Below are 57,671 nucleotides of genomic sequence, written 5' to 3'. Positions count from 1 at the left end.
CCGGGCCGCCAGCCGGTGCCGGCCGGGCTCGGCGTCCGCCGGTGGTGTCACCGTGACCTCCGCGAGGGTGAAACCGCCGGGGCCCAGTGCGTACGGCAGCTCGGCGGGCTCGACGGACCAGCCGGCCGGCACCTCGAAGGCGACCGTGCCCGACGCCGCGGAGTCGGTCAGCTCCGAGGACACCCGGACGGTCGCGGTGACGGGGCCGGAGACGGTGAGCGCGGTCGGCGAGACGTAGACGGCCACCGGAAGGTTGCCGCGCGGGGCCGGCCCGGAGTTGTGGAGCCAGTACCGGGTGTGGACCGGCTGGGCGGGCTCGTGCGCGGCGACACCGGGGCCGGGCTCCGCAGCGGCGCCCGCCGTCGGCGTGGCCAGCACGGTGGCCACCTCGAAGCCGGTCAGTCCGACGTCGAGGATCCCGTCCCGGTCCGGCGCCAGCCGTTCCCCGGGCCGCTCCAGTACGTCCGCACGCGTGCCCTGAGCCCACGGCGAGGGCCCGTGCACCCGGGCCCGCACCGGCCGCCCGTTCACCTCGTGCATCCGCACGACGACCCCGCGCCCCGGATCGGCCGCCGCCACGCTGCCCCGGGCCAGCGCGGAGCCGGCGGGCTTGAGGGCGTCGAGCAGTACCTCGCGGGCCGGCTCCAGGGTGAGCAGCGACGCGCTCCGGGGCAGCAGTCCGGTCCCGTCCCCGGTCCGCGGGCGTGCGCTGAGCGGATGGTTGAACTCGTGCCCGCGCGCGGGCAGTTCCAGCTCCCGCCAGTCGCCCTCGCCCGCCACCACGGCGTAGTCGAAGGTGTGCGACCAGCGCTGCAACTGGAACGCGGAACCGTCGGGGGCCGTGCGGCGCGGCGGATCCACCCAGATACCGGAGGGCCAGCCGGTGCAGGAGCGCATCAGGGACATGTACAGGTCGCCGGAGGTGGTGACCACGCAGCCGGGGGTGCCCCGGTTGAGGACGGCGAAGCCGCGCCCGTCCCAGTGGTCGCCCGGCGGCAGCGCCTCGCCGCCGCCCGCCGCGGTGGCCGTGACGGTGAAGTCGTCCAGGTCGGCGATGAGCGCCTCGACCGCCTTGGCGTCGTCCTCGGGCCCGGCACCCGCCACCACGAGCAGCGGCAGCCGCTCCAGGTCGCGCAGGTCGGCGCCGGGCACCCACTCCTCGCGCAGCCCGGCGCGCGGCGCGACCCACACGGCGGCCACGCCCCGCTCGGCCAGCTGCCGTCCGAGTTCCCGCCCGGCGGCCGGGTCCCAGCCGAGCGCCTCGGCGACCACCTGGTTGCGGTCGGGGCCGCCGACGGCGATCCGGATGTCGGGGAGGTTGGAGTCGACCTCCAGGTCGCCGTAGCGGGGGCCGCCCGCGAGGGTCGAGGTGGCGGTGACACCCGCGCGGACGAGGGCCGCGGCGAGGGGCGTGCCCAGCTCACCGGCGACCTCCCAGTCGGTGTACACCAGCTCGGCGACCCCGATCGAACGGTGGCCGAGGAGGTCGCCGGAGTCGTCCAGGACCGCGACCCGCGCGGTGGACCCCAGGCCGAACCAGGTGTTGGCCGGGTTGTCGAGCGTCCACGGGAACCGCTCGCTGTCCACCTCCACGAACCCGAAGCCGCGCCCGATGACGGCGTCCGCCACCTCGTGCACGGGCAGTCCGCCCCGCACGTCGGACGGCCAGCGCACCCGGATCAGCCGGTCGGCGCCGTCGTAGCCGTCGATCGTGGTGGAGACGTCGAGCCGGTCGACGCCGGTCCACAGGGTCAGCCGCTGGGTGTAGCGGAAGAGCCCGAGGTCGGCGCGGACGGTGATCCGGGATCCGGCGGGGGAGTGCTCGACATCGATGTCGGCCGGCACGTCCCGGCTGCGGGCGGCGGTCGTACCGGTCGGTGTGAGATGCCAGGGGCCCTCGCCGAAGCGCGGGTGCCTCGGGTACTCCTCCTGGACGACGAGTTCGTTGCCGATGTCGCCGGGTCGCAGCAGTTCCCGGCCGCCTTCGGCCAGGGTGCGCAGGCTGCTGACGCCGCCGCCGCGGACGGGGTCGACCGTCACCTCGTAGAACGCGTTGCGGATCGTCGTTCCCTCGCCCGGGGTCCAGCCGGGCACCGAACCGGGCGCGAGCGGGAGCGACTTGAGGCCCATGCCGGGGACCTCCGGTACGACGATCCGGAGCTGTCCGTCGTCCTCGCGCACGGCGGGCAGCGGTACGGAGGCGTCGTCCAGGGGGACGAGTCCGGGGTCGGCGACCGTGAGCACGTCCCGCCGCTGCCAGGTGGCCGGGTTGAAGACGACGAGATCGGTGCCGGAGCCGGGTCCCGGGGCCACCGCGTCGGCCAGGGCCCGGGTCGCGTCGGTGTGCACGGTCTCGGCGAGGTCGTACAGCTCCCGCCAGCCGGTGAGCAGGTCGATGTAGACCTGGTCGGACTCGGAGCCGGTGATGGCGTCGTGGTGGGCGCCGTAGACCAGCTGCCGCCAGGCCTTGTCGAGAGCGGCGTCGGGATAGGGGTGTCCGGTGACGAGGGTGGCGAGCGTCGCCCAGGCCTCGGCGTCGGCGAGGAGCGCCTCGCCGTACCGCTGGGCCTGCTTGGTGTCGATGTAGGAGACGTCCTTGCCGGTGTAGACCGGGTTCATGTCCCGGGTCTGCGGGGAGGCCTTGCGGCCCTCGGCCTCCAGCTCCGCGCGGACGGCGGCGAAGAAGTCCCGGGGGATCGCGCTGACGAACCGCGGCCAGACGTACCGCTCGTTCCAGTCGCGGTGGATGCCCATCACCCAGCGGCACGGCGGCGCGTAGTCACCGCCGACCGGGAGCAGCACGTTGCGGGTGAGCGCGACCTGCTTGAGCCCCTTGAACAGCTTGAGCGCGGCGGCCTCCGCCTCGGGCAGGGTCGGCGCGTTGTCGATGGCCCAGCCGGCGCCGTAGTGGTTGACCATGTAGGCGGTCAGCAGTCCGCGCCCGGAGGGGGCGATCCAGCTGAACTCGGCCGGGAACTGCATCCGCTTCGGGTCCCGCGGCTCCTCGCCGAAGACGGAGAGGGTCGGCCCCCACTGGTGGAAGGGGCCCCGCGCCCACGAACTCGACGTGACCCCGGCGTCCGCCATCAGCCCCGGGAACTGCGGATCGTGCCCGAACGCGTCCAGTTGCCAGGCGGTCTCCGGGGACGCCCCGATGATCCCGCGCTGGAACCCGTCGCCGTACAGCGCGTTGCGTACGGTCGCCTCGGCGCCGGTGAGATTGGTGTTCGGCTCGTTGTAGGTGCCGCCCATGATCTCGACACGGCCGGTGCGGATCAGCTCGCGCAGGAACGCGCGCTCCTCGGGGAAGGCGTCCCAGTACGGCTTGAGGTAGTCGACCTCCGCGAGCACGAAGGTGTACGCCGGGTCGCGCCGGGCCAGATCGCAGTGCGCCCGCACCAGGCTCATCCCGGACTGGCCGCGCGAGTCGAAGGTGCGGGCCGGCAGACCGGTGAGGGCGGGGTCGTCGGCGACGTCCCAGGTCTCGGTGTAGGCGGCCTGGGTGTTCCACCAGACGGGGTCGTAGTGGAAGTGGCTCACCATGAACATCGTCCAGCCCGGCTCGGCGACCGTGAACTCGCCTGTGTGCTCGTCGCGTTGGTCCCCGTCGGTGGCCGTGACGGTGATCGCGCGGCGCTCGCCGGGGGCGAGGCCCTCGGCCACCACGGGTATCTCGGCGCGCAGGGTGCCGTCGTCGGCCACCGTGGCGTCGGCCCGGCCGGTGACCCCGGGGCCCTCGACGGTGAGCCGGACGGTCCGGCCGGGAGTGTGGCTCAGCTCGACGGCCACCACCTGGCGGGGCCGCTCGGTGGTTCCGACGAAGAGCTCGGTCGACTCGACACAGGACACGCGCATGGGGCTCCTACCAGAATGCTCGGCGGAGCCCCATCGTGGCACCGAGGAGGTGGTTCAAACAACCATCTTTGTGTTTCCTCGGTGGTTCATCCATGCATCTTCGGCCGTGATCGAGGAGTGCCGCCCCGGCCGGTCCCGGTGTCAGCGCGTGCGGCGGCCCTTCACCGTGTGGCCCGGGGTGATGTGGTCGGTCAGTGCCAGGGAGGCGCTCGCGCGCTGGTAGGAGAGCTGGGCGACCCGGACGTAGAGGCAGTCGATGAGGACGAGCACCGAGTGCCGGCCGCCGATGCTGCCGGTGTGCAGGAAGCTGGTCTCCGAGGTGGCGGAGATCAGACGGAGGTCGGCGGCCTTGGCGAGCGGTGAGCGCGGGTCGGAGGTGATCGCCACGGTGGTGGCGCCGCGCTCCTTGGCCAGCTCGAACGGCTCGATGGTCTCCCGGGTGGCGCCCGAGTGCGAGATGCCGATGGCGACGTCCGCCGGGGTGAGCAGGGCGGCGGAGGTGGTCGCCCCGTGCACCTCGGTCCAGCCGCGTACCGAACAGCCGATGCGGAACAGCCGGGTCTCGGTCTCCTGCGCGACCGCGCCGCTGCCGCCGACGCCGTACACGTCGATCCGCCGGGCGCGGGCCATGGCCTGGGCCGCGCGCTCGATCGCGTCGAGGTCGATCCGGTCGATGGTCTGCTGGACCGCGCGCAGGTCGGCGGTGCCGACGACCTGCACGACCCGCTCCAGGTCGTCGTCCGGGGAGATGTCCGGACCGATCTCCGCGGTGCCCCAGTCGGACACCTCGCCCCGGCCGCGCTCCTGCGCCAGCTCGATCAGCAGGTGCTGGTAGGAGTCCAGGCCGATCGCCCGGCAGAAACGCGTCACCGTCGCCTGCGAGGTGCCGGTGCGGCGGCCCAGCTCGGCGGCCGAGCAGTGGGTGACGGCGGCCGGATCCTCCAGGATCAGCTCGCCGACCTTCCGCAGGGAGCCCGCCAGCCGGGGCAGCTCGGTGCGGATCAGTGTGGTGACGTCCGTCGAGGGCATGGGAAAGAATGTATCAGCCACCGTTCATGGTGCGGATTGAATACCAGGACCGCTCATGATTTATTGATTCACCGCTGGGGACGTATAGGGTGGTTCAATCCATCAGTAGTGGGGAGTGTCGCGTGTCCGTCGAGTCCGTCAGCGCCCAGGGGTTCGCGCGCGAGAGCCTGGGCGTCCTCCAGCACATCACCGAGTCCGCCCGCGAGGACGTGGCCCGAGCCGCCGAACTGATCGCCGAGTGCGTCCGCACCGACGGCGTCATCCACGCCTTCGGCACCGGCCACTCCCAGGCACTCGTCCTCGAACTCGCCGGCCGCGCGGGCGGGTTGGTGCCCACCAACCGGCTCAGCATCGCCGACCTCGTCCTCTACGGAGGCGACGACCCGGCCGTCCTCGACGACCCGCTCCTGGAACGCCGACCCGGGGTGGCCACGCGCCTCTACGATCTGGCCGCCCCGCGCACCCAGGACCTCTTCGTCATCGTCTCCAACTCCGGTGTCAACAACGTCATCGTCGAGATGGCCCTGCACGCCAAGGAGCAGGGACACCGCATCCTGGCCCTCACCTCCCTCAGCCACACCCACGCCGTCCCGGCCGGCCACGCCAGTGGCAAGAAGCTCGTCGACCTCGCCGATGTCGTCCTCGACAACGCGGCCCCGCGCGGCGACGCGCTGCTGGAACTGCCGGGCGGGGGCGCGGTGTGTGCCCTGTCCACGCTGACCGGGGTGATGCTGGTGCAGATGGCGGTCGCGGAGGCGTCCGCGGTACTGCTCGCCGCGGGGCAACGACCGCCGGTGTACGTCTCGGCCAACGTGCCCGGCGGCTTCGAGGGCAACCTCGAACTGGAGAAGCGGTACGCCGGGCGGATCCGGCGCACCGCGAGCTGAGGTTCCCGGCACCCGTGGAGCTCTCCGCCGTCGCCTGATCGGGTGAGCCCACGGGATCCGGGCGGGCCCGCCGGCGGGCCCGTGCTGGGATGACGGGGTGAGTGAGAGCAACAGCCCGCCGAGCGACCCGCCCGATCCGCCGCCGTCACCCACGCCCCCCTCTCCCCGGTCGCGTCGCCGTGTCGGGCGGGCGGCGGAGGCCTTCCTTCAGGCCCGGTACGGGGAGCTGCCCCCGGCGGGCGGGAACCGCTCCGTCTGGGTCTCCCTCAAGGTCGTCACAGGCGTGGTTCTGCTGCTGGCCGGCACCGTCTTCGCCTTCGAGGCGGACCTCTTCGGCACCGAGGGACGCACCCGCGAGCAGGAGAAGGTCGACGAAGAGCTCGACCGCGAACGGGCGCCCATCGACGCCTCGATGGTGGAGCACTGGTCGGAGGGCAGTGCCCTCTACTACGTGCTGGACCGGCGCCTGACGAGCGGCGAACGGAACCGGCTGCGGGGCGGCGGTCACGTGGGCTACCTGACCAAGACGCTCAAGGCCCGCCCCCTGGAGGCCGGACACTGCGGCCGGCGGTGCGGGCGGGTGCAGTACTTCCTGAAACTGAGCAGTCAGAAGACCCAGGATCAGATCAACGTCACCGACTTCTCCGTCCGGGACCTGAAGTGCACCCCGGTTCGCTCGGACGACACCACGCTCTTCCTCCTGCCGTCAGGAGAGAGCAGTGTGCCCACGCCGCTGTCGGTCGACCTGTCCGTCACCCGTCCGACCTTCATGGTGGAGGACGTCGACAACGGAGGCAGTGTTCCGTACAGCCGGAACGGGGGTGAGGTGCTGGGGAGCGGGGCGAAACCCTCCACCTTCGCGATCGACGTCGACGCGCGTTCCCGGTGCACCTGGACCCTGGAGCTCTCCTACCTCCCGAACGGTCCCGACCAGGAGCTGAGGCCCTTCGTCGTCAAGAAGGGGCTTCGTGGCGAACCGATCCCCGAGAACCCGGCTGAGACCTGGGTCTTCGACGTCGGGTCCTGGCGTGAGGCCGACGAGAGGGACGCGTCGTGAGCGTTCGCGCGGGGTGGCGGCGCGGCCTCCTGGCGGCCGTCGCGGTGACGGCGGTCCTGTCCGGCTGCACCTCGGGCACCGGAGAGGAGCCGGCCGTCCACGACGACGCGGCGCGCTCACCGGCGCGGTACAGCACCCCGCACACACCGCGGGTGCCCGACCTCCCCGAGAAGCCCTGCCCGTCGGACGACGTCATCCACACCCAGGCGTGGGGACTGGCGTCGCACGACCCCGAGTCGATGGCGTCGGTGACGGCCAAGGTCTGCGCCGGGAACTACGTCGCCATCGAGTCGCTCTTCCCCGGCGACCCCCAGCACGACTACGGACTCGGGGTCGTGCGCGACGGAAGGATCAGTCTGAGTGTGCCGGGCGATCCGGGCAACCCGTGGCAGCGAGAGATGGTCACCTGCCTCAACAAGGATCTCGGCAGGGCCCCGAAGGTGATCCAGGAGTTCTTCGGCTGCTACCGATGGGGCGTCGGCGAACCGTCGGCGCGACAGACCGCGGTGGCCCGCACGGTCAAGGACTGGTTCACCGCCGTCGGGTCGCTGGATTCCGGCCGCCGCCACGCGAGTTCGACCCGGGCACTGTGCGACCTCTACGCCCCCGGCATCCAGCGGGAGTTCACCGATGCGCTCGCCGAGTCCGACGTCGTCCGGTCCGCGTACGACTGCCCCGCCTACATGGTCGGCTTCATCATGGCCAACCTGCGGGCCCAGGCGCGGCAGAGGGAGCTTCTGCGAGTGAACGTCGACGCCCGCAAGGTCCAGGTCTCCGGCGACCGGGCGGCGGTCATCCGGGAGGCCTACGACGTGAACCCCCTGGACCCCGCCAGCGGGCTGCCCGGCGATGAACAGGCGCCGTGCCGGGACGCGTACAAGGAGGACGCCGTCATCTTCCTCGTACGCGTCGGTGACGCGTGGAGGATCCGTGACCTCAGGAGTGGGAGCCGGGGGGTCGCGTACGTGGGCTGCGTCGACGGGAGACCGGCATAGCGCCGGTCTCCCGTCAAGGGGCCCTGCGGCCACCGCTGTTACTCCACGGGCACCGGCGTGAGAGCGACGGCCAGCGGATAGGCGCCGGTCTTCAGGGCGGCCTTCGCGGTGCCGGTCGCGGTGTCGACCGGCACCAGCGTGTTCCCGTCGGCTGTCGTGACGTACGCCGTGGCGCCGCTCCAGTCCAGGCCGACGTCGAACGCCGACCTGCCGACGGTGATCCGCTTGCCCGGCGCGCCCGTGACCGTGTCGACGGGGGTGACGCTGTCGCCGTCGCTGGGGCTGACCCACAGGGTCCGCCCGTCCGGTGAGAGGGCGAGACCGTAGGCCTGGCCGGTGACCAGGAGGGTCGGTTCGGTGTCGTTGGTGGCGGTGTCGATCGGAGTGACCGTCGAGCCGCCGGAGTTGGACACGTACACCGTCCTCCCGTCCGGCGCGGCCACGACGTTGAAGGGGCGTGGGCCCACGGGGACGGCGGTCCCGGCCTTCCCGGTGGCGAGGTCGACGGGCGTGACCGTGTTGTCGTGGATGTCGGCCACATAGAGGGTCTTGCCGTCGGGGGTGATCGCCATGTTCTCCGGCCCGGAACCGACCGTGACGGGCGGGCCCGCGGTGAGGGTGCCGGTGTCCACGGGCTGGACCGTGCCGTCCGTGTAGTTGGCGACCCAGAGCGTGCCGCCGTCCGGTGTGAGGGCCAGGCCGGCGGGGACCTTGCCGACGGCCACCGTGGCGGTCACCCTGCCGCTCGCCACGTCGATCACGCTGACCGTGTTCGCACCCTGGTTGGCGGCGTACGCGGTCCGTCCGTCGGCGCTCACGACCACCTCGCCCGGGTTGGCGCCGACACCGATGTCGGTGTGCTTCCCGGTGGAGAGGTCGACGGAACTGACGGAGGAGCCGCTGAAGTTGGCGGTCAGCGCCTTGAACGTGCCTGCCGTGTCCGTGACCTGGACCGGAATCGCACGGGAGAGGATCCCGTCGCCCGAGACCACCACGGAGTGCACGCCCGCGGTCTCCCCGGTCAGCGTGACGGTCGCCGAGGCGCTGCCCCCGGCGGGGACGGTCGCGGTGCCCTCGGCCGGCGAGGCGGTGACGCCCTCGGGAACGTCCAGCTTCCAGGAGACCGTCCTGGCCGCTGTGGACCGCTCGTCGGACAGGGTGAGCGTCACGGTCCGTGCGGCGCCCGGCTGCAGGGACGCGGAGGCGGGGGAGAAGGCGGCGTCGACGCCGGGGTCCGGGGCGTTCTCCAGCATCGTCGTGTAGAGGAACTGGTCCATGACACCGGGCGAGACCTGCTCGGGTACGGCGTCCAGCGCCTTGCGCTCACCCCGGAGCCGGTTCCAGTACGTGGCGACCGCGTCGGTGTCGCCCCGCTCGTCGGCGAGGAGCAGGTCGACGGCCGTCCGGCCCGCGGTGCCGTAGGCGCCGAGCTTGTCCAGCCAGGCGGCGGTCTCGGTGAGGAACCCCGGGTTGTCCAGGCGGGCCCGCAACCGGGCGGGTGTGGCGGCCATGTCGGCGAAGTAGGACGACAGCCGGGCGGCGGCGCGGTCGAGGCCGCCGTCCTGCTCGTGGGCCGTGCGGAAGTCGGCGATCAGGCGGGTGAGGGTGGGGGACTCGGTGGGGTCGAGCGAGGAGGAGTGGTTGTTCTCGGCGAAGATGCGGAGCCACTTGGCGGCGCCGGTTCCCGACGCGGCGAGGTCGCGGACGGAGGCGAGGAAGGCCGCCCGTGGGTCGTAGGCCTCCGGGTTCCACAGATAGGCGGCCGACGTGAACAGTGCGAGCCGGCTCGCCTCGCCCTGGACCATCGGGTTGGCGGTCACTCCGGTCGCGGCGCTCGCCACGCCCGCCTCGCGGCCCGTGTAGGGGCCGAGCAGCAGACGGCTGGTGACGTAGTCGTTGACCGGGTAGTTGTCCCAGACCAGGATCGGATGGCCGTACAGCTCACGGGCCTGCGCGACCTGCTCGGCGGTGATGGTCGGCGCGATCACGCCGACGCCGGTCCACTCCACGACGACGGACGGGTCCAGCCGCTCCCGCAGCGCCTTCTTGTAGGGGGAGTCGGCGAGGTCGGAGTACTCGGTGGGGACCATCTCCAGGGGCTTCAGGTCGGTGTGTTCGGCGGAGAAGTCCTGCCAGACCCGGTTGAGCAGATGGGCCTGCGCGGCGCCGGCCGCACCGCCCCCGGTGCCGAACTCCCTCTCGTCCTCGGCGCAGTTCCACTTCGTGTAGCTGATGTCGTCCAGTGGGACCGCGAAGGAGCGGACACCGATCGCGTACAGCGAGTCGAACTTGGTGGTGAGGGCCTTGATGTCGGCCTCGGAGGAGTAGCAGACCGACAGGCCGGGGGAGAGGGCGTAGGTGAAGCGGACGTGGTCGGCGGCGGCCCGGTCGACGAGCTCCTTCAACCGGGCGAGTTCGGCCGCCGGGTAGGCGTCGCGCCAGCGGGCGCGCAGATACTCGTCGTCCTTGGGGGAGTAGACGTAGACGTTCTGCTTCGTGCGTCCGTAGAAGTCGAGTTGGCGCAGTCGCTCGGCGTGGGTCCAGGGGGTGCCGTAGAAGCCCTCGACGACTCCGCGCAGGGCGGCGGTGGGCCAGTCACGAATGCTGACCTCGGGCAACACGCCGTTGGCGTCGACCAGTTGGCGCAGGGTCTGGGCCGCGTAGAAGGTGCCGGTGGGGTCGACGCCGGACAGGGCGAGGAGGGACCGTCCGTGGTGGCGGCCCGATGCCAGGACGTAGCCGCCGGAGGCGAGGCCCGCCGGGGAGGCGGCGCCCAGTCGCCGCAGTGCCCTGCCGGTGGCGCCGTTCTCGCCGGGGCCGCCGAGATAGACGGTGAGCCCGGCCGGGGGAGGCTTCTCACCGGCGTCGACGGTGGTGATCCGGTCGGCTCCGGCGGCGCGCAGCACGGCCTCGACGACCCGCCGGGCCGACGGGTCGGTGCCGGGGCCGACGACCTCGACGACCCGGTCGGGCACGGTGAGCCGGTGGGGTCCCGTGTGCATGCTCTGAGGGGTCGGCCAGACCTGCGGTGCGGTCGGGCGGGGCGCCGCCGACGCCTGGCCCGTCGGGGTCGCGAGTCCGACCGCCATCAGCAGGGCGAGGGCGGTGCGTCGGACACGAGTGGGTGGAGGCACGGGTTCTCCTCGGGAGGCCGTGGGTGAATGTATCCACCGACTGATGTTAGAGATGTTGAATCAATCATTCAATGGTGTGAGGGGGACGGAAGGGCCTCAGTCCCGCCGCGCCACCAGCCGGTACGCGTTGGACAGTCCCAGCCGCCCGGACAGGGGCTTCACCACGAAGCGGTCCAGGGCCGTGCCCAGCAGGAAGGCCGGGACACCGGCGATCAACAGGGCCGCGCGCAGGGTGCGTCGGAGGGCGGTCGGTGGGGTGGGGAGCCAGGGGGGGTCGCGGGGGGCCGCGGCGTCCAGGGCAAGCCAGGCCGCGGCCAGGAGGTCGACGGGGTCATGGGGTTCGGCGTGCTGTTCGGCGACGACCGTGAAGCCGAGGTCCGTGAGGCGGCGGCGCAGGTTCTCGACCGGGACGAAATGCAGGTGCTGCGGCTGGAGCCAGGGCAGCCACCAGCGGCCCAGGAGACGGGCGTAGCGGCTGTCGGGGTCGGGGACCTCGATGAGGAGGTGGCCGCCGGGGCGGATCGCCCGGTACGCGGCCCGCAGTTCGAGGCCGGCAAACGGGCTGGTAAATGAAAATGATTATCGATAGCTTGTCCATGTGTAAAGCCCGGCCCCCTCCCGACGGAGGGGCCGCCGGGCTGCCCTGCCGTCTGAACTCATGGCATGAAAAGGGGAGTTGTGGCTCATCTGCTGGTGGTCGAGAGCTGGGTCGGATCGATGAGCAGACTGCTGCCGCGGGCGATCCGGGAAGGCGGGCACGATTTCACGTTCCTCACCCGCGACCTGCACCACTACCTGCGCTCGGCCCCCGAGGGCGTGGCCCACCCGCTGCTCGGCGCCCGCAACGTGATCACCGCCGACACCAACGACGCCGCGACCCTGCTGCCCGAGGTGGAACGGCTGCACGCCGTGCTGCGCTTCGACGGCGTACTCACGTCCTGCGACTACTACCTGCCGACGGCGGCCCGCATCGCCGGCCGGCTCGGCCTGCCCGGACCGGGCCCCGAGGCCGTGGAGGACGCCTGCCGCAAGGACGCCACCCGCCGGGTCCTCGCCGACGCCGGGGTGCCCGGCCCGCGCTTCGCCGTGCACGAGGAGTGGGCCGACCTCGCGCGGGCCGCCCGGGAGATCGGCTACCCGCTGGTCGTCAAGCCCGTCGACCTGTGCGCGGGCATGTACGTCCGCCGCGTCGACGACGAGGGTGAACTCGCCGACGCCGTACGCGCGCTGGCCGCGTTCCCGGTCAACGCCCGCGGCCAGCGCCGCACCCCCGCCGTACTCGTCGAGGAACTGCTCGACGGACCCGAGGTGAGTGTCGAGACCGTGTCGCACGCGGGCGCCGTCCATGTCGTCGGCGTCACCGACAAGAGCATCGGCGGCGCCCCCGCCTTCATCGAGACCGGCCACATGTTCCCCGCCGCCCTCACCGCCGCCGACACCGAGGCCGCCGAGCACACCGCCCTCGCCGCGCTCAAGGCCCTCGGCCTGGTCGACGGCGTGGTGGCGCACACGGAGATCAAGCTGACCTCGACCGGCCCGCGCCTCGTCGAGGTCAACCCCCGCCCCGCCGGGAACCGCATCACCGAACTCGTCCGCCACGTCACCGGCATCGACCTCGCCGCCGCCTGCGTGGACGCGGCCCTCGGCCGTGCACCCGACCTGCGCCGCACCGAGACCGGTCTGCGCAGCGCCGCCGTCGGCTTCCTCGTACCGGACCACGCGGGCACCCTCGAAACCCTCGATGCCGGTGAACTCCAGGATGCGCCAGGGGTGTTGGAGGTCCAACTCGCCGAGCCGGGCACGGCGGTGAAGGTGGCCGGCAGCAACAACGAGTACCTCGGCCATGTGATGGCCGGCGACCCCGAGGGCCCCGGCGCCCGCGACCGCGTCGCCTCCCTGCTCGCCGGGATACGCGCGGGACTGGTGATCCGATGACCACCCTCACGCCCCGACCCCCGACCTACGACTCCTGCTCGTACGACGATCTCGTCGCCCGGGTCCGCGCCGGCGCCCTGGGCCCCGACCCGGCCACCCTGCGGATCGCCGTCGCCTTCGCCACCCGGCAGGCCGTACGGCACGACGGACGCGGAACCGGATACCGCAACGAGGTCCTCAGCCTGCGGCTCGCGGAGGCCGTCGGATCCTGCGCGGTGGAGCCGGGCAGCCTGCCCGACGGGGCGCTCGACGACTGCGTGGGCGCGACCGTGGCCCGCCTCCTGGAGCACCCGCTGCCACCGGTGCGGGTGGCCGCCCTCGACGCCTACCTGATGCACGTCACCCCGCACACCCCGGAGCACGGGGCGCTCGCCGTCCCGCTGCCCGCCGGGTCGTCGTTGGAGAAGTCCCGGACCCGGGCGCGGGCCGTCGTCGAGCTGCTCGCGCCGCCCGGCCTGCCGGCCGGCTCCACCGTCCTCGTCGTCGGAGTCGTCAACTCCCTTCTGGAACAGCTGCGTTCACACGGACTGCGGTACATCCCCTGCGACCTCAAGGGCGGGGAGACCGAGTGGGGCGAGGCGGTCGTCACCGACGCGCTCGCCGCGGCCGACTCCTGCGACGCGCTGCTCGTCTCCGGCATGACCCTCGGCAACGGCACCTTCGAACCCCTGCGGCGGCACGCGCTCGCCCACGACAAGCCGCTGGTGATGTTCGCCCAGACCGGCAGCGCCGTCCTGCCCCGCCTTCTCGGGCACGGGGTGAGCGCGGTGTGCGCGGAGCCGTACCCCTTCTTCTGGCTCGACGGCGGGCCCGGCACCGTCCACCGCTATGCGGGAGCCGCTCGATGACCGCCACCGCCCTGCGCCCCGCCGCCCGGCAGGAGTTGCTCGCACTGCTCGGCCGGACGCCGGTCGTGCGGGTCACCACCGACCTGCCCGGCGCCCACCCCGGGTTCTGGGCCAAGCTCGAAGGGCTCGCGGCCGGCGGGATGAAGGCACGGGCCGCCGTGTCGATGCTGCTGGGCGCCCGTGAGCGCGGCGAACTGCGGCCCGGCGCCCCGGTCGTGGAGTCCACCTCCGGCACCCTCGGCATCGGCCTCGCGTTCGCCGGGCAGGCCCTCGGGCATCCGATCGTGCTGGTCGGCGACCGCGAACTGGAGCCGTCGATGCGGCAGTTGCTGCGCTCCTACGGCACCCGACTGGAACTCGTCGACTCCCCGGCCGTCCCCGGCGGCTGGCAGGGCGCCCGGCTCGCCCGGCTGCGCGAACTGCTCGCCGAACTCCCCGGCGCCTACTGGCCCGACCAGTACAACAACCCCGACAACACCGCCGGATACGCCTCCCTCGCCGCCGAACTCACCCACCAGCTCGACCACGTGGACATCCTGGTGTGCAGTGTCGGCACCGGCGGCCACAGCGCGGGCGTCATCGGCCCGCTGCGCCGGCACTGGCCCGCCCTGCGGCTCATCGGCGTCGACGCCACCGGCTCCACCATCTTCGGCCAGCCCGCCCGCCCCCGTCTGATGCGCGGCCTCGGCAGCAGCATCCACCCGCGCAACGTCGCCTACGACGCCTTCGACGAGGTCCACTGGATCGGCCCCGCCGAAGCCGTGGACAGCTGCCGCCGACTGGCCCGCGGCAGCTTCGTCAGCGGTGGCTGGAGCACCGGGGCCGCCGCCCGCGTCGCCGCCTGGGCGGCCCGGGTCCACTCCGGCGCGGTCGTCGCCACCGTCTTCCCGGACGGCCCGCACCGCTACCTCGGCACCGTCTTCGACGACGACTTCACCACCGCCCACGGCCTCGACCCCGCCACCGCCGCCACCCGGCCGGTGGAGATACCGCACCCGTACGCGGCCGAGGCGGCCGGCTGGGTGCGGTGCACGAGGGTCAGCGATCCGCTCGCCGGTCTCCAGCCCGTGGACCGGCCACGGAACCACCCCTCGCACCTGCCCCTGGAAGGGACCCCGTGAAGGCCCGCCTGCGCACCGAACGCCTCGTCCTCGCCGAGCCGTTGCGTATCTCCCGCTCCACCATGTCCGCACGCGAGGCGGTGTGGCTGAGCGTCGAGCACGACGGGCTGCACGGCCACGGGGAGGCCGTCACCAGCGTGTACTACGGCCTCGACGCCGAGACGCTCCTACGGCATCTCGCGGCCGTGGAGTGGCATCGGTTCGGGGATCCCGAAGGGGCCCTGGAAGCCCTGCGGGAAGGGGAGTTGACGGAGTCCGGCACTCCGCCCGCCGTCACCGCGGCCGTCGAGTCCGCCCTCCTCGACCTGGTCGGACAGCGGGCGGAGACGCCGGTGTACGCCCTGCTGGGCGCCGCCGCGCCACCCGTGGCCGCCACCGCCCGCACCATCGGCATCACCACACCCGGGCGGGCGGCAGCCGAGGCCCGTCGCCTGGCCGCCCGCGGCTTCCGGGTGATCAAGGTCAAGGCGGGCACGCCCGACCCCGAGGACGACATGGAGCGCGTCCGGGTCGTCCGGGACGCGGCACCCCACGTCCGGCTGCTCCTCGACCCCAACGGCGCCTGGACCCCCGCGCAGGCCAGGGCCCTGCTGCCCCGGTACGCCGACCTCGGCGTCGAGGCCGTCGAGCAGCCCCTCGCCCCCGGCGACCCCGAGGCGCTGGCCGCCCTCGCCGCCCGCTCGCCCCTGCCCGTCATCGCCGACGAGGACGCCGTGGACCTCGACGACGTGCGCCGCCTCGCCGGACGGGTGCACGGCGTCAACGTCAAGCTCGCCAAGTGCGGCGGGGTCCACGCGGCCCTGCGCATCGCGGGGGCCATCGAGGGCAGCGGCACGGAGCTGATGCTCGGCTGCCTCACCGCCAGCACCCTCGGCCTCGCCCCGGCCGTCCACCTCGCCGACCGCGCCCGCTGGACCGACCTCGACGGACACCTGCTGCTGGCCCACGACCCGTGGTCCGGAATCGGCGGCGCCGACGGCGTCGTCCGCGCGAACGGCCGTCCCGGCCTGGGTGTCGAGGAGACGGAGGCGACACGTGCACACGTGGCGTGAGATACGCGGCTTCCCGACGGCCGTCCGGCTCCTCCTGGTCAACCAGCTCGGCGTCAACACCGGCTTCTACCTCCTCATCCCCTACCTCGCCACCCACCTCACCGACAACCTGGGCATGTCCGCGGCCGTCGTCGGGGTCGTCCTCGGCGTGCGCAACCTCAGCCAGCAGGGCCTGTTCATCATCGGCGGCTCCGCGGCCGACCGGCTCGGCGCGCGGGGCGTCATCATCGCCGGCTGCGCGCTGCGCACGGTCGGGTTCGCGCTGTTCGCGCTCGGCGACGGACTGCCGGTGCTGCTCGCCGCGTCCGTGCTCAGCGGGCTCGCCGGGGCGCTGTTCAACCCGGCCGTGCGGGCCTATCTCGCGCAGGAGGCCGGGGAGCGCAAGGCGGAGGCGTTCGCCCTGTTCAACGTGTTCGCCACCACCGGCGCCCTGATCGGCCCCCTGCTGGGCAGCGCGCTGCTCCTCGTCGACTTCCGCACCTCCGCGCTGACCGCCGCCGGGATCTTCGCCGTCCTCACCGTGGCGCAGGCCCTGGTGCTGCCCGCGCGGAAGGTCGAGCCCAGCGGGAGCGGGGTCCTCGCGGACTGGCGTGAGGTCCTCGGCAACCGGGCCTTCCTGGCCTTCGCCCTCGCCATGGTCGGCATGTTCACCCTGGAGAACCAGCTCTATCTGCTGCTGCCCGAGGGGGCCCGGCAGGCCACCGGCTGGGACGGGGCGGCCGGCCTGGTCTTCCTCGTCGGCACCCTCGCCAACCTCGCACTCCAGATGCGGATCACCCGCTCCCTCAAGTCCCGGGGCAACCAGGCGGGTTGGATCGCGGCCGGACTCGCGGTGATGGGCCTGGCGTTCCTGCCACCGGCTCTCGCCCCCGACTCCGGCGGGCCCCTCGCCCTCGCCGCCGTCCTGCTCGGCACCCTGCTCCTCTACCTCGGCGTCATGATCGCCTCGCCCTTCGTGATGGAGCTGATCCCCGGCTTCGGCCGCCCCGAGCTGACCGGCACGTACTTCGGGATCTTCTACGTCGTCTCCGGCATCGCCGCCGCCGTGGGCAACGCCGTCGTCGGCTGGGCCATGGACGCCGGCGACCACGGCGGCGCCGACTGGCTGCCGTGGCTGTGCTGCGCCCTCCTCGGGCTGGCCTCGGCGGGCGGAATGGCGTGGCTGCGACGCGCCGGCGCACTGCCCGCGAGCCCGGAACCGGCATCGGCGACACCGGCGGAGAGGAGCAGGACGTGAGCGGGGAGGCGGACGAGCGGGTGGCCGGAGGGTCGGAGCGGCGCGTGTCTGGCGGGGCCGGGCAGCGGGTGAACCGCTCGGAGGAGCGGCGGGTGACGGGTGGGGCGGGGCAGGGTGTGGTCGGCGGAGGCGAGCGGCGGGTGGCCGGAGGGTCGGAGCGGCGTGTGGCCGGACGCAACCTCCTCACCGACAACCCCGCCCTGTACGAGGCCCGTTTCCCCGACGTCGACCGGCTCGCCGGACGCTGGGCGGAGGACTGCCTGCGCCGGTACGGCACCGGGCCACGGGTCCTCGACATGGGCTGCGGCACCGGCCGGGACGCGGCCCACCTGCACCGGGCCGGCCGTACGGTGACCGGCGCCGACCTCTCCGAGGCGATGCTCGCGCACGCCCGCGCCCACCACCCCGGCCCCTGCCATGTCCGGGCCGACCTGCACGACTTCGACTTCGGCCCGGCCGTGTTCGACGCCGTCGTCTGCCTGGACAGCTCCCTGCTGTACTGCCACACCAACGCCCAGCTCGACGGCTTCCTCGCCTCCTGCCGCCGCGCCCTCGCCCCGGGCGGACTGCTGGTCGCGGAGATGCGCAACGGCGCCTACTTCCTGGGCCGCACCGACCTGCTCGACACCCCGACCGTTCACGCCGTCGGCTGGCAGGGCGTCAACTACCGCTCCACCACCACCCTGTTCGTGGACCGCAGCGCCCAACTGCTGCGCCGAACCCGCGTCTGGACGTCCGACGACGGCGCGCCGCCCGTCGAACAGCACTCCGCCTGGCGGCTGTTGTTCCCGCAGGAGCTGCGGCACTTCCTCGCCGCCCACGGCTTCGAGGTCCTCGACCTCCACGACGGCCCCGGCCCGCGTACCGAACCCCCCTGGCGGGAGGGCGATCCGCCCGGCCCGGCCACCGACGGGGACCGCCTGCACCTCGTCGCCCGCCGTACACACACCACCCACTGACCCGCACCACCCACACCTCAAGGGACCGTCATGTACGACGAACGCATTTCCGGCCTGCGCCGCCGCGGCTTCCTCGCCGCCACCACCGGGGCCGCCGCCCTCACCCTGGTCGGCTGCGGCGGCGGCACGGAGAAGGCCGAGGAGACCGGCAGCGGCACGCCCCGGCGCGGTGGACGGCTGCGCGCCGCCTTCGCGGGGGGCGGCGCGAGCGAGACCCTCGACCCGCACCAGGCCAACCTGTTCGCGGACGTCGCCCGCGCCAAGGCGCTCTACGACAAGCTCGCCGACTACGGCGCCGACCTCTCCGCCCAACCGCGCCTGGCCGCCGGCTGGGAGTCCGGCAAGGGCCTCGATCGCTGGCAGGTCACCCTGCGCAAGGCGACCTTCCACGACGGGACGCCCGTCACCGCGAAGGACGTCCTCGCCAGCTACCGCCGTATCGCCGACCCCGAGCAGGCGTTCCGCGCCAAGGCGTCTCTGGAGCCCATCGACCTCGACGCGAGCCGCGCCACCGGAGAGCGGTCCATCGAGTTCGTGCTCAAGCGGCCCACCGCCGAATTCCCCAACATCCTGGCCGCGTTCGGCGCGTACATCGTCCCCGAGCGGGCCACCCGCACCGGCACGGACTTCGACGGGAAGCCCATCGGCTCCGGCCCCTTCCGGTTCGTCTCCTTCACGCCCGGCCGCTCCGCCGTCTTCCGCCGCTACGACGACTACTGGGAGGGCGCCCCGCACCTCGACGAGCTGGAGTTCGTCGTCGCCAACGAGGAGTCCGCCCGCGTGGGCGCCCTCCTCGGCGGCCAGGTCGAGTACGCCCACGAACTCAACCCCACCACCGCCCGCGCCCACGAGGGACAGGGCCAGATCGAGATCGTGCGGCTCCGGAACAGCGCCATGCAGGCGTTCTGCATGAAGACCGACCGCCCGCCCTTCGACGACCAGCGGGTCCGCGAGGCGTTCTTCCTCATCGCCGACCGGAAGGAACTCGTCGACGGCGCCCTGTCCGGGGCGGGCGTGGTCGGCAACGACCTGTTCGGCAAGGGCTACGAGTACTACGCCGACGACCTCCCGCAGCGCGCCCAGGACCTCGACCGGGCCCGCGCCCTGCTGAAGCAGGCCGGCGCCGAGAAGCTCCGGGTCACCCTGGACACCTCGGCCGTCGCCGCCGGGTTCACCGAGGCCGCGAGCATCTTCCGCGACCAGGCCGCCAAGGCGGGCGTCACCGTCGACGTGAAGATGGGCAGCAAGGACTCCTACTGGAGCGACATCCTCGACAATGGCACCCTGTGCTGCTATCGCTCCGGCGCCATGCCCATCGAGGCCCACCTCTCCCAGCGGCTGCTCACCGACTCCACCACCAACGCCACCCAATGGCGGCACAAGGACTTCGACGCCCAGTACCAGCAGGCGCAGTCGACCCGCGACACGACCGAACGAGCCGCCGTCTACGAGCGGATGCAGCGCCGCCTCTACACCGAGGGCGGCTTCCTCATCTGGGGGTTCGCCGACTGGATCCTCGGAACAGCCCGCAATGTGAAGGGAGTTGAGGCCGAGGCCCCCGCCAACACGCTCGACTGGGCACGCTTCGACAAGGTCTGGCTCACGTGAGGGCGAGGGTGAGCGCCGGCATCGACGCAGGCAAGGGGGACGGCGGCCTGCGTTCCTTCGTCGCCCGGCGGCTGCTCCTCGGCGTCGCGCAGACCGTGGCCGTGGTGCTGCTGGTCTTCGCGCTCACCGAGGCGCTGCCGGGCGACGCCGCGGTGGCGCTCGCGGGGGACCAGCCCGACCCGGCGCGGATCGCCGCGATCCGGGAGGCGATGGACCTGGACCGGCCGGCATACGAGCGGCTGGCCGACTGGGCGGTGGGCCTGACACACGGCGACCTCGGCACCTCCCTGGCCTCGGGCCGCCCGGTCTCCCAGTACCTCGCCGCCGGGTTCGGCCCGAGTCTGCTGCTGGCCGGACTCACCCTCGCGCTGCTGGTCCCGCTCGGCCTCGGCCTCGGTGTGCTCGCCGCCCGCCACGAGGGGCGGCTCGTCGACCGGCTGGTCAGCGGGGTGACCCTCGCCGTGTACGCGGTCCCCGAGTTCGCCCTCGGGGTGCTCCTGGTGACCGTTCTCGCCCTGAAACTGGCCTGGCTGCCACCGACCGCCGTCGGCTACGGCACCGACCTGCTCGCCCACCCGGCCGCGCTGGTCCTGCCCGTCCTGGTCCTGCTCGCCCGCCCGGTGTGCTCCCTGTCCCGGCTGGTCCGCGCCGGCATGGTCGACGCCCTCGCCTCGCCGTACGCGACCCACGCCCGCCGCTACGGCGTCCCCGGCGCCCGGGTCCGCTACGCCCACGCCCTGCCCAACGCCCTCGCCCCGGCGGTCCAGCAACTCGCCCGCACCGTCGACTGGTTGCTGTGCGGAGTCATCGTCGTGGAGGCGCTGTTCGTGATCCCCGGTCTGGGCACGGTCCTGCTCGACGCCGTCGCCGAACGCGACGTACCGGTGGTGCAGGGGCTGGCGGTGGTGTTCGGGGTGCTGACCGTGGTCCTCAACCTCGGCGCGGACGTGGTGGCGTACCGGCTGACGCCGAGGGCGGGGGCGGCGGCATGACACGGCGTCGCTTCGCCCTGGGCCTCGCCGTTGTCGCGGTCCCTCTCGTCCTCGCCCTCCTAGGCCCCCTGTTCACCGGCGAACCCGGCCCGCGTGCCGCCTCCTTCACCCTCGGCGGCGGCCACTGGCTCGGCACCGACTTCGTAGGCCGGGACGTCTGGCGGCAGGTGCTGCACGGCGGCCGTACGGTCGTGCTGACCGCTCTCGCCGCGACCGCCCTGGCCTACCTGGTCGCGCTGCCCGTCGGACTGATCGGTGCGCTCACCCACGTACGGCGGCTGGAAGAGCTGCTGATGCGGCCGCTGGACGTGCTGCTCGCCGTACCGTCGCTGCTGCTGATCCTGCTGGTGGCGTCCGTGTTCTCGCCGGGCGCGGCCGGACTCGCACTGCTCGTCGCGCTGGTGAACGTGCCCGACGCGGCCCGGATCGTGCGGGCGGCGGCGGGTGAGGTCGCCGCGCGTCCCGCGGTGGAGGCGCTGCGCATGCAGGGCGAGACCTGGTGGCGCATCGCGGTCGGATACGTCGGCCGTTCGACCCTGCGGACCCTCGCCGCCGACGCGGGCATCCGGCTGACCGGCGTGCTGTACCTGGTGTCGACGGCCGCGTTCCTCGGGGTGGGGGTCGCGCCGGACGCCGCCGACTGGGCGGTCATGGTCGACCGCAACCGCACCGGACTGTTCGTCCAGCCCTGGGCCGTGGTCGTGCCCGCGCTCCTGATCGTGGCGCTGACGACAGGCACCAACCTGCTCTTCGACGCCGCACTGCAGAAGACCCCCCAGGCCCCGCGGATTCCCCAGGCCCCCCAGGCCCCCCAGGCCCCGACACAGAAGGGACGGCGGCCGTGAACCGTCCGACGCACCACCCGGACGACCTCGTCGCCGAGATCCGTGACCTGCGCGTCGAGATCGACGGCCGGGCGATCGTCGACGGTGTGCGCCTGCGGGTGCGGCCCGGCAGGGTGACGGCCCTTGTCGGCGCCTCCGGCAGCGGCAAGACCACGACCGGTCTCGCGCTGCTGGGGGAGTACCCGCCCGGCGCCCGGGTCACCGGCGAGGTACGGCGGCCCGAGGGCGGCCGGGTCGGGTACGTGCCCCAGCACCCCGCGGCCGTCCTCAACCCCGCCCGCCGCGTCGGCGCCCTGCTGGACGACCTCACCCGCCCCCAGGTCCGGGGACTGCCCCGTGCCGAACGCCGCCCGGCCGCCCGGGAACTGGTCCTGCGCGCCCTGTCCGATGCCCAACTCGCCGAGGGGAAAACCCTGTTGGGGCGTCATCCGCACCAGCTCTCGGGTGGCCAGCAGCAGCGGGTCGTCCTCGCCCAGGCCCTGCTGTTCGGTGCCCGGGTCGTCGTCGCCGACGAACCGACCACCGGGCAGGACGCGTTGACCAAGAGCCGGATCGTCGAGCAGCTGGCCGCGGTCGCGGCGCGCGGCATCGCGGTCGTCCTGCTCAGCCACGACCTGGACGTGGTGCGGGCCCTCGCCGACGAGGTGCTGGTGATGCGGGCGGGCCGGGTCGTGGAGTCGGGGCCGGCCCACCGGCTGTGGTCTGCTCCCCGGCACGAGTGGACCCGCCGACTGCTGGAGGAGAAGACCGCCCCGCACCCCACGACCGGCCCGCGGACCGGCCAACCCGCACTGGAAGTAGGGGACCTGACCGCATCGCACGGCCGCACCCCCGTCCTGCGCGTCCCGCACCTCGCCCTGCGGTCCGGCGAGTGCCTGGCCGTCGTCGGCCGGTCGGGCAGCGGCAAGACCACCCTCGGCCGCTGTCTGGCGGGCCTGCACCGCGACCACGACGGCGAGATCCGGCTCGACGGCACCCCACTCCCGCGCAGCCTGCGCCATCGCGACCGCACCCAACTCGCGGCCGTGCAGTACGTGTTCCAGGACGCCCGCGCCGCCTTCGACGAGCACCGGCCCGTCCTCGGGCAGATCGCCCGCACCGCCGTCCGGCTCCGAGGCGCGGACGAGCGTACGGCCACCGAGGAGGCGTCGGCCGCCCTGGGCCGCCTCGGGCTCACCGACGACCTCGCCCGCCGCCTCCCCGGCGCGCTCTCCGGCGGCGAACTCCAGCGGGCCGCCCTCGCCCGCGCCCTGCTCGCCCGGCCCCGGGTGCTGATCTGCGACGAGATCACCTCCGGCCTCGACACCGTCACTCGCCGCGCGCTCCTCGACCTGCTCGCCGGTCTGCTGGACGACCGCGACGACCTGTCCCTGGTCCTGGTCACCCATGACCTGGACACCGCGCGCCTCGCCCACCGCGTCGCCGTACTGGACGCGGGCGAGATCGTCGAACAGGGCCTGGCGGACGTGGTGCTGACGGATCCTCAACACCCCTTCACCGTCTCCCTCCTGGCGACGACCAGGCGACTGGAGTCGGGCAACCGCTTCCGGTCCAGAACGTAGGAGTTCGCCGGGACGGGTATCGGCACCGGCCGGTGCCGGGCATCGTGTGGCGGCCCGAAGCGCGAGCCGTACGTCCGAAGTCGTTTCGGAGGATGCAGGGATGAGGGGATTCGGGGGAGGCGAGGGAGAGGGCAGCCGCGCTGTCGCCGGTGCCATCGGCCGACTCCCTCGGCGGCGACCTGAAGTCGGAGAAGGCCACCGACGCCCGGGCCCCGATCCGACGCGATCCGACCCGCTCTGGTCCGACCGGATCATAAACGGGGCCGTCTCGCTGATCAACCGTCACCAGCCGGTCAGCAAAAGGTGGTTGACGAGGAGTGCCGTCACTGCCTGGGCCGTCAGCCACCCCCGCGTGCCCGACCCCGGCAGCCACGCACCCGCCGGCAGCAGCCACACCGCGAACGGCAGCCAGATGCGTTCCGTCTCCGCCTTGCTCATGCCGGACAGGTCGGCGGCGAGCAGCGCGAGGAGTGCGGCGAGCACGAGCACACCGAGGCGCACCTCGGGGCGGTCGAAGCGGCCCCGGTCACGGCACCCGCGGTCGAAGGGCCCGCGGGCGAGTGCCGCTCCGATTCTCCGCAGCCCCGCCACCGTCGCCGGACCGACCACCAGGACCGTGCACGCCAGATTCGCCCACACCCAGTAGCCGTACGGCCGCACCCCGCCCGCTCCCTGGTGGTAGCGCCGGACCAGCAGCCGGTACGCCTCCCACCAGTCGAACCCGGCGACGGTGAACGCCACCGGGACGACCAGGAATCCGGCGAGGAGGAGCGGGAGGAGGGAGAGGGGGCGGGCGCCCTGCCGTCCCAGGAGGAGGACGGCACCGGCGATGACGACGAACAGCGTCAGGCCGTACGACAGATAGCCGGTCAGGCCGAACAGCAGACCCGATCCGAAGCCCGTCCACCCCCGCCGGTGCCCCCTCACCGCCAGCGCGAGCAGGGCGACCGCCCAGGCCGCGACCGCCGCGAAGTAGCCGTCCGCGGACGTGCCCACCCACACGGCGGCCGGGGCCAGGACGAGGAAGGGCGCGGCTCGGCGGGCGAGCCGCTCGTCCGCGAGGACCCGTACGGCGACCAGGACCGCGACCGCCGCCGTCGTGCCGACGGTGATGCACCAGACCCCCGCCCAGCCCCCGCCGCCCAGCCCGGCCCGGTCCAGCAGGACGAAGGTGAGGGTGGCCCCCGGGGGATGGCCCGCCACATGGGCGGGCCAGTTGTCCGGCGCGTCGATCAGGATGTGCCGGGTGAAGTCCGCCAGCGCGGCCGGGATGTCGTGGAAGCGGTCGACGACCGGCAGGTACTCGCTCCTGGTCGTCAACTGCTCGGCCACGCCCCGGTACCAGCCGTCGACGAGCGCGAGGGACCACGTCCAGGCCATCGAGACGGCCCAGACGGAGACGAGCAGCGTGCGCCAGGGCAGCCGGGCGGCCAGGGAGGGGCCGTACGCCACCACGGCGACCGCGACGGCCAGGGCGGCCGGGGTACCGGGACCGACGTGCGGGTCCCAGGTCGCCAGCAGTGGCGGCCACCCCACCCGGAGGGTGCCGTCCCGGTCCTCGACGGCGTCGCCGACCAGGACGGCGGTCGCCACGAGCAGGGCGGCGGCCACGGCCGCGTACAGGTCACGTCTCAGATCGCGGTGCACGCGCAAACGCTAGATCGCGTAGCCCCGCCCGGACGGCCGGCCGGCTCGGACGTCAGAGTTTCGTCATAGTGGGCAGGCAGGCAGGCAGGCAGGCAGGCAGGCAGGCAGGCAGGTAGGGCGGCCGGTCGTCGCCGGGCGCTCCGGGACGGGTCGGATCGGCCGGTCCCGTCCGAGCCGACCCGATCCACTGCGACTACCCCTGCACCGTGCCGCGTTGCCATCGACCGGGTGGCGGCCGGTCGGCCTCCGACCAGTGGGGGGGCGGGGCGTCACGCCTCCGCCACCTGACTGCCCGCCGACCGCTTCCCGGCCCGCCGGCTGCCGCTGACGGGCGCCCCGCCGGACGGCTCGGCGCCCCTGTGCGTGCCACGGCTGCGCAGGGCGACGAAGGAACGCCCGCCGGTCACCCACTGACCGGCGGCACTCCAGCCCGCGCGGTCCGCGTGCCGCAGCAGGGCCGGAGTGCCGAGCCGTGCCCAGGGGAACGGACTGCCGGCCGCGCCCCGCGCGTCGGTGACATGGACCAGCACCCGTTCGTCGAGGTCCGTCCCCGGCACGGTCTCGACGATCAACAGGCCTCCGGGGAGCAGGAGTTCGGACATCCGGGCGAGGAGTTCCGGTGGCTCGCCGCCGATGCCCACATTGCCGTCGATCAGGAGCGCGGTGCCCCAGCGGCCCTCGCCGGGCAGCGGCTCGAAGACCGAGCGCCTGAGCGCCGGCCCGCCGAGGGCACCGGTCCGGGAGACGGCCGCCTCGCTGACGTCGATGCCGAGCACCCGCCGCCCCTGCGCGCCCAGGGCCGCGACCAGCCGCCCCGGCCCGCAGCCGACGTCGAGCACCGTGCCCTCGCAGCGTCGCAGTACCTCCAGGTCGGCCGCGTCGGCGTCCGCGCACCAGCGCTCCACCTCCAGCGGCAGCAGCCAGCCGTCCGCGCGGCACAGGAAGAGCGGCCCGCGACCGGCGCGCAGGGCGTCGGCGTAGGGGTCGGCCGACCAGGGATCGGCGAGCGGCGCCCGCCGCGGGGCGATCCGTACGCCGCTCATCGGGCCGCGCCGAGCCGGGCCAGCGCCGCGGCGAACCGCCCACCGGGCGCCTCCCTGGCCACCACCTCCGCGTCGTACGCCGTGTCCACGTCCCGCAGCCGCGGCAGCTCACGTACCCGCAGTCCGGCGAGCCGCGCCCGCTGCACGGCCCCCGTCGACGGCGTCGACATCGGTACGCCCCGCAGCAGGGCGGGGTCCGGTGCGGCCAGGCCGAGCGCCCAGAAGCCGCCGTCCTCGGCGGGCCCGAAGTGCGCGTCGCAGTCCGCGAAGTCCACGGTGAGCAGCTCCGGGGTCACCTGGGGCGTGTCCATACCGATGAGGAGGGCCGGGCCGTCGCAGCCCGCGAAGGCGGCGGCGAGCCGTTCGTCGAGGCCGCCCGCGCACTGCCGTACGACGTCGAATCCGGGCGGCAACCACGGGCCGGGCTCGCCCTCCAGGACCAGCACCCGGCGGCGCGCGGGGGTCCGTGCCACCGCGTCCAGGGTGTCGGCCAGGGACGCCTCGGCGAGCGTGGCCGCCTCCCGGGGCGTGAACGCCGGAGTCAGTCTGGTCTTCACCTTCCCCGGGCGGGGCTCCTTGGCGATGACGAGGAGCGTGGTCGCGGAGGTCATGCGCGCACCCCCTTCCCGGCGGTGGTCCCGGCGGTGGTCCCGGAGACCGCCCCGGCCTCCGTCAGGACCCGGCTCATGTCCCGCACCGCGTGCCAGGTGCCGCGCCAGGTGCCCGTCACCTTGGAGGTGCCGGTGCGCGGGTGGTACGGGACGTCGTGCTCGGTGATCCGCCAGCCCGCCCCGGCGGCGCGCACGACCATCTCCAGCGGATAGCCGCTGCGCCGGTCCGTGAGACCGAGGGCGAGCAGCGGTTCGCGCCGGGCGGCCCGCAGCGGGCCGAGGTCGTGCAGGCGCAGGCCGGTGCGGCGGCGGAGCAGCCGGGAGAGGGCGAGGTTGCCGGCCCGGGCGTGCGGCGGCCAGGCGCCGAAGCCCTGCGGTCGGCGCCGGCCGAGGACGAGGTCGGCCTCGCCGGCCCGGATCTCGCGGACGAACGGCACCAGGCCGGCCGGGTCGAGCGAGGCGTCGCAGTCGCAGAAGCAGACGATGTCGGCCGTGGCGGCGGTCAGGCCCGCGTGGCAGGCGGCGCCGAAACCGCGCCGCTCCTCGCGTACGACCCGCGCGCCGAGGGCGTGGGCGATGCGGGCCGAGTCGTCCGTGGACCCGTTGTCCACGACCAGTGCCCGCCAGCCGGGCGGGATGCGCTCCAGCACCCAGGGCAGCGCCTCGGCCTCGTCGAGACAGGGCAGCACGACGTCCACGGACACGGACGTGGACGCGGGGACAGGGTCCGGATCCGGTACAGGGGCAGGAGCAGAGTTGGGGCCGGGGACAGGACTCTTGAGGTCGGAAGAGGTCGTCACGGCTTTCACCCTACGAGCGCGAAACCGGCATATCGGACCCCTGTTCCTTACGGAACGCGGACGTCGGGAGCCGGTGTCCGCGCTGCGGCGCCCCCGGTGCGAGGCTGGCCGCATGGAGCAGCAACCGCACGAAACGGAGCAGCGGCCGTACGGCACGGAGCCACGGCCGTACGAACGGGCCGGGGCCCGGGTCCTCGTCGTGGACGACGACCCGACCGTCGCCGAGGTCGTCTCCGGGTATCTCGACCGGGCCGGATACGTCGTGGACCGCGCGGGCGACGGGCCCGACGCCCTCGCCCGGGCCGCCGCGCACTGGCCGGACCTCGTCGTCCTGGACCTGATGCTGCCCGGCATGGACGGCCTGGAGGTGTGCCGCCGGATACGCGGGCGCGGCCCCGTGCCGGTCATCATGCTCACCGCGCGCGGCGACGAGGACGACCGCATCCTCGGCCTGGAGGTCGGCGCCGACGACTACGTCACGAAGCCCTTCAGCCCCCGCGAACTCGTCCTGCGGGTGGAGTCCGTGCTGCGCCGCACCCGGCCCTCACAGCCGTCCGCAACCCTCGGCGCGGCCGGGCTCACCCTGGACCCCAGGGCCCGCCGTGCCGCCAAGAACGGTACCGAACTCGCCCTCACCATCCGCGAGTTCGACCTCCTCGCGTTCCTTCTGCGGCACCCGGGCCGGGTGTTCGGCCGCGAGGACCTGATGCGGGAGGTGTGGGGCTGGGACTTCGGCGACCTGTCGACCGTGACCGTCCATGTCCGCAGGCTGCGCGGGAAGATCGAGGACGACCCGGCGCGCCCGCGGCTGATCCAGACCGTGTGGGGCGTGGGCTACCGCTTCGACGCCACCGGTTCCGACGCGACCGGTTCCGACGCCGCCAGTGAAGGGGCCTGACCGTGCGCGACACCCTCCTCATCGCCCTCTTCGCCTTCCTCGGCGCCGCCGCCGTCGGCGTACTCGGCGCGGGTACGCTGCTGTTGCTCCGCAGGCGCTCGGTCACCACGCACCTCGCCGTGGTCGCCGCCGTGGCCGTCACCGCGATGCTCGCCGGGACCCTCGCCGTCGCCCAGGCCATGTTCCTGTCCGCGCACGACCTGAAGGTCGTCACCACGGTCGTCGCGATGGCCGCCGCGGTGTCCCTCGCCACCGCGCTGCTGCTCGGCCGCTGGGTCGTCGCCCGCAGCCGCGCCCTCACACTCGCCGCCCGCTCCTTCGGCGACGGCGGCGACTTCACCTCCCCCCACGGCCCCGCCACCGCCGAACTCGCCGATCTGAGCCGTGAGTTGGAGGCCACCAGCGCCAAGCTGGCCGAGTCCCGGGAACGCGAACGGGCCCTGGAGGCCTCCCGGCGCGAACTCGTCGCCTGGATCTCGCACGACCTGCGCACCCCGCTGGCCGGACTGCGCGCGATGTCCGAGGCCCTGGAGGACGGCGTCGCCACCGACCCAGGCCGCTATCTCCGCCAGATCCGTACCGAGGTGGAACGCCTCAACTCGATGGTCGGGGACCTCTTCGAACTCTCCCGCATCCACGCGGGGGCGCTGGCGCTGAGCCCGAGCCGGATCTCGCTGTACGACCTCGTCGGCGACGCGCTCGCGGGCGTCGACCCGCTGGCGCGCCGGCACGGCGTACGGCTGGTCGGCACCGGCGTGCAGCCCGTGCCGGTCGAGGTGGACGGCAAGGAGATGAGCCGGGTCCTGGGAAACCTGCTGGTGAACGCCATCCGCCGGACCCCTGCCGACGGCACGGTCGCCATCGCCGCCGAGCGCGGCCCCGACGGGGTGGTCCTGTCCGTCACCGACGGCTGCGGCGGCATCCCGGAGGAGGACCTGCCACGCGTCTTCGACACCGGGTGGCGCGGCACACACGCCCGGACCCCGCCCGCCGGCGCGGGCCTCGGCCTCGCCATCGTGCGCGGCATCGTGGAGGCCCACCAGGGCCGCGCCTCGGTACGCAACGTCACCGGCGGCTGCCGCTTCGAGGTGACACTGCCCGCGGCGGAGGTCTGAGGGTTCGCGTGGTCCGGCGGCGGAGGTTTGCGATGCTCGGTCCGGCGGCTAGGCACTGAGAGTCCGCGCGGCCCGGCTGCGTGGGCTTGCGGGTTCGCTCGGTCCGTCCGTCGATGTCTGGGGGTCCTCCGGCCGGTCGGCGATGTCTGAGGGCTCGCCCGGTGCGGGGCCGTCGATGGCCGGGAGGTCACTCGCCTTCCGCGAACTCCCGCATCCCCTCCTCGAAGCCCACCTCCGCCTTCCAGCCGAGTTCGGCCCGCAGCCGGGCCGAGTCCGCCGTGATGTGCCGTACGTCCCCGAGCCGGTACTCGCCGGTGATCACCGGCTCCGGGCCGCCGTGGGCGGACGCCAGCGCGCGGGCCATCTCACCGACCGTGTGCGGCCGGCCGCTTCCGGTGTTGTACGCCGTCAGCGCCCCCGGCCGTGAACCCGCCTCCAGCGCCGCCACGTTGGCCGCCGCCACATCCCGTACATGGACGAAGTCCCGTCGCTGGCCGCCGTCCTCGAAGACCCGCGGGGCCTCACCGCGGGCCAGCGAGGAGCGGAAGAAGGAGGCGACCCCGGCGTACGGGGTGTCGCGGGGCATGCCCGGCCCGTACACGTTGTGGTAGCGCAGCGACACCGCCGTGCCGTCCGTGGCCCGCGCCCACGCCGCCGCCAGGTGCTCCTGGGCGAGCTTGGTGGTCGCGTACACGTTGCGCGGATCGACCGGGGCGTCCTCGCCGACCAGCCCGGGGGCCAGCGCGGTGCCGCACCGCGGACAGACGGGTTCGAAGCGCCCCGCGTCCAGGTCGGCGACGGCCCGCGGACCGGGCCGGACCACCCCGTGCCGGACGCAGGTGTAGCGGCCCTCGCCGTACACCACCATCGACCCGGCCAGGACCAGCCGCCGTACGCCCGCGTCGGCCATCGCGGTGAGCAGGACGGCCGTACCGAGATCGTTGCGGGAGACGTACTCCGCCGCGTCGGAGAAACCGACGCCGAGGCCGACCATCGCCGCCTGGTGGCACACCGCGTCGACGCCGGTCAGGGCACGGTGGACGGCGGCGGGGTTGCGGACGTCCGCCGGCGGTTCGGCCCGGACGTCGTAGACGACGGGCTCGTGCCCGTGGGCCCGCAGGGCCTCGACGATCCGGGACCCGATGAATCCGGCACCGCCGGTGACCAGTACGCGCATGCGCTCACGCTAGGGGCGGGTCCGGCCCGCGTGACGGGACGCGCCCGGCACGTCACGGCTTCGTAAGACTCACCGGGCCCAGCGGGAGCGTCACCGTGAACACCGTGGCGCCCGGCCCGCCGCTCAGCTCGATCGTGCCGCCGTGCGCCCGGACCAGGGAGCTCGCGACGGCCAGGCCGAGGCCGCTGCCGCCGCGGTCGCGGCTGCGGGCCTTGTCGACGCGGTAGAAGCGGTCGAAGACCAGCTCGCGGTCGTCGGACGGGATGCCAGGGCCCGCGTCCGTCACCCGCACCAGCGCGCGGCCGTCGGCGACGGCGACCTCGACGGACACCGGCGTGCCCGCGGGGGTGTGCACGGCCGCGTTGGTCAGCAGGTTGTCCAGGACCTGGCGGATGCGTTGCGGGTCCAGGCGCAGCGGCACCTCGTCGGGACCGGGCGGCACTGTCAGCGGATGGTCGGGGTGGCTCGCGCGGAACGCGTCGGCCGCGTGGTCGACCAGCTCCACCAGGTCGGCCTCCTCCGGCCGCAGCGGGGTCTCCACCTCGGCCGCGTCCAGCCGGGCGAGCAGCAGCAGATCGTCGAGGAGGATGCCCATCCGGGCCGCCTCCGCGCGCAGCCGGGCCAGGTGCCGGTCACGTTCCTCGGGGGCGTTCGCGGCGGCGTACTGGAAGAGGTCCGCGTAGCCCCGTACGGACATCAGGGGGGTGCGCAGCTCGTGCGAGGCGTCGGCGACGAAGCGGCGCAGCCGCTGCTCGGCCTCCGCGCGGACCGCGAGGGAGTCGTCGATGTGCTCCAGCATGGTGTTGAACGCGGTGCGCAGCTCGTCCACCTCCGGGCCGCCGTCCCGCCCGTCGGCGCGCAGCGGCAGCCGGGCCGCCGACTCGGTCAGGTCGTGCGAGGCGATGCCGTGGGCGGTGGACGCCATGTCGCTCAACGGCTGCAGACCGCGCCGCAGCATCTTCCGGCCGAACACCACCAGCGCCAGCACCGCGAGCGCGAACGCGATCACCTGCACGGTGATCAGCCGGTCCACGGTGTGCTCTATGTCCTCCATGGGCGCGGCACTGACCAGCACCACCCCGGGCTCCACCTCGCAGGCCCGCAGCCGGTAGACGCCCTTCCCGTCGATCTTCACGGTGCGCATCAGCTCGGTGTCGGAGTGCGCCATGCGCTCGGCGAGCACGGTGAGCTGGTGGGAGTCGTCCGGGATGTCGGCGGGCCTGCGCAGCACGGCCGAGTCGGCCGACACGTCGTACACCGCGCTGAACCAGCCCCAGTACGGCTTCTGCCGTACCGTGCCGTTGGCCTCGGCGTCCTTGGCCTGCACGGTCTGGACGACCTTCAGCTGGTAGCCCAGTTGGTTGTCCAGGTAGTCGCGCATATACATCGTGAGCGCCGAGCCCACCCCGGCGAACACCACCAGGGACAGCGCGCCGAGGCCCAGCGCCAGCCGGGTCCCCAGGCGCAGCCGGCGGTACGTCTCACGGAAGTGCCGGATCACTCCGCGGCCTGTCGGATCACGTAGCCGAAGCCCCGGACGGTGTGGATCAGCGGCACCCCGGTGTCGTCGAGCTTGCGGCGCAGCCGGCTGACGACCAGCTCCACGACGTTCGACCGGCCGCCGAAGCCGTACTCCCACACGTGGTCCAGGATCTGCGCCTTGGTCAGCACGGTCGGGGACTTGCGCATCAGATAGCGCAGCACCTCGTACTCGGTGGGGGTGAGCGTGAGCAGTTTCTCGCCCCGGCGCACCTCACGGGTGTCCTCGTCCATCGTCAGGTCGGCGACCCGCAGCACCGAGCGCTGGAAACCCGGTCCGGCGCTGCGCCGCAGCACCGTCCGCAGCCGGGCCATCAGCTCCTCCACGGCGAACGGCTTCACCAGGTAGTCGTCCCCGCCCCGGGTCAGCCCCGCCACCCGGTCGGCGACCGCGTCCCGGGCCGTCAGGAACACCACGGGCACCATCGTGCCGGAGCGCCGCAGCCGGTCCAGGACACCGAAGCCGTCGAGGTCGGGCAGCATCAGGTCGAGCACGACGATGTCCGGACGGAACTCGGCGGCGCGGCTCAGTGCCTCCTCGCCCGAGTTCGCGGTCACGGCGTCCCAGCCCTCGTAGCGGGCGACCGTCGCCACGAGGTCGGCGATCGGCGGGTCGTCGTCCACGACGAGGAGTCGTACTTTTTCCACCCGCTCATAGTGCGTCACCGAACCCCCGATACCGGACTGCCTGTGGACGCCTTGGCCACATCGATAAGCACTTGAAAGTCGTACGACAGTAAAACGACAGCTCCCTGCGGGGAAGCTCGATACCCCGGACCCGATCAAGGAGCTCACCCCGTGACTGCCGTCCAATCGCCCCCTGCGCCCCCCACGGCGATACAACGCCCCAGGGTGGTGGCGCGCACCGGCCTGTACGCCGTGCTGGCCGCGAACGTCGCCGTGGTGACCTACTTCTTCGCCCAGGCCGGCTTCGCGTCGAACGCGCTCATCGTGCTGGGCCGGCTGACCGGCCTGTACGCCGCGCTCATCATGGCCTTCCAGCTGGTCCTGGTGGCCCGCCTGCCCTGGCTCGACCGCCGGATCGGCATGGACCGGCTGACGTCCTGGCACCGCTGGACCGGCTTCGGCCTGCTGTTCTCGCTGCTCGGACACGCCGTCTTCATCACCTTCGGCTACGCCGAGGGCACCGACGTCGGCCCGATCAGCCAGCTGGTCGACCTCGCCGAGACCACCGAGGGGGTGCTCCGCGCGATCGTCGCCCTGGCGATCATCATCGTGGTGGGCGCCGTGTCCGGCCGTGCCGCCCGGCGCCGTCTCGCGTACGAGACCTGGCACTTCATCCATCTGTACACCTACGTCGCCGTGGTGCTGGCCTTCACCCACCAGGTCGCCGTCGGCACCACCTTCACCGCCTCCTCCGCCGCCACCGCCTACTGGTACGGCCTGTGGGGCGTCGCCCTCGCCTCGGTGTTCGTGGGCCGGCTCGTGCTCCCGCTGTGGCGGAACTGGCGCCACCAGCTGCGCGTCACCGCCGTCGTCCCCGAGTCGGACAACGTCGTCTCCATCTACATGACCGGCCGCGACCTCGACCGGATGCCCGCCCGGGCCGGCCAGTTCTTCCTGTGGCGCTTCCTGACCCCCGACCGCTGGTGGCAGGCCAACCCGTTCTCCCTCTCCGCCGCGCCCGACGGCCGCACCCTGCGCCTGACCGCCAAGGCCGCGGGCGACGGCAGCGCCGCCCTGCGCCACGTCAAGGTCGGCACCCGCGTCTTCGCCGAGGGCCCCTACGGCGCCTTCACCGCCCTGCACCGCACCCGCTCGGAGTCCGTGCTCATCGCGGGCGGCGTCGGTGTCACGCCCATCCGCGCGCTGCTGGAGGAGATCCAGGGCCACGCCGTCGTCATCTACCGCGTCGCCAGTGACCGGGACGCGGTCCTCTACGACGAGCTGCGGGACCTCGCCCTCGCCAAGGGCTGCGAACTGCACCTGGTGACCGGCCCGCCCGTCCCCGACCGGCTGGCGTCCGGCGAGCTGGCCCGGCTGGTGCCGGACATCGCCGACCGGGACGTCTTCCTGTGCGGGCCGCCGCCCATGATGAACGCGGTGCTGGGCAGCCTGCGCGAGCTGGACGTGCCCAAGCCGCAGATCCATTTCGAACGCTTCAGCCTGGCGGGATGAGGAAGACAACATCGTGAAGCGAGCCATACCTGTCGTCGTGCTGAGCATCGCGGGCCTGGTGCCCGTCTGGCTCTACCAGCCGTCGACCGACACGTCCTCCAGCCAGATCTCCACGCCGGCCTCGACGCCCTCCGCGGGCTCGTCGGGCTCCTCGTCCACCGTGGTCTCCGGCTCGGCGATCGACACGGAGAAGGGCACCGTGCAGGTCCAGGTGACCTTCGCGGGCCAGAAGATCACCGCAGTGAAGATGCTCCAGCAGCCGAACCATCCGCAGACTACGGCGGCGGTGCCGAAGCTGATCGCGGAGACGCTCGAGGCGCAGAGCGCGGACATCGACACGGTGTCCGGGGCGACGATCACCAGCGGCGGCTACCGGGAGTCCCTCCAGGCCGCGATCGACGAGAACGCGAAGACGGCGACGGCCTCGCCGTCCGCCTCCGCCTCGGCGGCCTCCTCGACCCAGGTCGTGGCGGGCTCGGCCGTGAACACCGAGAAGGGCACCGTCCAGGTCGAGGTCACCTTCGAGGGCGACGAGATCGACTCCGTGAAGATGCTTCAGCAGCCGAACCATCCGCAGACCACGGCGGCGGTGCCGAAGCTGATCGCGGAGACGCTCGAGGCGCAGAGCGCGGACATCGACACGGTGTCCGGGGCGACGATCACCAGCGGCGGCTACCGGGAGTCCCTCCAGGCCGCGATCGACGCGAAGGGCTGATCATGCACAGGGTCGAACACGTCATGGGGTTCCCGGTCTCGCTCCGGGTCGACGACGCGCACATCGGCGAGGAGACCGCCGACGCGGTCTTCGCCTGGCTGCACGAGGTCGACGTCCGGTTCAGCCCGTTCAAGCCGGACAGCGAGGTCTCCCGGCTCGACCGGGGCGAGCTGACGACCGGTGACCTCGGCGCGGACCTGCGGGAGGTCCTCGACCTGTGCGAGCACTACCGCCTCGCCACCGGCGGCGCCTTCGACGTCCGGCTGCCCGGCCGCGGCCTCGACCCCTGCGCGGTGGTCAAGGGCTGGTCGGTGCAGCGGGCGGCGGAGCTGCTCACGGCCGCCGGGGCGCGGCGCTTCTGCCTCAACGCCGGCGGTGACGTGGTCGCCGCCGGCGGCCCCTGGCGGGTGGGGGTACGCCACCCCGAGCACGCCGACAAACTGTGCACGGTCCTGGAGTTGACGGACGGCGCGGTCGCCACCTCCGCCCGCTACGAGCGCGGCGACCACATCGTCGACGGCCGCACCGGGCGACCGGCGACCGGTCTGCTCAGCCTCACCGTCGTCGCCCCGACGCTCACGGAGGCCGACTCGGTCGCCACGGCGGCCTTCGCGATGGGCACGGAGGGCGTCGACTGGGCCGCGGGGTTGCCGGGGTGCGAGGTGTTCGCCGTGGACGCCGGACGGCAGGTGCTGCGGACGCCGGGTTTCCCGGTCGCGGGCCCGGCCACCGGGGAGGGCGGCTCGGCCGCCGCGTGAGGGACGGAAGCCGCAAGCCCCCGCGTCTCCCGACGCGGGGGCTTCCCGCTTTCCTCGGTGTCAGCCGACGTCGGTGGCGTCCAGGCGGTACAGGCCGCTGTAGTCGGACACCGCCGTGCCGTTCTTCTCGACCCAGGTGGAGATCGCGGTGTTCGACGAGCCCTGGCCGCTGTCGCTGATCACGATGTAGTGCAGCTTGCCGGACTTCACCAGGCTCTTGAGCTTGGCGAGGGTCATCGCGTTGTCGCTGCCGGACCAGCCGCCCATGGAGATCACGGGCTGTCCCGACTCCAGGATGATCGAGGACGCGGTCTGGTCGGTGGCCACCGCGACCAGCCAGGTGGCACCGTCCTGGTTCTTCTTCAGGTACGTGATCATCGCGGACGAGACCTGGGTGCCGCCGCCCATGCCGCCACCACCTGTTTGGCTGCCCGACTCCGAGGAAGCGGAGGACGACGTGGACGACGACGAGGTCGGAGGTGTTCCCATGGACTGGCCCTCGGACGTGCCGGAGTTCGCACTCCCCGTCCCGCTGGGCGCGTTGCCGCTGGGCCGACTGCCGCCGCCCATGCCGCCCCCGCCGCCGCCCATGCCTCCACCGGTGCTCGGACCGGCCGTCGGATTGGTGCCGTTGGTGCTCGCGGTGGTCGCCGCCGACACCGAGTACGCGGCGGGACCGGCGAGCAGGGCCACGACGGCGGCCAGCGCGGCGATCCCCATCAGCTTCCGCCGCCCGGTGAACCGGGCGGCCAGCAGCCCGATCACCGAGGCGGCGCCCGCGACCCCGGCGACGACCTCCGCGACCGTGTACACCGTGCCCGAGCCGGAGACCCGCTGGAGCAGGACGACCGCCCAGACCGTGCTGCCCGCGACGGCCGCCGGAAGCACCCAGCCCCACTTCGCCGCCGAGCCCTCCGGAAGGCCCGGTAAAGCTGCACGGCGCCGATACCGGCCAGGGCGGCGACGCCCGGGGCCATGGCGGTGACGTAGTAGGGGTGGAAGGTGCCCTCGGCGAGCGCGAAGGTCAGGTAGTGCAGGACGAACCAGCCGCCCCAGAGCAGCAGCGCCGCCCGCTTGACGTCGGCGCGCGGGGCCCGGCCGCGCAGCACCAGGCCGCCGACCAGGGCCACCAGGGCGAAGGGGATCAGCCAGGAGATCTGGCCGCCCATGATCTCGTTGAACAGGCGGTACAGGCCCGCCTCGCCGCCGAAACCGGCGCCGTTGCCCTGCGAGCCCGCCGACGAACTCGCCCCGAAGATACGGCCGAAGCCGTTGTAGCCGATGACCAGGTCCCAGACCGTGTTGTCGGTCGAGCCGCCGATGTAGGGGCGGGAGGAGGCCGGGATCAGGTCGACGGCCACCATCCACCAGGCGCTGGAGACGACGAGCGCGACCGTGCCGAGCGCGAGGTTGCGGAGGCGGCGGCCCAGGCCGCCCTTCGCGGCCCACAGGTAGACCAGGAAGAACGCGGGCAGGACGACGTACGCCTGCATCATCTTGGTGTTGAACGCGAAGCCGATCGCGACGCCGGACCAGACCAGCGGCATCAGCCTGCCGGTGCGCACGGACCTCATCAGCGCGGCGGCGCCGAGCAGCATCAGGAAGACCAGAACCGGGTCCGGGTTGGTGTCCCGGGTGATGGCGACCGTGATCGGGGTGAGGGCGAGCGCGAGGGCGGCGATGATGCCCGCGACCGGGCCGAAGTCCCGCTTGACCATGCGGTACAGCAGGCCGACCGAGCCGACGCCGAGCGCGACCATCGGCAGCGCCAACTGCCAGGTGCCGTAGCCGAGGAGGCGGGCGGAGAGGCCCATCACCCAGAGGGCGAACGGCGGTTTGTCGACGGTGATGAAGCTGCCGGAGTCGAGCGCGCCGAAGAAGAACGCCTTCCAGCTCCTGGTGCCGCTGTACACGGCCGCGTTGTAGAAGGTGTTGCCGGTGACGGAGGAGAGGTTCCAGGCGTACAGGGCGGTGGCCAGCACCAGGACCGCCCACAGGGCGGGGCGGGCCCAGCGCGGGTCCTCGGGGGCGCCGGTGAAGAGCCTGCGGGCGCGGCTGCCCGCGCTGGGCGGCGCGGCCCGGTGCGCGCGCTCCTGGACGGGCACCGCGGGCGGCGGGGCGAGGGTCGTCATGACGCGTACTCCAGGTGGCTGTTCGCCCCGGAGGGCAGGACGGCAGGGGTGGTGGTGCGGGCGGCCGGCACCTGCGGGGTGCGGGTCCGGCGCGGTACGGCGGCGATGCGGGCCCGACCGCTGAGCGTGGACCGGAGCATCCGGCCCACGCCCTTGAGGTCGTCGACGGCGGTGCGGACGATGTCGACCCGGCTGTCGGGGCCGTCGACCCGGTCGACCGGCACCTCGTGCAGGCGCAGCCGGTTGCGCTGTGCCAGGACGAGGAGTTCGGTGTCGAAGAACCAGGCGTTGTCCTCGATGTGCGGGGCCAGCGCCCGGAAGACGTCGGTGCGTACGGCCTTGAAGCCGCACCGCGCGTCCGAGAAGCGGGCCGCGAGGCCCAGCTTGAGGAGCAGGTGGTAGGAGCGGGAGACGAACTCCCGCTGGGGGCCGCGTACGACGTCCGACTGCCGGTGCGGACGGCTGCCGGTCGCGAGGTCGCTGTGGCCGGAGAGCAGGGGCGCCACCAGCGGCAGGAAGCCTTCGAGGCCGGTGGAGAGGCCGACGTCCATGTAGGCGACGACGTCCGCGGTCGACCTGCTCCACACGTGCTTCGGTGCGCGGCCCGGGCCCTTGGCCTCCAGATGGACGGCGTGCACGTGGGGCAGCAGGTCGGTCAGGCCGGCGGCGACCCGCCAGGTGGCGTCCGTGCTCGCGTTGTCCGCGACCGTGATCCGGAACGGGAACGGGAAGGACGCTTCGAGGTGTGCGTGGAGACGGCCGATGCCGTCGGCGAGGACGTGTGCCTCGTTGTGGACCGGCACCACGATCTCGACCGACCGCCGCCGGACGCCTCCCGCGTTCGTTTCGTTCATGCCGGTGACGATCGGGGCCGCTTCTGGGGGATCCCTGAGCGGGCTCTGAGCGAAGAGTGAGAATCAGCGGGCTCACAGGATGCGCACAGCCCGGTGACGCCGAACGCCTAAGGTGCGGCCCCGGAAAGGTGTCGAACGGCGCCGTCTAGACTCTCCCCGCAACGGCCTGCACGGTCGTGACCGAAACTGGGCATCTTCTGCCACACCCGAGGGGTATTCGGCGCTTTGATACGGATAGATTCAGTCACCAAGCGGTACCCGGACGGCACGGTGGCGGTCGACCGGCTCTCGTTGGACATACCCGACCGCTCGATCACCGTCCTCGTCGGCCCCTCGGGCTGCGGGAAGACGACGACCCTGCGCATGATCAACCGGATGGTCGAGCCCAGTGAGGGCACCATCCTCCTCGACGGCAAGGACCTCCTCCAGCAGCCCGTCAACACGCTGCGCCGGTCCATGGGATACGTCATCCAGAACGCCGGGCTCTTCCAGCACCGCACGATCATCGACAACATCGCCACCGTGCCCCGCATGCTCGGCTGGGGCAAGGACAAGGCCCGGGCCAGGGCCCGTGAGCTGATGGAGCGGGTCGGTCTCGACGCCGCCCTCGCCAAGCGGTACCCCTACCAGCTCTCCGGCGGACAGCAGCAGCGCGTCGGCGTGGCCCGGGCGCTCGCCGCCGACCCGCCCGTGCTGCTCATGGACGAGCCGTTCTCCGCCGTCGACCCCATCGTCCGCAAGGGACTCCAGGACGAACTCCTGCGCATCCAGGAGGAGTTGGGCAAGACCATCGTGTTCGTCACGCACGACATCGACGAGGCCGTCAAGATCGGCACGATGGTCGCCGTGATGCGCACCGGCGGCAAGCTCGCCCAGTTCGCCCCGCCCGCCGAACTGCTGTCCGCCCCGGCCGACGCGTTCGTCGAGGACTTCCTCGGCGCGGACCGCGGCATCCGGCGGCTGTCCTTCTTCCCCTCGGCCGGACTCGACCTGCTCACCGCGCCGGTTGTCGCCATCGACGCCACCGCCGAACAGATCGCCGCCCGCACCACGGCCGGGACCCCGTACCTCCTCGTCACGGACCTGGACGGCAGGCCGCTCGGCTGGAGCGAGCCGCGGTCCCTGACCGCCGGGAACATCAGGGCGGAGGAACTCCTGCCGTACGGGCGGCCGTTCGCGGCCGGCACGGACTCGCTGCGGGCCGCCCTCGACTGCGCGGTGCTCTCGCCCACCGGCTGGGCCGTCGCCGTGGACGGCGAGGGCCGCGCGGCCGGGGTCGTCTCCCAGCAGACCATCGGCGAGGCGATCCGCGGCGCCCACGCACAAGGCCGTGCGGAGAGCGCGGCCACGAAGGCCGCGACGTCCACGAAGGCCGATCGATGAACGGGTTCTTCGACATCCCCAGCGACCTCCAGCACAGCTGGCTCGGTCTCATCGGGCTGCATGTGCGCGAGGCCCTGCTGCCGGTCCTCGCCGGACTGCTGGTCTCGCTGCCGCTGGCCCAACTGTGCGTGCGCTTCCGCTGGTTGTACCCGCCGGTGCTGTGGGTGACGACCGTGCTGTACGCCATCCCCTCGCTGGCCTTCTTCGTCCTCCTCATCGACTACACCGGCCAGACCGAGCTCACGGTGATGATCCCGCTCACCGTCTACAGTCTCGTCGTCCTGGTCCCGGCGATCGTCGACGGCGTCCGCTCGGTCCCGCAGGAGACCCTCGCCGCCGCCACCGCCATGGGCTTCGGGCCCGTACGCCGGTACGTCCAGGTCCAGTTGCCGATCGCGGTGCCCGCGATCATCGCGGGGCTGCGGGTGGCGACCGTGTCGAGCATCAGCCTCGTCAGCGTCGGCACCCTCATCGGCAACCAGGGCGCCCTCGGCAACCTGCTCAACGACGCGACCATCTACAACCGGCCCGAACTCGCCGTGAACGCCGTGCTCACCATGGCCGTCCTGGCGATCCTCGCCGACGTCCTCCTGGTGGGCGTACGGCTCCTGTTGACGCCGTGGATGCCGCGCCGGGCGCACACGAAACCGAAGGCCGACCGGCCCGACCCGGCCGCCCTCGCCCTGGAGGACGCAGCCCGGTGAACCTGGTCAACTTCATCAACGCCTTCTTCAGCGACAGCGCCCACTGGCACGGCTACGACGGCATCCCCACGCGTCTGGGGGAGCACCTCCAGTACACCCTGGAGGCGCTCGCCCTGGCCGCCGCGATCGGACTGCCGGTCGGGCTGGTCACCGGCCACTACGGGCGCGGCGGCAACGCCCTCTCCCTGATCGCCACCGCCGGACGGGCCCTGCCCACCTTCGGCCTGCTGGTGCTGATGACCCTGAGCCTGGGCTTCGGCCTGGTGAACGTGATGATCCCGCTGGTCGTCCTCGCCGTCCCGCCGATCCTGGTCACCACCTACGAGGCGATGCGCTCCGTCGACCCCTCACCGGTGGACGCCGCCCGCGGCATGGGCATGAGCGAGGCCGGAGTCCTCTTCCAGGTCGAACTGCCCGCGGCGCTCCCACTGATCCTCAGCGGGCTGCGCTCCGCGGCCATCCAGATCGTCTCCACGGCCACCATCGCCGCGTACGTCTCGCTCGGCGGCCTCGGCCGGTACATCGTCGACGGGCTCTACCAGCGCAACTACGAGAAGGTCGTGGGCGGCGCCACCCTGGTCGCCGGGCTGGCGCTCGTCACGCTCGCGGTGTTCTGGGCGGTGAACCGGATCACGGTGTCCGCCGGGGTACGCGGCAGCAACTGAGCGGCGGCAGCCCGACGGAGTCACCGGACGGGGTCACCGAACGGAGCCACCGGACGGGATCGACCGACGCGAAGGGCCCGGGAGAGGTGTGGTCTCCCGGGCCCTTGCTCGTGTAAGTCCTGCTTGTTCAGCCTTGCTTGTTCAGCTCTGTTCGGGTCAGCCCTGGGTGCGGGCCAGTGCCTGTTCCAGTACGACGAGCAGCGCGTCGCGGACCGATCCGCGCTCGCGGGCGTCGAACACCACCACCGGGACACGGTCGTTGACGTCGAGCGCCCAGCGGACCTCGTCCATGGTGTGCTCCACGGTCCCGTCGAAGGCGTTGACGGCCACCGCGAACGGGATCTGCTTGTGCTCGAAGTAGTCGACGGCCGCGTAACAGTCGTCGAGCCGGCGGGTGTCCACGATGACCAGCCCGCCGATCGCGCCCTCGACGAGGTCGTCCCACATGAACCCGAACCGCTCCTGGCCGGGCGTGCCGAACAGGTACAGCTTCAGGGTCGGGTCGATGGTGATGCAGCCGAAGTCCATCGCGACCGTGGTGGTGGTCTTCTGCGGGGTGTGGCTGAGGTCGTCCACGCCCGCCGCGACCTCGGTGATCGCGGCCTCGGTGGTGAGCGGCTCGATCTCGGAGATCGAACCGACGGCGGTGGTCTTGCCGACCCCGAACCCGCCCGCGATCACCATCTTGACCGGCAGCGGTGGTCGTTCGGCCGGGACCTGCGCGGCCCCGGGGAGGGTGGCCGGTTCAGTCGGTGTCACGGAGAACCCCTCGGGAGTCGGGGATGGCCCGCAGGCCATCGATAACCCTTCGCAGGACGGATGCGTCGTGGGTGACGCCGGAGTCGGGCACGTGCACCGTCAACTGCCCCGCCACGCGCAGGTCCTCGGAGAGGATCCGGACGACGTTCAGGTGCAGTCGCAGCCGGGCCGCGATCTCCGCGATGGACTGCGGCCGACGGCATTCGGCGACGATGTCGTGCTGTTCGAAGGAGAGCCGGTCGAGCTCGGCGAGTCCCTCGGCGGTGGCCACCACCTGGGTCTCGACGGGCATCGTCCGGCCGCTGGGGCTGGGTGCCACCCGGCCGGCGGTGACCAGGAACGGCCGTACGGCGGGGACGGGGCCGACCGGGTCCGGGCCCGGGGGCGTGATGCCGTCCCCGCCGGCACTGCTGGGAGTGCGGCCGTCCGCCATGGGTGGTTCTTCCTCCTAGGCCGGGCGGGCGCCCGGTCAGCGCCGCGACGCGGCGCCGACGTTGTTCTTGAGTTCGAGCACCAGCTGGGGATTGAGCGCGCTGCCCGCACGGTTGGCGAACAGCGTCATCTCGTAGGCGATGTTGCCGAGCTTGGCCTCCTTGTCGGTGACGACGCCGAGAACGGCGCCGCTGCCGACGGCGGAGACCAGGACGTGCCCGCCCTCCAGGTCGATGATGACCTTGTTGAGGCCGCCGAGGCCGTAGTTGCCGGAGGCTCCGGCGGCCAGGCTGGTGATGCCGGAGACGATCGCCGCCAGGCGCTCGGAGTCGGCGTGCTCGCGCAGCTCGGACACGGCGATGAGCAGGCCGTCGGACGACACGGCGATGGCGTCGACGACGCCCGCCGTCTCGGTCGCGAAACGATTCAACAGCCAGGTGAAGTCGGCTGCGGCGGCCTGCAGTTCGGCCGGCGTGGTGCCTCCCGTCGGAGTGTCACCTGTCGACGTGCTCACTGCTCCGCTCCTTCCGGGGAGTGGTTCTGGTCGTGCGGGGGGTGGGATGCGGGATCGGGGGTGGTGGTCACGGCGTCGTTGCCGGCCGGGGGAAGTGGGTGGGTTCCGCTGTCGCGGTGGGCGCGCTCGACGGCCGCCTCGAACTCGTCGAGGGAGTCGCGTACGGCGTCCGCGTCGAGGGCGCGCGGCGCGGCCCGGCGGGCGGCCTGCTGGTCGGGATCGGTCCCGAACGTCGTACGGAGTGTGGCGCCACGGACCCGACGACGCAGCGGGCGGCTGTCGGCGGGGTCGCCGGCACCGGCTTCGGCGTCGGCCGGGACGGCGTCGGCGGGCCGGTCGGACACAGTGGCCCCGCCGGTACGGGCCTTGGGGATGAAGGGGGCGTCGGCGGCCGACTCGCGGCCCGGCGCGGGGTCGCGCTGGGGCACCCGGCGGGGGAGCGGGGTGGGCTCCCCGTCATGAGGGGCCGGGGAGGAGCCGTTGGCGGAGGAGCCGGTCGGGGAGGCGGCGCGGGTGGGGCGTACCGGCTCCTGGGCCCTGGCCGCGGGGACCGGACCCGAGCCCATCACCACACCCCGGCCGGGGCCCGAAACCGAAACCGAACCCGCTCCCGAGCCCGCACCGGTCGCCGCACCGGCGCCGCCGGTGGCGATGGCCATCGGGCTCATCGTCAGCAGCAGCGACGACGGGATCGTCACCTCGGCGGTGACACCGCCGCCCGGTGTGCGGGACAGGGTGACGGACACCTCCCAGCGGCGGGCCAGGGTGCCGACCACGAACAGGCCGAGCACCTTCGTCGGGACGAGGTCGAGGCGTTCGCGGCGGATCAGGCGGGCGTTCTCCTCGGCGAGCCGCTCGGCGCTCATGCCGAGCCCGTGGTCGGCGACGACGACGAGCGCGCCCTCGGCGCCCTCCCGGACGGTCACCTCGACCGGGCTGCCCGCGGGGGAGAACGACACGGCGTTCTCGACGAGTTCGGCCACCATCAGGGTGAGGTCGCCGATGATGTCGGGCTCGACCATGACCTCGGTGCCGGCGCTCAGCCGCACCCGCTGGAAGCCCTCGATCTGGCCGAGCGCGACCCGTACGACGTTGGTCAGCGCGAGCGGCCCGGAGTCGAGGACGGTCTCGCGGATACCGGCGAGCAGCATCAGGCTGTCGGCGTTGCGGCGCAGGCGGACCGCGATGTGGTCGATGCTGTACAGCCGCTCCAGGAGGGCGGGGTCGGTCTCGCCGCGCTCGACCGCGTCGATCAGGGCCAGCTGGCGCGCGGTCAGGTTGCTGACGCGGCGGCCGACGTTGCCGAACATCTCGGCGACGTTGCGGCGGCTGAGCACCTGGCGTTCCAGCAGCGCGGACGCGGTGGTCTGGACGTGGTTGAAGGCGTCGGCGAGGTCGCCGATCTCGTCCTTCGCGGTGACCGGGATCTCGCGCAGCCGGATCGGTCCGTCGTCGTCGGTGTCCTCGTCGGCGACGCGGGCCAGTTCCCGGCCGGCGACGTCGGCGACCTCGCGGGCGGCACCGGTGAGGGCCTGTACCGGCCGGACCACCGAGCGGCGCACCAGCACCGCGAAGGCGATCCACACGGCGAAGAGGAAGAGCGCGATGCCCAGCAGCAGGATCGCGCGCCAGGTGGCCTCGGTGGAGGCGTCGTCGGCCCGGTCGGCGATCTGGCCGATCAGCGAGGAGGTGATCTGCAGCCGGATCTCGGCCTGCTCGCGGTACTCGGGGTAGGACTCCAGGGCCTCGGTGAACGCCCGGTGAATCTTCGCGGGCGTACCGGCCTGGAGGTTGCTGGGGTCGATCTGCAGCTCGGCGTAGTGCTGGCCGATGGCCGCCTGCGAGCTGTTGTGCTCGATGCCGCCGAGTTCGTCGGTCTGCGCCTCGGTGGCGAACCGGGCGAAGCGGGTCGCCTGGTGGGTGTACAGCTCGTAGGTGCCGACCGCGCCGATGAACTCGATGAGGGCGTTGCTGTCACCGGTCCGCGCGGAGAACACGGCCGTCTCGAACGCGCTGTGCGCGGCGTCGGCGCGCAGCAGGGAGTCCAGCAGGTTGCCGGTGAAGGTGGCGGCGAGGGCCGCGTTGCGGTCGAGGCCGAGGCCGTCGATCAGCCCCTGGGAGGCGTTGGTGTAGGCGGGGTCGATGTTGTCGGCGGGCAGATAGCCCTGCTCGATGGTGTCCCGCAGGCTGCCGAGACCGTTGATCTCCTTCAGGGCCTGCGCCTCGGTGTCGGGCAGCCGGTCCCCGAAGGTCTCGCGGACCTTCTCCACCTGGGTGTCCACCGCGGCCTGCGCCTTGCGGTAGGCGGCCGGCACCGGCGCGGCACCGCCGTCGGCCGACTCGAAGCGCACCGACAGCAGGATGGCCTGCTGATGCTCCGTCTCCACCCGGTCGACCAGCTCCGCGACCTGCGCGCTGTCCCGCACCAGCCGGGCCGCCGAGTCCGCGTCGCTCGCCTGTCCCACCTGGTCGGCGATCAGGTACGAGAGCAACGCCGCGACCACGCCGAGCGGAACGCCCACGAGGACGTTGAGCTTGCGGCGGAACGGCCAGCGGTCGGCGAACCCCCGAACGCCACCCCGGGGCTCGTTCGTGGACACCAGGCCTCCTTCATGACCGTCTCTGATCGTTTGCGAACCGGTGGGCCAGGGGGCCTTCAGCCTGCGTGAACACCCCGCCCGCCACGGTGACCGGCGCCAACTTCGGCGAGACTACAGCCTCTTCGTACAGGGGTTCGCGCCACACTGAGTCAAGAATCCATTACGACCCGCTCCGCTTAGGCGGGTTCGGTGTCGTTACGTTCATGATGCCTTCACAACAGGTCACGCATTGAGGCCAATTGGTGACCAGTCTGGTCTTGACTGACCAAGAAGCGGCTGGATTGGATCAGTGGAGCAGCTTCCGAAGCGGAGCGTCGAAGCAGAGTTGCTCGACGTGGAGCTCTCGACGCGGAGCTTCCGAACCACCATCCCCCGAGCACACCCCCCAGAGTCCGGAACGGGAATCGTGACTTTTACCACCGCACACAGCAGGTCCTTCAGGACGCACCCCGGCACGGCCGCCCTCGCGCTCGCCGCCGCCACGGCCCTGCTCGCGGGCTGTTCCTCCTCCGACGACCCGTCGGACCCGCTCGCCGGGGACAAGGCGGACGGCAACACCGTCGTCGTCGGTTCCAACAACTTCGCCGAGAGCATCCTGCTCGCCGACATCTACGGCGAGGCACTCAAGGCCAAGGGCCTCAAGGTCACCTACAAGCCCAACATCGGCAGCCGCGAGACCACTTACGGCCTGCTGAAGAACGGCTCCATCACCGTCCTGCCGGAGTACAACGGCTCGCTGCTCGCCTACCTGGACGCGAAGGCGGAGCAGAAGTCCGCCGAGGCGGTGAACGCCGCCGCGAAGGCCAAGCTCGACTCGAAGCTGACGCTGCTGGAGTCGGCGCCCGCCGAGGACAAGGACTCCGTCAGCATCAACGCGGAGACCGCGAAGAAGTACAGCCTGACCGCCGAGTCCACGCTCGCGGACCTCAAGGACATCGCACCGGACCTGGTCATCGGCGGCTCGCCGGAGTTCCAGACCCGGCAGCAGGGTCTGCTCGGCCTGAAGTCCGCGTACGGCCTGGAGTTCAAGTCGTTCAAGGCCCTCGACGCCGGCGGCCCGCTCACCCAGGCGGCCCTGACGAAGAACACCGTGCAGGCCGCGGACATCTTCACCACGGACCCGACCATCGTCAAGGAGAAGTTCGTCGTCCTCAAGGACCCGAAGAACCTCTTCGGCTTCGCGAACGTGACCCCGCTGGTCTACAAGTCCGGCCTCTCCCAGGAGGGCGTGGCCGCCCTCAACGAGGTCTCGGCCAAGCTGGACACCAAGGCACTCCTCGACATGGACTCCCAGGTCCAGCTGGAGAACAAGGACCCGCTCGACGTGGCCCAGGCCTGGCTGAAGTCGGTCGGCCTGAACTGACGTCCCACCTGGACGTGACAGCCGACGGACCGGCGTGGGTGCCCTGCGGCACCGAGGGCACCCACGCCGTCCTCGACGCAACGACGCTCGACATCGGCACCCCGGTACGGCTCGCCGACCGCAGCTCCCTGCCCGCCATCGCGCCCGGGGTACACGCCCTCGCCCGGCGCTCCCGGCGCACCGCGCGCCACCGTCGGCCGCCGCTGCGGCCACGGCACCGACGTCGGCGCCCGGGGCTCGGCGCTCGGCGCTCGGCGAGAGTCGACGCGGCGGGCGAGGCCGGGCACGGTCCGCGGCAGCCACGCGGGCGGCGGTGGCACCCTGCTCCCGGCCCGCCAGTTCCGCGCGATGCCCGCCGTGCGCGCAGGCCGGTCACTCGTCGGCGGCTCCGGCATCCGGCCCGCCTTCACGGTGGCAGCCGCCGCCCCTCCGTCCCGTGCCGGGGACCGCCCGCCGCACGGCGAGATGACGGCGTCGACCTAACCGCCGCCGGTTCTCGCGGAGTTGTAGCCCCCGCCGGTACCGAGACGGTGCCTGGGCGGCCGAGGCGGAACATGGCGTCACCGGCACCCGAGGCCGGAGGCGTCCGGGCGCGTCCCACCGAGTTCCGCCCGCCCGCCCGCCGTCGCCGCCCACGACACGCCCTGCTCCCGCGGCAACACCGGCTGCCTGGAGACCGTCGCCTCCGGTGCCGCCCCGGTCCGCATCCTGGGCGAGCGCGGCCCGCCCGTGACGTCCGCCGAGGACGTCGTACGGCTCGCCCGCTACGCCGACCCCGAGGCGCGACCCGCGCGGTCCGCCGGGCCGACCGCCACCTCGGTCAGGTGCTCGCCGCCGACGTCAACTTCCTCAACCCCGACGCCGTGGACCTCGGGGGGCATCCTCCCCACCCTGGAACCGTTCGGCGCCGCCGTCCGCAGCCAGCTCCACGAGGGCTGCCCTCCGCTGGTCACCCAGCACCCGTTCATCGAGCGGGCCGGCCTCGGCGCCGACGCCGGCCCGGTGGGCGCGGGCCGGTTCGCGCTGCGACAGGCGCTCGCGCACACCCTGGAGAAGGTCACCGGCGCACACCTTTCACCTCCCGGTAATCACCCCTCATCCGGCGGCAACCACACCTGGGCCCCGGACCGTCACGCTTGACCTTTCGCCGACGTCTGGAGCACCCATGCCGGAATCCCGTCCCGTCATCGCCGTCGCCGGACTCGGCATCGAGTCCTCCACCTTCTCCCCGGCCCGCACCGAGGCCCCGGCCTTCCACCCGCAGCGCGGCCCGGACGTCCTGACCCGCTACCCCTTCCTCGCCCCCGGGCAGCCGCTGCGCGCCGCCGCCGACTGGCGCGGCGCCCTGGTCGGCAAGGCCCTGCCCGGCGGCACGGTGAGCGGAGCCGCGTACGCCGAGCTGGCCGCCGAACTCCTCAACCGGCTCGGCGAACTGGGCCCGATCGACGGCCTCTGGTACGACATCCACGGCGCGATGACGGTGGAGGGCCTGGACGACGCCGAGGCCCAACTCCTCCAGCGCATCCGGGAGGTGGTCGGCCCGCACGTCACCGTGTCCACCTCCATGGACCTGCACGGCAACGTCTCCCGCGAACTCGTCCACCAGAGCGACCTGATCACCTGCTACCGCATGGCCCCGCACGAGGACGCCATGGACACCAAGGAGCGCGCCGCCCGCAACCTCGTGGACCTGCTGGCGAGCGGCGCGCCCCGCCCCTTCAAGGCCTGGATCCCGGTGCCGGTGCTGCTGACCGGCGAGCAGACCTCGACCCGTAGCGAACCCGCAAAGAGCGTGTACGCGGCCGTCGAGGAGGTCGAGGCGGCGGCCGGGGTGACGGACGCGGCGATCTGGGTGGGCTACGCGTGGGCCGACGAACCCCGCAACCGGGCCGCCGTCGTCGTCACGGGCCATGACGCGCAGGCGGTCGCCTCCGGCGCCGAACGCCTGGCCGGAGGCTTCTGGAAGGCCCGCCACACCTTCGACTTCGTCGCCCCGACCGCCCCCCTGGACGAGTGTCTCGACGCGGCCCTCGCCTCCACCGCCCGCCCCTGCTTCGTCAGCGACACCGGCGACAACCCGACCGCGGGCGGCGCCGGAGACGTCACCTGGGGACTCCGACAGGTCCTGGAACGCCCGGAGTTCAAGGACCCGGCCGGCCCCACGGTCCTCTACGCCTCACTGCCGGGCCCCGCCGCCGTCGACACCGCGGTCGCGGCCGGCGTCGGCGCGAGCGTCACGGTCACCGCGGGCGCGGAGGTCGACGACCGGCACGCCGGACCGCTCACCCTGACCGGAGTGGTCCACTCGGTCCGCCGCGGCGACCGGGACGCGGAGGTCGAGGCCGTGCTGCGGGTGGGGAGCGTGTATGTGGTCCTGACCCGGCTGAGGAAGCCGTACCACCACGAACACGACTTCACCGACCTGGAACTGGACCCCCGTACGGCCGACATCGTGATCGTGAAGATCGGCTGTCTGGAGCCCGAGCTGTTGGCGATGTCCGCCGACTGGAGGATGGCGCTCACCCCGGGCGGCGTCGACCAGGAGCTGACCCGTCTGGGCCACCACCGCATCCGCCGGCCGATGTTCCCCTTCGACCCGGAGATGCCCGAACCGGACCTCACCGCCCGGCTGGTCGCGCCCTCCGACCAGGCGCTCACCGGACCGGACGAGTGAGCTGAGCGGCGGAGCCCCCGCCGGCCTCCGAGATCAGCCGGTCCAGGAGCGCGATCAGCACGTCCCGGCTCGACCCGCGCTCCCGCGCGTCGCACAGCAGCACCGGGACGTGCTTCGGCAGCGCCAGGGACTCCCGGATCTCCTCCGGCGGATACGGATGCTCGCCGTGGAAGCCGTTGACCCCCACCACGAACGGGATGCCCCGGCGCTCGAAGAAGTCGACGGCGGCGAAGCTCGACTCCGGCCGGCGCACGTCGATCAGCACCACGGCGCCCAGCGCGCCCACGGCCAGGTCGTTCCACATGAACCAGAACCGCTGCTGGCCCGGCGTGCCGAACAGATACAGCACCAGCCGGTCGCTGATGGTGATCCGGCCGAAGTCCAGCGCCACGGTCGTGGCCGCCTTCTGCTCGATGCCGGCGAGGTCGTCCACGTCCATGCCCGCCACCGTCAGGCGTTCCTCGGTGCGCAGCGGAACGATCTCGCTGACCGAACCGACCATCGTGGTCTTCCCGACGCCGAACCCTCCGGCGATCAGGATCTTGACGGTGTCCGGCACCACGGGTGCGTCCGGCCCGACGGAGGCGTCGGGCGCCGCCCGGGCGGCGGGATCAGAGCCGGCCAAGGCCGTCCCTCACTTTCTGCAGCAGGTCCATGTCCAGTTCCGGGCTACGGGAGACGGGATGCGGCGGATGGGCGGTGATCAGCCCGGCCTCCAGCAGATCGCAGAGCATGATCACGACCACGCTCACCGAGAGGTCCAGCAGCGCGGCCAGCTCCGCCACCGCGACCGGCCGCACGCACCGGCGCAGGATCCGGGCCTGCTCGGGCTGCGGTCTCGGCGCCCGCTCCGGCGGCGGATCCACCGCGGTCACCGTCGTGATGAGGGTGAAGTCGGCGCGGCTGGGCCGCGTCCGGCCGCCGGTCAGGGCGAAAGGCCGTACCAGCCGGCCCGCCGCGTCGCTTCCGCTCACCTCACTCGCCGGCGGCGGTCGCTGGGCCCACATGCGCCCGCGGCGCCGCGCTGAGGTGCTCGCCGATCTTCTTCACCAGCATGTTCATCTGGTACGCCACCACACCGACGTCCGCGTTCGGCCCGGTCAGCACCACGAGATGGGCGCCGGGCCCCGCGGAGGTCAGGATCAGGTAGCTGTTGGCCATCTCGATGAGGGCCTGGCGCACCGGGCCGCCCCGGAAGTCCATGCTGACGCCCTTGCTGAGGCTCATCAGCCCGGACGCGGTCGCCGCCAGCCGCTCGGCGTCGTCGCGCACGAACCCGGTGGACCGGCTGACGACCAGTCCGTCCTCGGAGAGCACCACGGCGTGGTTCACGTCGGCGACCCGGTCCGCGAGACCGGTGAGCAACTGGTCCAGTTGGGTGTCGGTGGCGGGAGTGGGGCGTGTCATGGTGGTGTCCTTCATCGGCGGTCGGGGTGGGGAGTCGAAGTGCCGGCCGGTTCCGGGGAGAGGACCTTCGGCACGGCGGGTACGGCCGTGTCCTCGGCGTGCGGCGCCCGCTCGGCCTCGTCGTTCTCGGCCTTGTCCTCCGCCTCGTCCTCGTCCCGGGCGCGGAGCGTTCCGCTCTGGAAGCAGGAGAGCGAGGAGGCGGCGCGTTCCGCGGTGAAGTCGTCGAGGCCGTCATCGACGATGGGCACCGCGTCCTCCCGGAGTTCCTCGACCAGACTGGTCTGCGGCACCCGGCGGGGCAGCGGGACGAGGCCGTCGGCGCGGGGGGTCCGGGCGGCGGCGGGTTCGGGAACGGGGGCGGGGGCGGTCCGCGCGGCGGGCAGCGGCCGTACCGTCCGGGCGGGCGGCGGCCCGGACCGCGCCGACTCGGCGTCCGGCGCGCCCGCGGTGTCCGTGGTGCGTTGCGCGGGCCCCGCGTTCCCCGAGGCCTCGGCCTCGGGCGCCACGACGTCGTGCGGGATGAGCACGATGGCCGTGGTGCCGCCGTACGGCGAGGAGCGCAGTGTGACGGCGATGCCGTGCCGGTGGGCGAGCCGCGAGATCACGAACATGCCGAGCCGCAGGTCGTCCGCCAGCGCCACCACGTCGAACTTCGACGGCCCGGCCAACTGGGCGTTCAGGGAGGCGTAGTCCTCCTCGGACATGCCCAGGCCCCGGTCCTCGACCTCGACGGCCAGCCCCTTGGCCACCATCGCGGCCCGCACCCCGACGGGGCTCGGGGACGGCGAGTACACGGTGGCGTTGTCGATGAGCTCGGCCAGCAGATGGATCACGTCCGCCACCGCGGGCGGGGCGAGGCACACCTCCTCGTCGGTGTGCACCTCCACCCGCCGGTACTCGGCGACCTCGCCGACCGCGCTGCGCAGAATGTCGATCAGCGCGACCGGCTCGGTCCAGCTGCGCCGCGGCTGCTCACCGCTGATGATGACGAGGTTCTCCTCGTAGCGGCGCAACTGGCTGGCCGTGGAGTCCAGTTCGTACAGGCCCTTGAGGACGTCGGGGTCCTGGTGCTCGCGCTCCAGCGCGTCCAGCTGGCTGAGCTGGAGGTTGACCAGGTTCTGGCTCTGCCGGGCGATCCCGAGGATCACCTTCTGGAAGCCGCGCCGGGTGTCGGCGAGTTCGACCGCGGTCAGCACCGCGGTGCGCTGCGCGGTGTTGAACGCCTGCGCCACCTCGCCGAGTTCGTCCCGGCCGTAGTCCAGCGGAGGCGCCGCCAGGTCCACGTCGACGGTCTCGCCCTTGTCCAGCCGGCGCACCACGTCCGGCAGCCGCTCCTCGGCCAGGCCGAGCGTGGCCTGCCTGAGGCCCCGCAGCCGCCGGGACAGCGAGCGGGTGATCCGCCAGGACATGCCGACACACACCAGCAGGGCGACCAGTCCGCCCGCGCTGAGCGCGGCCGCCTTCAGGAGCAGTCCGTCGGCCTGGTCGGCGCTGCGGGTGAGCAGGCCCGACGTCTGCTCCTGGATCAGCTTCCCGTACCGGTCGGAGACCGTGCTCATGGCGGTGAGCCAGCGCTGCCGTTCGTTGGGCAGGGCGACCCGCCTGGCCTCGCCGGCCGGCCGGGCGGCGAGCACGTCGTCCTCGACGGCCTCCAGGGCCTGCCACTCCTTGCTCTGCAGGATGGCCTCGGTCTGTGCCTTCGCGGGGCCGCGCAGGTTGGGGATGATCTGGTCCTGGACGATCCAGCGGCGCGTGCTGACCGCCTCGGCGAACGACTTCCAGTCCTTCTCCGCCAGATATCCGTTCGGCCAGGCCAGCACGAGCAGCGCGTCCTCCTGGGAGACCAGCTCGGCGGCGTGCTCCAGCGCGACCAGCGGGCCCGCCTGCGAGGTGAGGTCGCCGTCGTCGACCTGGGAGAGCTCCTGGAAGGCGTGGATCTGGTCGTCGATGATCGCGGTGTACTGGTCCAGCGCCTGCTTGGCGGTGATGTCACCGGGGTCGTCGATCTGGCTCCGGTAGTACTCCAGGCTGCCCACGGAGCCGACGACCGAGTACAGCCGGTCCGCGATCCGGGACGGGGCCTGCTGGATCTCCTCCGAGCGGCCGACGAGTCTGGCGACCGCCACGTCCGTCTCCCGGCGGGCCTGCACCAGGGCGGCCCGGGCGCCGGGCTCGGCGGCCAGCCAGGCCGCCGACAGACCGCGTTCGTTCTGCAGCGCGAGGGTGGCGTCGGTGCCCATCGCACCGGTCGACCTGCTCAGTTCCGTCTGCGAGCGCAGCTGGAGTCCCTCGGAGAACGTCTGTGTCGTCGTCAGGCCCCACATGGCGGCGAGGGTCACGCTCGGGACCAGCGCCAGCAGGATGAGGGAGAGACGTATGGAACCGAGGCGGCGGCGCCGGGCACCTGTCCGTCGAGACATGGCCGTCCTTGGGCGATCGGCGGGGAACGGGGGAGGGGAGTGACCGGGGCCCGCGGGTGACAGGTCAGCGGGTTCCGGCCGCGGCGTACCGGGCGACAGCGGCGACGTTCGACCTGGTGACGAACGCGGGACCGGTCAGCACGGGCGCCACACCCCCGCCGCTGGTGTTGCCGTTGGTTCTGTACAGCCACAGGGAGTCCACCGCGAGGTATCCCTGGAGATACGGCTGTTGGTCCACCGCGAACTGTACGTCCCCGCTGCGCACGGCCTTGACCAGGTTCTTGTCCAGATCGAAGGTGGACACCGCGGCACGACTTCCCGCGGCCTGCACCGACTTGACCGCGCTCAGCGCGAACTGTGCGCCCATCATGACCACTTCGTCGATGGTGGGGTCCTGCCGGAGCCTGGCCGTGACGGCCGCGTTCACCGCGTCCATGTCGGTGCCCTCGACGTAGAGCATGTCGGTCTCGCCGTCGAACGTCTTCTTCACGCCGGCGCAGCGCGCCTCCAGGGCGACGTTGCCCCGCTCGTGGATGACGCACAGGGTGTGCTTGGCCTTGAGCTCGTCCAGCTTGTCCCCGACGGCCCGGCCCGCGAGGCTCTCGTCCTGGCCGAAGTACCCCAGGAGCCCGGCCGACCGCCAGGCGTCGATACCCGAGTTGAGACCGACCACCGGGATGCCCGCGGCCTTCGCCTCGGCGACCGGGCCCTGCATCGCCTGCGGCTTGGCCAGGGTCAGCGCGATGCCGTCGACCTTGTCGCGGATCGCGTCCCGCACCAGTGCGGCCTGCCCGGCCGGGTCGGAGTCGTTCCCGTACGTCAGCTGGATACCGTCCTTGGCGGCCGCGGCCCGGGCGCCCTTCTGCACGAGCTGCCAGAATGCGTCGCCCTCGGCCCCGTGGGTGACCAGGGCGACCCGGAGCCCCGAGGAGTCCGCCTTGCCCGCCGTGTCCGCGTCGAGCCGTTCGCCGCCGGAACCGGAACCGGAACAGCCGGCGAGGAGCAGACAGACCACGGCGACCGCGGCGGCCCCACGAACGGATCCGGCGGAAACCTGATGCGGGGGAGGAGTGTTCATGGAGGGAGCACCTCGCTGTGCGGCCGAGCAAGTGGAACGCGAAAGTGAGGCCGGATCGCCTGCGCGCCGTCCCCTTGCACCTTCACTGGCCTGGAGCCAACCGTGTGTGACCGCCGGTAGTCAAGTGAACAACCGCTCGCCCTGAGTTGTCGGTGCCGCATCGTGATGGTCCGCTGCGAGCGGGAACGCCGAGGGTGGTGCCTGCCGGGTTGCGGAACAGGGTGCCGGCCGTCCACCGGGCACCGCCTCGACCCCCTCACGGTTTGCGTGCCACCACCCCGTACATCGCGATGTCCGCGTCCCGGATCACCTCGGTGCCGGTCCCGTCCGGACGCCACTTGTGGACCTGCACGATCCCCGGCTCCACGAGCTCCAGTCCGGTGAAGAACTCCTCGGCCTCGGCGAACGTCCGCAGCCGCATCGGCATGCCGCGGGCCGCGTACTCGCGGGCGACCCGGCCCACCTCGTCCGGCGCGAACTCGGCGGTGCCGATGGACATCGCCAGGTGACTGCCGGAGGGCAGCGGGTCGAGCAGCCGGCGGACGATCCCCACGGCGTCGTCCTCGTCCATCATGAAGTGCACGATGGCGATGACCGTCAGGGCCACCGGCCGCGTCAGGTCGAGGGTCGCCCGCAGCTCCGGGGCGTCCAGGATGCTCGCCGGATCGCGCATGTCCGCCTCGACGTACGCCGTCGCGCCCTCGGGCGTGCTGTTCAACAGGCCCTGGGAGAGCGCGAGGACGAGGGGGTCGCTGTCGACGTAGACGACCCGGGAGTCCGGGGACACCGACTGGGCGATCTCGTGGATGTTGGGGGAGGTCGGGATGCCGGTGCCGACGTCGAGGAACTGGCGTATCCCCGCCTCCTGGGCGAGGTGGCGTACCGCGCGGTTCATGAAGTCGCGGTTGGCCCGCATGTGGACCGGCAGCGCGGGCCACTCGCGGCACATGGCGTCGCCCGCCTCGCGGTCCGCCGGGTAGTGGTCGCTGCCGCCGATGATGTAGTCGTAGATCCGCGCGGAGTGCGCGCTCCCGGTGTCGACGTCTTTCTCCATGCACCTCCCTTCCCGCACTCATCTCGCTTCTAACCAAGCTCAGTTGAGTCGGCTGGGTGATTCCCTCGCCGGCCTTTCGGCGCCGACCTCCCGGCCGGCGAGGGAACGGCCCCTAGGCGGGCTGCTCCTGGAGCGCCTTCGCCTCACGGGCCTCCTTGCGCCGCTGCCGCCGGCTGCGGCGCGGCTCCTGGTCGGGCAGCCAGCCGAAGGTCAGGCAGCTGCCCACGACCCCCAGCAGGAGGCCGATGAAGAAGCCGCCCAGATTCGAGGTGACCCAGGTGCCCAGGGACAGCAGGACGCCGACGATCGAGTAGAAGAGCCGTTGCGCCGGGCTGAACAGGATCAGCAGCCCGAGCACGAACATCAGGGTCGGCAGGAGATAGCCGGCCAGGCCCTGCATCCCGATGTGCAGGACGACCTTCAACGACGCCTTCTCGGTGAGCAGGATCCACGCACCGCCCAGGGTGAGCAGCAGCCCGCCCGGGAAGGGACGGGCGGCCCGCCAGCGCCGGAAGGCGGACCGCATGCCCTGCTGTGGCACCTCGGACATCAGCAGCCCTTGCTGCCGAAGCCGAGCTTCAGGCCGGGCAGCTTGAAGACGCCTGCCGTGGTGGCGTAGTTGGTCTGCCGCAGGTTACCGATGTGCACGGTGTCGGCCTGCTGGCTGAACACGCCGATCGGGCCCTTGACGCCGGCCTTGGTGAGGGTGCTGGCGTCGTTGCCGATCTCGATGTTGTTGAAGGCGGCGTCACCGGACAGCTCGGTGGAGTCGGTGGTCAGGTCGCTGGCCGAGACCTTTTCCTTGCCGCCGCCCGCGGTGATCAGCAGGTTGGTGCCGCCGAGGTCGACGCTCTGACACAGCTTGGTGAGCGTCGCGTTCTTGATCGCGGACGTGATGACCAGTACCTGGCCACCGGTGTCGCCCTCGTTGGGGCTGCCCGGCGCCATCTGGTCGAGGCCGCCGAACTGTTCGAAGCCGGTGCCGTTGAGCTCGGTCGCGGTGACCGTGAACGGCATGCCGGAGATGGCGAACTGCACACCCAGCGCCCCCTCGGCCGTCAGGACCGCGAGCGTCGCGGCGACCAGGGCGGCCGGCACCGCCATGACCGAGGCCCGCCGCGCCCGGACCCGCCCGCGTCTGGCGGGCACTGCGGAGGCTTCGGTGAGTGTTGGTGCGGAACCGCTTCCCGGGTTCTCTGGGGTGTTGCCGGCGGACGAGTTGACGTCCGAGGACGAGGCCATGTTCTGCTCCCGTGGGCATAGTCAATGCGGTTGGGCTTCAGTGGCGCACGTTGTCCTGGCGCGGACAGCGGAACCGGGCGCACGACTCCTCGCAACTCCCGGCGGGTGCAAGGGCTTTCTCGTTACGCGTCAGTAGCCAACGAGGAAGTTACCGGGGGTTACATTTAGAGGTCAAGCAAGTTGTGGGAAAAGAGTGTTGATTATGCGACGACTGTGGGGCAAGAGGGCTCCCAGCTGCCATAGGAGCCTCGTCGCGCTCAGCAACTCCGGTAGAAAACCTTGACGTTGACTGACCCTCAGGTCTACAACTCTCCCTGGCTCCCCCCAGATCCGTGGCGCCGGATCCAGCCGTTTCCCGGACGCTCTGTCCAGTGCGGGCACTTCACTGCCCGATGACGCACCCTCAAAAAAGGCACCCGCACGGCCACTTCCCCCCTGGGCCGTGCCGGGCCGCCCCTCCGCCCGGCCTGGCCGGACGCCCTCCCCCATAGGGCTGCCGGCCGGTCACCGGCCGGTTGCCGCTGCCGGTCCGTCACGTACGGAGAAGGCGTCACGGACCGGCAACGGGGGACGTCGAGCGCACCCTCCGGCGCCTGGCGCCCACGCCCCAACGCTGAGCGCCAACAGCGTCCACCCCCACCTCGCACCACCCACCCTCATCGCGGAGCGATCCGCCGCCCACCCCCAGAAAGAGGCACCCGCATGCGTACGCGATCCCTGCTCACCCTGACCGCCGCCGTCGCCGCCTTCACCCTTCCCGCGCTCTCGCCCGCCTCGGCGGCCGACGGCTCCGTCCTCACCACCGGCGGCCTCGGCGGCACCGCGGTCGCGG

47 protein-coding genes and 3 pseudogenes (2 of these 50 running past the window's edge) are annotated in these 57,671 nt (G+C 72.7%); 25 read left to right on the top strand and 25 right to left on the bottom strand.

Annotated elements, in window-relative coordinates; genetic code table 11:
* Both ACZ5VD_RS17365 and ACZ5VD_RS17360 read right to left on the bottom strand, forming a co-directional pair.
* Positions 1–3,855, bottom strand: the 5' portion of a protein-coding gene (locus ACZ5VD_RS17365; RefSeq protein ID WP_468682619.1) for a glycoside hydrolase family 38 N-terminal domain-containing protein. 384 nt of this gene lie to the left of the window's left edge; 3,855 of the gene's 4,239 nt are visible here — the first part of the coding sequence; its start codon is at positions 3,853–3,855; its stop codon lies beyond the left edge, outside the window.
* Between the two features lie 141 nt (positions 3,856–3,996).
* Entirely contained in the window at positions 3,997–4,884 is an 888-nt protein-coding gene (locus tag ACZ5VD_RS17360; protein WP_468548180.1) for a MurR/RpiR family transcriptional regulator, read from the bottom strand.
* Between the two features lie 122 nt (positions 4,885–5,006).
* Here ACZ5VD_RS17360 and ACZ5VD_RS17355 point away from each other — a divergent pair, with 122 nt between their 5' ends.
* The 3 genes from ACZ5VD_RS17355 to ACZ5VD_RS17345 all read left to right on the top strand — a co-directional run bounded on the left by ACZ5VD_RS17355 (position 5,007) and on the right by ACZ5VD_RS17345 (position 7,823).
* Positions 5,007–5,771, top strand: a complete 765-nt coding sequence (locus ACZ5VD_RS17355; RefSeq protein ID WP_468548179.1) for a sugar isomerase domain-containing protein — start codon at positions 5,007–5,009, stop codon at positions 5,769–5,771.
* A 97-nt stretch (positions 5,772–5,868) separates the two neighbouring features.
* Positions 5,869–6,828 (top strand): hypothetical protein, encoded by a 960-nt coding sequence (locus tag ACZ5VD_RS17350; RefSeq protein WP_468682618.1) that lies wholly within the window; start codon positions 5,869–5,871, stop codon positions 6,826–6,828.
* Positions 6,825–7,823: a hypothetical protein gene (locus tag ACZ5VD_RS17345; RefSeq protein WP_468682617.1), complete on the top strand. Its 999-nt coding sequence runs from the start codon at positions 6,825–6,827 to the stop codon at positions 7,821–7,823. Before ACZ5VD_RS17350 ends, ACZ5VD_RS17345 begins: the two co-directional genes overlap by 4 nt.
* A gap of 38 nt (positions 7,824–7,861) precedes the next feature.
* On the opposite strand, the gene ACZ5VD_RS17340 is transcribed toward ACZ5VD_RS17345, so the two are convergent.
* Both ACZ5VD_RS17340 and ACZ5VD_RS17335 read right to left on the bottom strand, forming a co-directional pair.
* Complete coding sequence (locus ACZ5VD_RS17340; RefSeq protein WP_468682616.1) at positions 7,862–10,957, bottom strand: beta-N-acetylglucosaminidase domain-containing protein; 3,096 nt, start codon at positions 10,955–10,957, stop codon at positions 7,862–7,864.
* 96 nt (positions 10,958–11,053) lie between these two features.
* Positions 11,054–11,503, bottom strand: a pseudogene (locus tag ACZ5VD_RS17335) (methyltransferase domain-containing protein); the annotation flags it as partial.
* A 132-nt stretch (positions 11,504–11,635) separates the two neighbouring features.
* Between ACZ5VD_RS17335 and ACZ5VD_RS17330 the strand changes: the two are divergent.
* From ACZ5VD_RS17330 to ACZ5VD_RS17285, 10 genes are all read left to right on the top strand, one after another.
* Positions 11,636–12,892 (top strand): ATP-grasp domain-containing protein, encoded by a 1,257-nt coding sequence (locus ACZ5VD_RS17330; protein ID WP_468682685.1) that lies wholly within the window; start codon positions 11,636–11,638, stop codon positions 12,890–12,892.
* Positions 12,889–13,740, top strand: coding sequence for a Rossmann-like domain-containing protein (locus ACZ5VD_RS17325; RefSeq protein ID WP_468548175.1), 852 nt, complete (start codon positions 12,889–12,891; stop codon positions 13,738–13,740). Before ACZ5VD_RS17330 ends, ACZ5VD_RS17325 begins: the two co-directional genes overlap by 4 nt.
* A complete protein-coding gene (locus ACZ5VD_RS17320) occupies positions 13,737–14,861 on the top strand; it encodes a PLP-dependent cysteine synthase family protein (RefSeq protein ID WP_468548174.1) in 1,125 nt (374 codons plus the stop codon). Before ACZ5VD_RS17325 ends, ACZ5VD_RS17320 begins: the two co-directional genes overlap by 4 nt.
* Positions 14,858–15,913 carry a mandelate racemase/muconate lactonizing enzyme family protein gene (locus tag ACZ5VD_RS17315; RefSeq protein WP_468682615.1) on the top strand — a complete coding sequence of 352 codons (1,056 nt, stop codon included), beginning with the start codon at positions 14,858–14,860 and terminating at the stop codon, positions 15,911–15,913. Before ACZ5VD_RS17320 ends, ACZ5VD_RS17315 begins: the two co-directional genes overlap by 4 nt.
* Positions 15,897–17,150: an MFS transporter gene (locus ACZ5VD_RS17310; RefSeq protein WP_468682614.1), complete on the top strand. Its 1,254-nt coding sequence runs from the start codon at positions 15,897–15,899 to the stop codon at positions 17,148–17,150. Before ACZ5VD_RS17315 ends, ACZ5VD_RS17310 begins: the two co-directional genes overlap by 17 nt.
* Before the next feature lie 164 nt (positions 17,151–17,314).
* A complete protein-coding gene (locus ACZ5VD_RS17305; protein WP_468548320.1) occupies positions 17,315–18,109 on the top strand; it encodes a class I SAM-dependent methyltransferase in 795 nt (264 codons plus the stop codon).
* 30 nt (positions 18,110–18,139) lie between these two features.
* Positions 18,140–19,717: an ABC transporter substrate-binding protein gene (locus ACZ5VD_RS17300; RefSeq protein ID WP_468682613.1), complete on the top strand. Its 1,578-nt coding sequence runs from the start codon at positions 18,140–18,142 to the stop codon at positions 19,715–19,717.
* A gap of 20 nt (positions 19,718–19,737) precedes the next feature.
* The gene (locus ACZ5VD_RS17295) at positions 19,738–20,709 is read left to right on the top strand and encodes an ABC transporter permease (protein ID WP_468682684.1); all 972 of its coding nucleotides are present in this window, start codon (positions 19,738–19,740) and stop codon (positions 20,707–20,709) included.
* Positions 20,706–21,554 carry an ABC transporter permease gene (locus tag ACZ5VD_RS17290; RefSeq protein WP_468682612.1) on the top strand — a complete coding sequence of 283 codons (849 nt, stop codon included), beginning with the start codon at positions 20,706–20,708 and terminating at the stop codon, positions 21,552–21,554. Before ACZ5VD_RS17295 ends, ACZ5VD_RS17290 begins: the two co-directional genes overlap by 4 nt.
* The gene (locus ACZ5VD_RS17285; RefSeq protein ID WP_468682611.1) at positions 21,551–23,116 is read left to right on the top strand and encodes an ABC transporter ATP-binding protein; all 1,566 of its coding nucleotides are present in this window, start codon (positions 21,551–21,553) and stop codon (positions 23,114–23,116) included. The genes ACZ5VD_RS17290 and ACZ5VD_RS17285 overlap by 4 nt, the downstream gene beginning before the upstream one ends.
* 282 nt (positions 23,117–23,398) lie before the next feature.
* On the opposite strand, the gene ACZ5VD_RS17280 is transcribed toward ACZ5VD_RS17285, so the two are convergent.
* From ACZ5VD_RS17280 to ACZ5VD_RS17265, 4 genes are all read right to left on the bottom strand, one after another.
* A complete protein-coding gene (locus tag ACZ5VD_RS17280) occupies positions 23,399–24,763 on the bottom strand; it encodes a hypothetical protein (protein WP_468682610.1) in 1,365 nt (454 codons plus the stop codon).
* A gap of 269 nt (positions 24,764–25,032) precedes the next feature.
* A complete protein-coding gene (locus ACZ5VD_RS17275) occupies positions 25,033–25,806 on the bottom strand; it encodes a methyltransferase domain-containing protein (protein ID WP_468682609.1) in 774 nt (257 codons plus the stop codon).
* Positions 25,803–26,417 carry a TIGR04282 family arsenosugar biosynthesis glycosyltransferase gene (locus ACZ5VD_RS17270; protein WP_468682608.1) on the bottom strand — a complete coding sequence of 205 codons (615 nt, stop codon included), beginning with the start codon at positions 26,415–26,417 and terminating at the stop codon, positions 25,803–25,805. Before ACZ5VD_RS17270 ends, ACZ5VD_RS17275 begins: the two co-directional genes overlap by 4 nt.
* Positions 26,414–27,115, bottom strand: a complete 702-nt coding sequence (locus ACZ5VD_RS17265; protein WP_468682683.1) for a glycosyltransferase family 2 protein — start codon at positions 27,113–27,115, stop codon at positions 26,414–26,416. The genes ACZ5VD_RS17270 and ACZ5VD_RS17265 overlap by 4 nt, the downstream gene beginning before the upstream one ends.
* 214 nt (positions 27,116–27,329) lie before the next feature.
* On the opposite strand from ACZ5VD_RS17265, the gene ACZ5VD_RS17260 reads away from it, so the two are divergent.
* Both ACZ5VD_RS17260 and ACZ5VD_RS17255 read left to right on the top strand, forming a co-directional pair.
* Positions 27,330–28,115 (top strand): response regulator transcription factor, encoded by a 786-nt coding sequence (locus tag ACZ5VD_RS17260; protein ID WP_468548164.1) that lies wholly within the window; start codon positions 27,330–27,332, stop codon positions 28,113–28,115.
* Positions 28,116–28,117: 2 nt separating this feature from the next.
* Positions 28,118–29,230, top strand: coding sequence for a sensor histidine kinase (locus tag ACZ5VD_RS17255; RefSeq protein ID WP_468682607.1), 1,113 nt, complete (start codon positions 28,118–28,120; stop codon positions 29,228–29,230).
* A gap of 187 nt (positions 29,231–29,417) precedes the next feature.
* On the opposite strand, the gene ACZ5VD_RS17250 is transcribed toward ACZ5VD_RS17255, so the two are convergent.
* From ACZ5VD_RS17250 to ACZ5VD_RS17240, 3 genes are read right to left on the bottom strand one after another with little or no spacing between them, the layout of a single operon-like run.
* Positions 29,418–30,407, bottom strand: coding sequence for an NAD-dependent epimerase/dehydratase family protein (locus tag ACZ5VD_RS17250; protein ID WP_468682606.1), 990 nt, complete (start codon positions 30,405–30,407; stop codon positions 29,418–29,420).
* A gap of 52 nt (positions 30,408–30,459) precedes the next feature.
* The gene (locus ACZ5VD_RS17245; RefSeq protein WP_468548161.1) at positions 30,460–31,908 is read right to left on the bottom strand and encodes a sensor histidine kinase; all 1,449 of its coding nucleotides are present in this window, start codon (positions 31,906–31,908) and stop codon (positions 30,460–30,462) included.
* Positions 31,905–32,594, bottom strand: a complete 690-nt coding sequence (locus ACZ5VD_RS17240; RefSeq protein ID WP_468548160.1) for a response regulator transcription factor — start codon at positions 32,592–32,594, stop codon at positions 31,905–31,907. Before ACZ5VD_RS17240 ends, ACZ5VD_RS17245 begins: the two co-directional genes overlap by 4 nt.
* 150 nt (positions 32,595–32,744) lie before the next feature.
* On the opposite strand from ACZ5VD_RS17240, the gene ACZ5VD_RS17235 reads away from it, so the two are divergent.
* Genes ACZ5VD_RS17235 through ACZ5VD_RS17225 form a run of 3 tightly spaced genes read left to right on the top strand, consistent with a single transcriptional unit; the run spans position 32,745 to position 35,558 of the window.
* A complete protein-coding gene (locus tag ACZ5VD_RS17235) occupies positions 32,745–34,085 on the top strand; it encodes a ferredoxin reductase family protein (protein WP_468548159.1) in 1,341 nt (446 codons plus the stop codon).
* Between the two features lie 13 nt (positions 34,086–34,098).
* Positions 34,099–34,800 (top strand): FMN-binding protein, encoded by a 702-nt coding sequence (locus tag ACZ5VD_RS17230; protein ID WP_468682605.1) that lies wholly within the window; start codon positions 34,099–34,101, stop codon positions 34,798–34,800.
* A 2-nt stretch (positions 34,801–34,802) separates the two neighbouring features.
* Positions 34,803–35,558: an FAD:protein FMN transferase gene (locus tag ACZ5VD_RS17225; RefSeq protein ID WP_468682604.1), complete on the top strand. Its 756-nt coding sequence runs from the start codon at positions 34,803–34,805 to the stop codon at positions 35,556–35,558.
* A 60-nt stretch (positions 35,559–35,618) separates the two neighbouring features.
* Here the strand turns inward: ACZ5VD_RS17225 and ACZ5VD_RS17220 are convergent.
* Both ACZ5VD_RS17220 and ACZ5VD_RS17215 read right to left on the bottom strand, forming a co-directional pair.
* A pseudogene (locus tag ACZ5VD_RS17220) lies at positions 35,619–37,690 on the bottom strand (ArnT family glycosyltransferase).
* On the bottom strand, positions 37,687–38,544 hold the full coding sequence (locus tag ACZ5VD_RS17215; protein WP_468682603.1) for a glycosyltransferase: 858 nt from the start codon (positions 38,542–38,544) through the stop codon (positions 37,687–37,689). The pseudogene ACZ5VD_RS17220 and the gene ACZ5VD_RS17215 overlap by 4 nt, the downstream one beginning before the upstream one ends.
* A gap of 225 nt (positions 38,545–38,769) precedes the next feature.
* Between ACZ5VD_RS17215 and ACZ5VD_RS17210 the strand changes: the two genes are divergently transcribed.
* From ACZ5VD_RS17210 to ACZ5VD_RS17200, 3 genes are read left to right on the top strand one after another with little or no spacing between them, the layout of a single operon-like run.
* Positions 38,770–39,927 (top strand): ABC transporter ATP-binding protein, encoded by a 1,158-nt coding sequence (locus ACZ5VD_RS17210; RefSeq protein ID WP_468682602.1) that lies wholly within the window; start codon positions 38,770–38,772, stop codon positions 39,925–39,927.
* Positions 39,924–40,631: an ABC transporter permease gene (locus ACZ5VD_RS17205; RefSeq protein ID WP_468548153.1), complete on the top strand. Its 708-nt coding sequence runs from the start codon at positions 39,924–39,926 to the stop codon at positions 40,629–40,631. Before ACZ5VD_RS17210 ends, ACZ5VD_RS17205 begins: the two co-directional genes overlap by 4 nt.
* Positions 40,628–41,296, top strand: coding sequence for an ABC transporter permease (locus tag ACZ5VD_RS17200; RefSeq protein ID WP_468548152.1), 669 nt, complete (start codon positions 40,628–40,630; stop codon positions 41,294–41,296). Before ACZ5VD_RS17205 ends, ACZ5VD_RS17200 begins: the two co-directional genes overlap by 4 nt.
* Positions 41,297–41,452: 156 nt before the next feature.
* Here ACZ5VD_RS17200 and ACZ5VD_RS17195 read toward each other — a convergent pair whose 3' ends face one another.
* The 4 genes from ACZ5VD_RS17195 to ACZ5VD_RS17180 are packed head-to-tail and all read right to left on the bottom strand — an operon-like array spanning position 41,453 to position 45,601.
* Positions 41,453–42,055 carry a GTP-binding protein gene (locus ACZ5VD_RS17195; RefSeq protein WP_468548151.1) on the bottom strand — a complete coding sequence of 201 codons (603 nt, stop codon included), beginning with the start codon at positions 42,053–42,055 and terminating at the stop codon, positions 41,453–41,455.
* Entirely contained in the window at positions 42,042–42,488 is a 447-nt protein-coding gene (locus tag ACZ5VD_RS17190) for a DUF742 domain-containing protein (protein WP_468548150.1), read from the bottom strand. The genes ACZ5VD_RS17195 and ACZ5VD_RS17190 overlap by 14 nt, the downstream gene beginning before the upstream one ends.
* Before the next feature lie 36 nt (positions 42,489–42,524).
* Entirely contained in the window at positions 42,525–43,001 is a 477-nt protein-coding gene (locus ACZ5VD_RS17185; protein ID WP_468548149.1) for a roadblock/LC7 domain-containing protein, read from the bottom strand.
* A complete protein-coding gene (locus ACZ5VD_RS17180; RefSeq protein WP_468682601.1) occupies positions 42,998–45,601 on the bottom strand; it encodes an ATP-binding protein in 2,604 nt (867 codons plus the stop codon). Before ACZ5VD_RS17180 ends, ACZ5VD_RS17185 begins: the two co-directional genes overlap by 4 nt.
* Before the next feature lie 406 nt (positions 45,602–46,007).
* Between ACZ5VD_RS17180 and ACZ5VD_RS17175 the strand changes: the two genes are divergently transcribed.
* The 3 genes and pseudogenes from ACZ5VD_RS17175 (at position 46,008) to ACZ5VD_RS17165 (ending at position 49,638) form a co-directional block, all read left to right on the top strand.
* On the top strand, positions 46,008–46,964 hold the full coding sequence (locus tag ACZ5VD_RS17175; RefSeq protein ID WP_468548147.1) for an ABC transporter substrate-binding protein: 957 nt from the start codon (positions 46,008–46,010) through the stop codon (positions 46,962–46,964).
* Between the two features lie 636 nt (positions 46,965–47,600).
* Positions 47,601–48,104, top strand: a pseudogene (locus tag ACZ5VD_RS17170) (ROK family protein); the annotation flags it as partial.
* Positions 48,105–48,129: 25 nt separating this feature from the next.
* On the top strand, positions 48,130–49,638 hold the full coding sequence (locus ACZ5VD_RS17165; protein ID WP_468682600.1) for a M81 family metallopeptidase: 1,509 nt from the start codon (positions 48,130–48,132) through the stop codon (positions 49,636–49,638).
* On the opposite strand, the gene ACZ5VD_RS17160 is transcribed toward ACZ5VD_RS17165, so the two are convergent.
* The 8 genes from ACZ5VD_RS17160 to ACZ5VD_RS17125 form a co-directional block, all read right to left on the bottom strand.
* A complete protein-coding gene (locus ACZ5VD_RS17160) occupies positions 49,619–50,263 on the bottom strand; it encodes a GTP-binding protein (RefSeq protein WP_468682599.1) in 645 nt (214 codons plus the stop codon). The genes ACZ5VD_RS17165 and ACZ5VD_RS17160 overlap by 20 nt on opposite strands.
* Entirely contained in the window at positions 50,250–50,612 is a 363-nt protein-coding gene (locus ACZ5VD_RS17155; RefSeq protein WP_468682598.1) for a DUF742 domain-containing protein, read from the bottom strand. The genes ACZ5VD_RS17160 and ACZ5VD_RS17155 overlap by 14 nt, the downstream gene beginning before the upstream one ends.
* A 1-nt stretch (position 50,613) precedes the next feature.
* Complete coding sequence (locus ACZ5VD_RS17150) at positions 50,614–51,045, bottom strand: roadblock/LC7 domain-containing protein (protein WP_468548142.1); 432 nt, start codon at positions 51,043–51,045, stop codon at positions 50,614–50,616.
* Positions 51,046–51,056: 11 nt separating this feature from the next.
* Positions 51,057–53,465, bottom strand: coding sequence for a sensor histidine kinase (locus tag ACZ5VD_RS17145; RefSeq protein WP_468682597.1), 2,409 nt, complete (start codon positions 53,463–53,465; stop codon positions 51,057–51,059).
* A 64-nt stretch (positions 53,466–53,529) separates the two neighbouring features.
* Positions 53,530–54,543 carry a substrate-binding domain-containing protein gene (locus tag ACZ5VD_RS17140; protein WP_468548140.1) on the bottom strand — a complete coding sequence of 338 codons (1,014 nt, stop codon included), beginning with the start codon at positions 54,541–54,543 and terminating at the stop codon, positions 53,530–53,532.
* Between the two features lie 256 nt (positions 54,544–54,799).
* Positions 54,800–55,597 carry an SAM-dependent methyltransferase gene (locus tag ACZ5VD_RS17135; protein WP_468682596.1) on the bottom strand — a complete coding sequence of 266 codons (798 nt, stop codon included), beginning with the start codon at positions 55,595–55,597 and terminating at the stop codon, positions 54,800–54,802.
* Between the two features lie 112 nt (positions 55,598–55,709).
* Positions 55,710–56,147, bottom strand: coding sequence for a DUF6114 domain-containing protein (locus ACZ5VD_RS17130; protein WP_468548138.1), 438 nt, complete (start codon positions 56,145–56,147; stop codon positions 55,710–55,712).
* Positions 56,147–56,839, bottom strand: coding sequence for a DUF6230 family protein (locus tag ACZ5VD_RS17125; protein ID WP_468548137.1), 693 nt, complete (start codon positions 56,837–56,839; stop codon positions 56,147–56,149). Before ACZ5VD_RS17125 ends, ACZ5VD_RS17130 begins: the two co-directional genes overlap by 1 nt.
* Before the next feature lie 702 nt (positions 56,840–57,541).
* On the opposite strand from ACZ5VD_RS17125, the gene ACZ5VD_RS17120 reads away from it, so the two are divergent.
* On the top strand, positions 57,542–57,671 hold the 5' end (the start) of the coding sequence (locus ACZ5VD_RS17120) for a Tat pathway signal sequence domain protein (protein ID WP_468682595.1). Its footprint extends 524 nt past the window's final position; only the first 130 of its 654 coding nucleotides appear in the window; the start codon lies at positions 57,542–57,544; the stop codon falls past the right edge of the window.

It is taken from the genome of Streptomyces sp. NPDC032822 (assembly GCF_055578825.1).
The sequence above is the reverse complement of the archived record's forward strand: the minus strand, read 5'-3'. Positions and strand labels throughout refer to the sequence as shown.

What these genes read in the sequence shown, in the direction of transcription:
- ACZ5VD_RS17225 (WP_468682604.1), top strand. Translation starts at nt 34,803, where the DNA reads ATGCACAGGGTCGAACACGTCATGGGGTTCCCGGTCTCGCTCCGGGTC.
- ACZ5VD_RS17135 (WP_468682596.1), bottom strand. Translation starts at nt 55,597, where the DNA reads ATGGAGAAAGACGTCGACACCGGGAGCGCGCACTCCGCGCGGATCTAC.
- ACZ5VD_RS17215 (WP_468682603.1), bottom strand. Translation starts at nt 38,544, where the DNA reads ATGAACGAAACGAACGCGGGAGGCGTCCGGCGGCGGTCGGTCGAGATC.
- ACZ5VD_RS17300 (WP_468682613.1), top strand. Translation starts at nt 18,140, where the DNA reads ATGTACGACGAACGCATTTCCGGCCTGCGCCGCCGCGGCTTCCTCGCC.
- ACZ5VD_RS17320 (WP_468548174.1), top strand. Translation starts at nt 13,737, where the DNA reads ATGACCGCCACCGCCCTGCGCCCCGCCGCCCGGCAGGAGTTGCTCGCA.
- ACZ5VD_RS17165 (WP_468682600.1), top strand. Translation starts at nt 48,130, where the DNA reads ATGCCGGAATCCCGTCCCGTCATCGCCGTCGCCGGACTCGGCATCGAG.
- ACZ5VD_RS17205 (WP_468548153.1), top strand. Translation starts at nt 39,924, where the DNA reads ATGAACGGGTTCTTCGACATCCCCAGCGACCTCCAGCACAGCTGGCTC.
- ACZ5VD_RS17190 (WP_468548150.1), bottom strand. Translation starts at nt 42,488, where the DNA reads ATGGCGGACGGCCGCACTCCCAGCAGTGCCGGCGGGGACGGCATCACG.
- ACZ5VD_RS17150 (WP_468548142.1), bottom strand. Translation starts at nt 51,045, where the DNA reads ATGACACGCCCCACTCCCGCCACCGACACCCAACTGGACCAGTTGCTC.
- ACZ5VD_RS17145 (WP_468682597.1), bottom strand. Translation starts at nt 53,465, where the DNA reads ATGTCTCGACGGACAGGTGCCCGGCGCCGCCGCCTCGGTTCCATACGT.
- ACZ5VD_RS17270 (WP_468682608.1), bottom strand. Translation starts at nt 26,417, where the DNA reads ATGACCTCCGCGACCACGCTCCTCGTCATCGCCAAGGAGCCCCGCCCG.
- ACZ5VD_RS17290 (WP_468682612.1), top strand. Translation starts at nt 20,706, where the DNA reads ATGACACGGCGTCGCTTCGCCCTGGGCCTCGCCGTTGTCGCGGTCCCT.
- ACZ5VD_RS17250 (WP_468682606.1), bottom strand. Translation starts at nt 30,407, where the DNA reads ATGCGCGTACTGGTCACCGGCGGTGCCGGATTCATCGGGTCCCGGATC.
- ACZ5VD_RS17325 (WP_468548175.1), top strand. Translation starts at nt 12,889, where the DNA reads ATGACCACCCTCACGCCCCGACCCCCGACCTACGACTCCTGCTCGTAC.
- ACZ5VD_RS17125 (WP_468548137.1), bottom strand. Translation starts at nt 56,839, where the DNA reads ATGGCCTCGTCCTCGGACGTCAACTCGTCCGCCGGCAACACCCCAGAG.
- ACZ5VD_RS17360 (WP_468548180.1), bottom strand. Translation starts at nt 4,884, where the DNA reads ATGCCCTCGACGGACGTCACCACACTGATCCGCACCGAGCTGCCCCGG.
- ACZ5VD_RS17140 (WP_468548140.1), bottom strand. Translation starts at nt 54,543, where the DNA reads ATGAACACTCCTCCCCCGCATCAGGTTTCCGCCGGATCCGTTCGTGGG.
- ACZ5VD_RS17260 (WP_468548164.1), top strand. Translation starts at nt 27,330, where the DNA reads ATGGAGCAGCAACCGCACGAAACGGAGCAGCGGCCGTACGGCACGGAG.
- ACZ5VD_RS17130 (WP_468548138.1), bottom strand. Translation starts at nt 56,147, where the DNA reads ATGTCCGAGGTGCCACAGCAGGGCATGCGGTCCGCCTTCCGGCGCTGG.
- ACZ5VD_RS17275 (WP_468682609.1), bottom strand. Translation starts at nt 25,806, where the DNA reads ATGAGCGGCGTACGGATCGCCCCGCGGCGGGCGCCGCTCGCCGATCCC.